This is a genomic window from Marinobacter segnicrescens (assembly GCF_900111555.1).
Classification (GTDB): Bacteria; Pseudomonadota; Gammaproteobacteria; order Pseudomonadales; family Oleiphilaceae; genus Marinobacter; species Marinobacter segnicrescens.
Genome location: NZ_FOHZ01000009.1, coordinates 57,672 through 113,206, shown reverse-complemented (window position 1 = coordinate 113,206; position 55,535 = coordinate 57,672). Strand labels below are relative to the sequence as shown.

Sequence of the window (55,535 nt, the reverse complement as noted above, 5' to 3'; positions counted from 1 at the left end):
AGGGTGGTGAGGGACCTGTGACCATCGAGTTCGAACTGGAGTCCCGATGAGCGGGCAGGGCCTGAGTCATTTCTTTGCCTATATTGGCCGGTTGCGGTGGATTCGCCGCTGGGGCTTGATGCGCAACGCGATTGAAGAGAACGTTGCTACCCATTCATGGGAAGTGGCGACGCTGGCCCATGCCCTGGCGGTGATCCGTAACCGGCACTTTGACGGCCAGGTCAATCCTGAAACGGTCGCCACCGCAGCCCTGTACCACGACGCCTCCGAAGTGATCACCGGTGATATGCCGACCCCGGTAAAGTATCACTCGAAGGTGATGCGCGAAGCCTTCCGGGACATCGAGCACAAGGCATCCGATGAGCTACTGGCGCTGCTGCCCGAAAGCCTGCAGTCTGACTTTGCCCTCTATATCCAGGAATCACGCTGGCAGCCGGATGTGGCGGAGCTGGTGAAGGCAGCAGACCGGTTGTCGGCCCTGCTCAAATGTGAGGCGGAAATCCAGGCCGGCAACCGGGAATTTGAGCCCGCCGCCCAGCAGATCCGTGAACGGCTGGAGCAGGAAGGCCTGCCGGAAGTGAGGTATTTCCTGGAAGTGTTTGCACCGGGTTACAGTCAGCCACTGGATCATTTGCTGGGGGGGTGATTCCCTGGGCTGGGGTTGTTCCTGGTCGGGTGGCGGCAGCAATTGCCTCAGGCCGCAAGAACCTGGTTACGGCCGCTGTTTTTGGCCTGGTAGAGTGCCTCATCGGCTCGCTTGAAGGTGGTCTGCAGGGTTTCACCGACCTGGTGAATTGTCACGCCCTGGGACACGGTGACCCGGTATCCCTCAGGCAATTCATCAAAGCGTAGCGCTTCTACCGCCTTGCGGATGCGCTCCGCTGCGGGCACGGCATGGTCTGGCGATGTATCCGGGAAAATCAGCAGAAATTCCTCCCCGCCAATGCGTCCCACGTAATCGCCTTTACGAATGGTCGCCTGAATGGTGCGGCTGACCTTGCGCAGGATTTCGTCCCCGGCCTGGTGGCCAAACGTGTCATTTATGCGTTTGAAGTGGTCAATATCCAGCACGCTGATGCCCAGCGCCTTGGGGCCGGGAGACTGCCGTTCACTGCGGGCGACTTCCCGTTCGAATTGTTCCATCACTGTGCGGCGGTTGGGCAGACTGGTCAGGGAGTCGCGTGTCGCCAGTTCCACCAGCTCCACGTTGGCGTGCTTCAGTTCCCGGTTGCGGATACTGAGTTGGTGCCTTAGCTCGGAAATAAAGCTGCCAAGGTAGGCAACGATGGACAACACCGAGGCGTAGGCAAACAGGGTAACCGCTTCCAGCGGCCAGTAGATTCGCTCTGGAGCCAGCCAGCCCAGCACCAGTACCAACCCCAGGTAGCCCAGCCAGAACAGCCAGGCGATGGTCAGCATCTGCCGCCGGTTCAGGGCCAGGGCGCCGAACATAATGCCGCCGGTGGCCAGCAACAGGAACAGGATGCGTCCCTGGGGAAGGGCGACAAAGAACATGACATACAGGGAAGGAATGACCGGCCAGATGATCTGGATCATGGTCATACTGGGATCTTTGAACCGCAGGTTAATGCCGAACTGCAGTACAAGCACCAGAAGGGTTCCGCACAGCAGGCTGCTGGCGAAGAATACGAGCACTGGCTCCATTGGCAGGAAGCCACCAAGGTAGAGGCCGATTACCGCAAGGGCCGTACAGGCGTGGTTCGCAAAGCCCCAGATCATTCGCTTCAGGCGCAGGGACTGGGCTCGCTGTATCCTTTGCTCGATGCTTTCTGCCGTCATCTTTCCGCTGACTTGGTCAGTTCTTGTACGGTTGTTTTAAAGTGCGCCAAGATTACCACGAAATGGTTTGAATGAGTTTTCATCGGATTACAAATAGGGGGTTGAACCCTACAGTCCGATTAATTTGTATTTATGTGTCACGCTAATTAATCAGTGCCTACGGTATTGTTTGATTACTGTAGCAGAAAGTGACCAGAGCGTTGTGTTAAAGGTTGTATCCGGCGTGTCCGGGATGGTTTTGGGAACGGGTTGGTTATAGCTACGGTGCAGGAGTCTCAGCCGGGGTTTGTTTCTTCCGGGAATCGAAAACTCGGTTCGCTCAGACAACGATTCACTGCAGAAACGAACCCCGGTAAGACCTCTACGCGCTGCGTTGCAGCACGTGCAATGAAGGGAGGTGATGCTGTGATCAGGCGGCTTTCGCCATGGACCTTGCCTTGCTGACTTCCAGCCTCACTGCGTTGCCGTCCAGCAGGACCCGGTAGCTGTTTACCCTCACGGTGTCATCTTCCAGGCACTGGCCGGTGACGAGGTTGAAGTGTTGCTTGTACAACGGGGAGGCCACCACGGGCTGGCCTTTCAGGTCGCCGGTAATACCCCGGGCCAGGACATTGGCACCGCTGAACGGGTCGGTGTGGCTGATGGCGAACAGCGCCGGCAGTCGGTGCGGCAGGTAGAAAATGGCCACCGGGCCATCATCGGTCCATACCGCGATGCCGGATTCTGGTACCAGGTCGTCTACGGTGCAGACGATGTTCCATTGGGTCGTGGTTTTCATGGCTTGTATCCTTTTTCTTCGGTTCGGCTCCCTTGCGCTTTGGGAGACCGCTGTTTGATATCGTGCCTGCGCCGGGGTGGGGGTGGTCTTCCTCCGTGAAAAAAGAACTCGCTTGGCTCAGACACCTTTTTTCCCTGCGGAAGACCACCCCCACCCCGCCGTGATCGAATTGGTTGCAGCTCTCAACAAGAAACCGGGTTTTACTTTCGTTGTCTTTGTCTTTGTCTTTGTCTTTGTCTTTGTCCTTGTCCTTTACCTTGGGTCACCCCTTAAGTCCGCCGGAGGTGTGTGGGGGTTCTTTTCTGCAGGGAATCGTTGTCTGAGCGAAGCGAGTTTTCGATTTCCGGAAGAAAAGAACCCCCGCGCGACTCCAGCCCCCAACCTGGCAGGCTAGCGACCCCAGCCCTCAAACCCGCAGGCTAGCGACCCCAGCCCCCAAACTGGCAGGCCAACGACCCCGCCCCCAACCCGCAGACTAACGACGAAGCCTCAGGCCTCCCCGGACGCCAAAACAGGCCGCCGCTGGAACCGCTCCGTAGTCCACTGCTGTACCGGATCCTTCTGCCCAGGGGCATTCACAAACTCCCGGAACCGCTTGCGCTTCTGCGGATCCTCCACCGCAGACTTCCACTCACACTGGTAGGTGCCCACAATATCCGCCATGTGCTGCTCGAGTTCCGCACAGATCCCCAGGCTGTCCTCCAGAACAACCTGCTTCAGGTAATCCAGGCCCCCCTCCATGTTCTCCATCCACACACTGGTGCGCTGCAGCCTGTCGGCAGTGCGCACGTAGAACATCAGGACCCGGTCGATGATGCGGATCAGCTCGTCATCAGACAGGTCGGTGGCAAACAGGTCCGCATGGCGGGGGCGCATGCCGCCATTGCCGCATACATACAGGTTCCAGCCGTTTTCAGTGGCGATCACACCGATGTCCTTGCTCTGGGCCTCCGCGCATTCCCGGGTGCAGCCTGACACCGCCATCTTGACCTTGTGGGGCGCGCGCAGGCCCTTGTAGCGGTGCTCCAGATGGATCGCCATGCCCACACTGTCCTGCACGCCATAGCGGCACCAGGTACTGCCAACACAGGACTTGACCGTACGCAGGGACTTGCCGTAGGCGTGGCCGGTCTCGAAACCGGCGGCAATGAGCTTCTCCCAGATCTCCGGCAGTTCGCCCAGGGTAGCGCCGAACAGGTCCACCCGCTGGCCGCCGGTGATCTTGGTATACAGGTCGTACTCCTTCGCTACCTCTCCCAACACAATCAACTTGTCTGGTGTGATCTCTCCCCCGGGTATGCGGGGCACAATGGAGTAGGTACCGTTCTTCTGCATGTTGGCCATGAAGGTGTCATTGGTGTCCTGCAGCGGAACATGGTCCGTGGCCAGGATGTGCTCGTTCCAGCAGGTCGCCAGGATGGACGCCACCGTGGGTTTGCAGATATCGCAACCATGCCCCTTGCCATGCTGCCGGATTAACGTGCGGAAGGTTCGGATGCCGTTGACCCTGACAATGTTGAACAGGTCCTGGCGGCTGTAGGGGAAGTGCTCACAGATATCCTTGCTGACCTCCACGCCGCGCTTCTCCAGCTCGCTGTCCACCAGGTTCTTGAGCAGGGCGGCACAGCCGCCGCAGCCGGTGCTGGCTTTGGTTCCGGCTTTAACCGCGCCCAGGTCGGTGGCGCCGGCATCGATGGCGCAGCACACGTCGCCCTTGGTGACGTTGTGGCAGGAGCAGATGGAGGCGGAGTCCGGCAGGGCGTCGGGGCCGAGGGTGGGGGCACCCCCCTGACTTTCCGGCAGGATCAGCGACTCCGGGTTTTCCGGCAGGTCGATGCCGTTTAGGCAGTATTGCAGCAGGGTATCGTAATGGCTGTTGTCCCCCACCAGGATGGCCCCGAGCAGTTTCTTGCCATCCTCGTTGATGACCATGCGGCGGTAGTGGCCGGCCTTTTCGTCGTTAAAGCGGATATTGCGGGCGCCCGGGGTCCGGGCGTGGGCATCGCCGATGGAGCCCACATCCACACCCAGCAGTTTGAGCTTGGTGCTCATGTCGGCACCGGTGAAGGCTGCATCCCGGTCGTCATTGAGGAAGGCGCTCAGGGTGCGGGCCATGGTGTAGCCTGGTGCCACCAGGCCAAAAACCTGCTGGTTCCACAAGGCGCATTCGCCGATGGCGTGGATATGCGGATCGGAGGTGGTGCACTGGTTGTTGATGATGACTCCGCCGCGATCACCGATTTCCAGGCCGCAGGAACGGGCCAGGGTGTCCTGGGGGCGGATGCCGGCGGAGAACACGATCAGGTCCGTTTCCAGGAAGGATTCATCACTGAAGTCCATGCGCAGGCGGCTGCTTTCACCGTCCACAATCGCGGTGGTCGCCTTCTCGGTATGCACCTGTACGCCCAGCTGTTCGATCTTGCGGCGGAGCAGGGCGCCGCCGTCGTCATCCAGCTGCACCGGCATCAGGCGTGGGGCGAATTCCACCACATGGGCATCCAGTCCAAGGCTTTTCAGGGCATTGGCCGCTTCCAGCCCCAGCAGACCTCCGCCGACAACCACCCCGGTACGGGCGCCCTCAGCGCAGGCGCGGATACGGTCGAGGTCTTCCAGGGTGCGATAGACAAAGCAGTTGGCGTTATCCTTGCCGTTGATGGGCGGCACGAACGGATAGGAGCCGGTGGCCAACACCAGCTCATCATAGTGGTATGTGCCTTCAGGGGTGGTGACGACGCGACCTTCCCGGTCGATGTCGGTAACCGGCTCTTGCAGGTGCAGATCAATGCCCTTTTCCCGGTACCAGTCGGCGGTGCCCATGGCCAGGTCAGCGTGGGTGGAGCCACTGAAGTATTCGGACAGGTGCACCCGGTCGTAGGCCAGCTGCTTTTCCTCTCCGAAAACCAGGACGTTGAAGCCGGCAGCGGCCGGGGAGTCGGCGAACTGCTCCAGAAAGTGATGGCCGACCATGCCGTTACCGATGACGATCAGGGTTTTGTTGCTCATGGGTCTGTCCTCTCTCAAATACGTTGGCGCCGTCGCTCAGGCAGCCTGTTCGCAGTAGTCCCGGCCGAAGGCCAGGGTCGCCCGCCACGGGGTAAGGTCATTGCCTTTGTGAATCTGCTCCGCATACCAGGGGCCGTCACGGGTTTCGCCGAACAGCACAGAGCCCACCAGACGACCGTCCCGCAGTAGCAGACGGCAATAACGGTTCTGGCCATGGTCCTGCCAGACGATGGATTCGGTGTTTTCATCCGGTCGGGTCTGGCCGCAGGAAAAGATGGGAATGCCGCTGATCTTCAGTCGGGTGGGCTGGGTGGTGCTCCGGAAAACCGCGCCCTGGTCGGAACCTTTCAGCACCTGCGCCAGTACACGGGCCTGCTCATAGCCCGGGTCCACCAGGCCGAATGTCTGCCCGTCGATTTCACAACATTCCCCCAGGGCAAAGATGGCGGGATCACTGGTTCGGAGCTGGCGGCTGACGCGGATACCCCGTCCACAGTCCAGCCCGGCAGTAATGGCCAGCCCGGCATTGGGTGTAATACCGGCGGCGGTAATGACCAGGTCGGTACTGACCAGGTTGCTGTCATCCAGCTGCACCGCCCGTACCCGGCGCTTGCCCAGCAGCGCACAAGGTCTGACGCCGGTGCGGATGCTCAGGCCACGTTGCATCAGGCTGGCGGCCAGCAGTTTGCTACCCGTGGTGTCCAACTGCCGGTTGAGCAGGTGCGGGTTGCGATGCAGCACGGTGACTGCCATACCCCGACAACGCAGTCCCTCGGCTGCTTCCAGTCCGAGGAACCCGCCACCAATGACCACGGCGCGACCATGACGCTGGCTCAGTTCGATCAGCTGATGGGTGTCCCGCAGGTCGCGGAAGGTCAGCACGCCCTCCAGGTCATCACCGGGGATGCCCAGGGGCGCCGGCCTGGCACCGGTGGCCAGCACCAGCGTGTCGTACGCCAGTTCCCTGCCTGCTGCAGTGATGATCTGCTGATAGGTTCGGTCGATGGTGGTGACCGGGTCACCGTAATAGCGCTCGACACCGTTCGCGTCGAACCAGGCGTCGTCCCTTAGCCGAAGCTGATCCAGCGTGGCATCTCCGGCCAGCACGGATGACAGCAACACCCGGTTGTAGGCCGGCTCCGACTCGGCACCAAGCACTACGACCCGGCTGAAGGGGTGGCCACCTTCACACAGGTGTTCCAGCAGCCGCTGGGCCACCATGCCGTGCCCGCAAATCACCAGTGTTCCGCTGCTCATCGCTGTGCTCCCGGGTGGTTGATGTTGGCGAAACAAAAAAAGCCGGAGCATCTATCCCCGAAAGGGGAATTGATGGTCCGGCGCCAATGCCAACAACGATGTTCGGTGAAGTCCGAAGACTTCGGGATACTCTAGCCATCTTCGGCTGACGTGCCCCTGATGGTCCGGCCGCTCCATGGCCGGGACGATCATCCTTGCCTTAGCTAAAGCGAGTACTGTGCCAGTAGGTTTATTTAATTTTAAAACAATGGCTTATCTGTTTAGTGGCGTTTTGGTGCTGACCAGTGATGCCCCCGGATCGTTCACCGCCCTGGATTTGTGCACCGTCGTTGAACACCGCCATCATGCGATAGCCCGCAAACCGCGACGGGTTTCGCCTGTACGCTGTTGCTGGCCGTCATCCTTCTCGGAAGCCGGCTCCTTGCCGGGAAACCGCTGCTTCTCATAGAGGAACGACAACACCGCCTGCCGGTAACGAACATAGGCCGGGTCGTCCGCCAGCGTCACCCGATCCCGGGGCCTAGGCAGCTCAATGGCCAGGTCCTCACCCACCGTCGCCGCCGGCCCGTTGGTCATCATGATGATCCGGTCCGACAACAGCACCGCCTCATCCACATCATGGGTGATCATGATCACCGTATTGTTCAGCTCCTGCTGGATCTCCATCAGCGAATCCTGCAGATGCGCCCGGGTGAGCGCATCCAAAGCCCCGAACGGCTCATCCATCAACAACACACTGGGCTTCATCGCCAGGGCCCGGGCAATCCCCACCCGCTGAGCCATCCCCCCGGAAATCTCCCCGGGCCGCTTGTCCAGCGCATGGTCCATATGCACCAGGGCCAGGTTGTGCAGAATCCACTCCTTGCGCTCGCGCTTGCTCATACGTTTGCGAAACACCTGCTGCACCGCCAGTTCCACGTTCTCGTATACGGTCAGCCAGGGCATCAGCGAATGATTCTGAAACACCACCGCCCGCTCCGGCCCCGGCTCATTCACCTCATGCCCGTCCAGCACACAACCGCCCCTGGTCGCCTTCAAAAGGCCAGCGACGATGTTCAGCACGGTGGACTTGCCACAACCTGAGTGACCGATCAGGGATACGAATTCGCCCTTATCAATCTTCAGGTTCAAATCATCGAGGGCAATAAAAGGCCCTGCTGGCGTATCAAACGCCATCTGAACACCGGTCAGTTCCAAATGTGCTTTGCTCATGAAGGTCACCTCAATAGTTGGAGAGTCCCGGGCAGGTACCTCTTTCCGGGACCGTCAAAAACAGGGATGTTTTTGTCGAGCGTACAGGGATGTATTCACCGCGTGTCCCGGAAAGAGGTACCTGCCCGGGGCTCCGGCACCGAAGCCTGAATCTCACCAGGGTTTGTTATCGGTCCCACGCCACCCGCCGCTGCACCACCAACATCCCGCGATCCAGCAAAAACCCGATGAAACCAATCGCCAGCACCGCCACCATGATCCGGCTCAGGGACTGGCTACTCCCATTCTGGAACTCATCCCAAACAAACTTCCCCAGCCCCGGATTCTGCGCCAGCATCTCCGCCGCAATCAGCACCATCCAGGCAATCCCCAGCGACACCCGCAGACCGGTAAAGATCATCGGCACTGAAGACGGCAACACCACCTTGCGAACATGGGTCCAGAACGACAGCCGCAGCACCTTCGACACGTTCACCAGGTCCTGGCTGACCGCGCCCACCCCCACGCTGGTATTGATCAGCGTCGGCCAGAGACTGCAGAGGGTCACTGTGATCATCGACGTCAGAAACGACTTCTCGAACATCGGGTCGTCACTGACGTAGGTGGCCGACACCACCATGGTCACCAGCGGCAGCCAGGCCAGGGGCGATACCGGCTTGAACACCTGGATCAGGGGGTTCACTGCCGCGTTGAAGTACCGGTTCAATCCCACCAGTATCCCCAGGGGCACCGCGATAACCGTGGCTAGCAGAAACCCCGCCAGCACCGTCAACAGGCTGGTACCGACCTGGTCAATAAAGGTGGGCGCCCCGGGATAGTCACGGATTCTGACCTCCGCCTCCGGGTTATCCGCCAGAATCCGCGCATTGCGCTCTTCCTGCATGGCGATGAACTTGTCCGCCCGGGCTCGCTGGTCCTGGTGCTCCTGCCAGAGCGCTCTGGCCTGCTCCGCTACGGCAACCGGGCCCGGGAAAGCCCCGAGGGAAGTCTGAACCTGGGGAGCGGCCAGGTGCCAGAACCCCAGGAACAGCAGAATGCCCACCAGCGGCAGCAGCAGTTGCTGTGCCCTGGTGGCCAGCTGGCCCGGACTGGGAAGGCTCGCCAAGCGGGCCAGCCTGCGGCCGACCAGGGTGGATGACGTGGTTTCACTCAGGGTGCTCATGGCCGTTCTCCGTCTTCAGATGGGCTTCAGGGCGTGTCGTCGCCTTTCAGGCCGATGTCGAAGCTGTTGATATAGGCGTTGGGCTCACGGGGCGTGAAAGGAACGCCATCAATCAGCTCGCCCTGGTGTGGCCGCTCGAAGTTCTCCGCCTCCAGGTCCGGAAAGGCGTCCGCCGGCAGGGTGCCATCCTCGATCAGTGAACGGGCCGCTTCCTTGTAGATATCCGCCCGGTAGACCTCCTGGGCAGTCTTCATGTACCAGTCGTCCGGCTTTGCCTCGGCAATCTGGCCCCAGCGGCGCATCTGGGTCAGGTACCAGATGGCATCCGAGGGGTAGGGGTAGGTAGCGTAGTAACGGAAGAACACGTTGAAGTCCGGCACTTCTCGTACATCCCCTTTTTCGTACTCGAAGGTGCCGGTCATGGAATTGGCGATGACCTCCTCGTCGGCCCCCACGTACTGGGAGCGCGCGAGGATTTTTACCGCCTCCTCTCGATTGGCATTGTTATCCTGATCCAGCCAGTGGGCGGCGCGGATCATTGCCCGGAGCAGGCGCAGGTGGGTGTTCGGGTTTTCCTCGGCCCACTGGCGGGTCACGCCGAAGACCTTTTCCGGATTGTTCGGCCAGATCTCGTAGTCGGTAATCACCGGCACGCCGATGCCCTTGAACACCGCCTGCTGGTTCCAGGGTTCGCCCACGCAGTAACCCTGGATTGTCCCGGCTTCCAGGGTGGCTGGCATCTGTGGGGGTGGCGTAACGGACAGGTGCACATCGGCCTGCAGGGTGCCGCTGGTATCGCCCCGCTGGGGCGCATAGTAACCGGGGTTCAGGCCGCCGGCGGCCAGCCAGTAGCGTAGCTCGTAGTTGTGGGTCGATACCGGAAACACCATGCCCATGCGAAAGCGCTCACCGCGGTTCCGGTAATGCTCCACCACGGGTTTCAGGGCGCTGGCGCTGATCGGATGTTCCGGCTTACCGTCGTCAGTCTGGTCCAGGTTGCCTTTTACCATCTCCCAGACGTCATTGGAGACGGTAATGCCGTTGCCGTTCAGGTCCATACTGAAGGCGGTAATCACATCCGCCTGGGTGCCGTAGCCAATGCTGGCTCCCAGAGGCTGCCCTGCGAGCATGTGGGCGCCATCGAGCTGGCCGTCGATGACCCGGTCCAGCAGGACCTTCCAGTTGGCCTGGGCTTCCAGTTCCACAAAAAGCCCTTCGTCCATGAAGAAGCCTTGTTCCCACGCCACCGCCAGGGGCGCCATATCCGTCAGCTTGATAAAGCCCAGTTTCAGGTCGGGCTTTTCCGCCGGGCCAATGTCCGCGTTTGTATTCGCCGCCAGGCCCAGGGCCAGGGTGATGGCCAGTACGTGATTCCTTGTCATCTCTACCCCCGAAGGTGTTTTGTTAACCGCAAAAAAAAACGCCTGCCCCCCGTTACCGGGAAGCAGACGCCAATGTCTGCAGATCACTCTGAATGTGCTGGAAGTGATCCCAGGATAAGGGGACCGCTCCTGAATCTGGTATTGCAGCTAACGTGCCAGGTTCCAAAACTATTTAAAAACAATCGTTTAAAGAGTTGGAAGGGTTTTTGAGCGGGGAGTGCCTGAACCTGACGGTGCATTTTCGTGCTCCATGCACCAGCAGGGTGCGAATCAGCTGCGGTAAAAGTGGACCCCGTAGGCGCTGCCTGGCGCTGGTCAAAGGGACCTTGGGGTCACGTAGTCGCCCGGCCCCGATCTTGCTAGCAGAAAATACAGAGGCTCTTCCTCGGTCATGGTTCCGGGAAGGGTAACAGCGGGCAATGAAGCCTGACGGGCGCATCCTTCCGGGGAATGTGCCGGTCAGGCTTTTTTGTCGCCTGTTAACTGACCACAGGAATGGGTGCTATTACCGTGAATACTCCCGATTTAATTCCCCTCCGGACCACCTGCCCATACTGCGGCGTGGGTTGTGGCTTGTTGGCCGCTCCCGGCAAGGCTGATCCTATGGCGGACCAGCGACCTGTATCCGGTGACCTGGCTCATCCGGCGAACCGCGGCCGCCTTTGTGTGAAGGGGGCCAACCTGCACGAAACCACGAACTCTGAAGGTAACCTGCATCATCCCCGCGTGCTGGGTAGCCGGGTCAGTTGGGATCGGGCGCTGGATGAGGTCACCGGGGCTATCCGGCAGGCCATGTTTCAGCATGGACCGGGCTCGGTGGCCTTCTACCTGTCCGGTCAGTTACTGACCGAGGATTACTACGTCGCCAACAAGCTTGCCAAGGGTTTTATCGGAACGCCCCATGTCGATACCAATTCCCGCCTGTGCATGTCATCGGCGGTGGCCGCCCATAAACGGGCTTTTGGCGAGGATGTAGTGCCGGGTTGCTATGAAGACCTGGAGCTGGCGGACTTGCTGGTGCTGGCCGGCAGCAATACTGCCTGGAATCACCCGGTGCTGTACCAGCGAATGAAAGCGGCGGGCCGGCCCGGGCGCCGTGTGGTAGTTATTGACCCCCGCCGCACAGCTACCGCAGAGCTGGCAGACCTGCACCTGGCCATCCGGCCGGGTACCGATACCACGCTGTTCAATGGTTTGCTGGTCTGGCTGGCGGACGCGGGGGCGGTGGATGGTGCCTACGTGGACGCCCATTGCAGCGGTTTCGACGAAACCCTGGTATCGGCCCGGGCCAGGGCCTTTGCACCAGAGAACGTGGCCGAGGCCTGTGATATTCCAGTGGACGACGTTGTGAGCTTTTATCGTTGGTTCACAGAAACGCCCCGCACCGTCACGGCCTTTTCGCAGGGCATCAACCAGAGTGTGGTGGGTACGGATAACGGCAACGCCATCATCAACTGCCACCTGGCCACGGGGCGTGTAGGCAAACCCGGAGCCAGTCCACTCTCCCTGACCGGCCAGCCCAACGCCATGGGTGGTCGTGAAGTAGGCGGCCTGGCAAACACCCTGGCGGCCCATCTGGATTACGACATACCGGGCGCCCGCGAAGCCGTGGCCGAATTCTGGGGCACGGACCGCCTGCCGCAAGCACCCGGGTACAAGGCCGTGGACCTGTTTGACGCCGTCCACCGGGGCGAGATCAAAGTATTGTGGATCATGGGTACCAACCCGGCCGTGAGTTTGCCGCAAAGTCGCCGGGTGCGAGAAGCGATGAGCCGATGTCCGGTGGTGATCGTTTCCGATTGCGTTAGTCACACCGACACTACGGCCCTGGCGGATATCCTGCTGCCGGCCAGGGGGTGGGGCGAGAAAGACGGTACCGTCACCAACTCCGAGCGTTGTATTTCCCGCCAGCGCGCCTTCCGGCCACCCACCGGGGAAGCCCGTGCGGACTGGCAGATTCTCGCCGAAGTGGGGCGGCGCCTGGGCTATGAGAAAGCCTTTGCATGGTCGTCGCCCGCCGCGGTATTCCGGGAACACGCCCGCCTGTCGGCCCTGAATAACGACGGCATCCGCCGGTTCAACCTGTCGGGCCTGGCGGACTTGGCCGACGAAGCCTATGACCAGCTTGCACCCGTCCAATGGCCGATAACTACGGGGCAACCCGAAGGCAGTAAGCGCCTGTTCGGGGATGGCCGGTACAGCACGCTGGACGGCCGCGCCTGTTTTATACCGGTTCAGGCAACTGCATCGGGCCAGGCTGTTGTGAGCCCCGGGCAAATGCGGCTGAACACCGGCCGAATCCGGGACCAGTGGCATACCATGACCCGCACGGGCCGGGCGCCAAGGCTGGTCCAGCATCGCCCGGAACCGTTCGTGGACATACACCCCCTGGACCTCTCTGCCCGTGGCATCCGGGAAGGAGACCTGGTCAGCCTGACCGCAGAAAACGGTGGCGTCTTCACCGGCCGGGTACGGGCCGAGCCCGGGCAGCGGCAGGGGGAAGTGTTTGTACCAATTCACTGGAGCCACCAGTTCACCGGCGAGGGGCTTGCCAGCGCCCTGATCACCCCGGTAACGGACCCGTTCTCCGGCCAGCCGGACTCCAAAAACGGTCTCGTCACCGTGACGTCACTTTCCGCCCGATGGCACGCCCGCCTTTTGCGACACCGGGAGGCATCAAGGGGCTGGCAGGCGGACTACCACACCCTGGTCCCCCAGCATCACTGCAACACCTGGTACCTGGCAGGCAAACAGCCGGAAGACTGGCACCGGACCATAACTCGCTGGCTGGGCGGCGCCCCGGACCTGGTGCTGGAAGACAGCGCAGCAGGCACCTTCCGCGCCGCCCGCATCAGGCATGGCCAACTGGACGGCGTACTGCTGGTCGCCAGGGACGCCAGCCACTTACCGGACACCGCCTGGCTGGCGTCCCTGTTCGACGGCCGGGAGCTCTCCCGCCAGGAGCGGCGCGGCCTGTTATCGGCCCGGAGTGTGGAAACGGAAGATATCGGTGCCGTGGTATGCAGTTGTTTCGGTGTTGGCGAGAAACAGATTGCAGCAGCCATAGGAGCGGGCGCCGGAACGGTAGAAGCCCTGGGGGAAAAACTCCGATGCGGCACCAACTGCGGCTCCTGCACACCAGAGCTCAAGGCGGCTATCGAAAAGCACCGGCTTTCGTCAGCCCCGGTCTAATTCAGGCGAATCAAGCGAGGCAATGAGTGTCCAGCGACCGGCGTCCAGCAAAAAGTCCCAAGAGGTGTGCGGGGGGAGGCTTTTGTGCAGGGAAAATCTGTCTGAGCGAAGCGAGTTTAAATTTTCCCGGAACAAAAGCCTCCCCCCGCGCAACTCACGCCCCCACAGCCAGCAGTCTGGGAGAAAAATTTCCCAAGGAACACAAACAACCTCAGTCCACGGCAGAAAGCATCACAAAAGGCACCCGAAACCGAAGCCCCCGCGAGCGCCCGGTGCCATCCACGGTACAGGTCTTGCGATTAATCCGCAGAATAATGCCTTCCCGCGCCGCGGCGCCCTCACCAAAGCGCACCGCTTCCCCGGGCTGCCAACGCCGCGCCTGGTGACCAGGGCTGGGAAAGGCCATAGGCTGGTTGTCCAGTGGCAAACCGAGCTCATGGGCCGAGCGTGCCAGGTGGCGGCGAACACTCTCTGCCATGCCATTGTCATTGAGCTGATCCAGCAGTTCGTAGAAATGACGGTTATGCACCGAACCATGGTAACGCTTGCCATCATGCTGCTGGAGCAGGTGGGCAAACTCATGGGTACAGGTGTGGGCCAGCAGATTCAGTACCGATACCGTGCCACCGAAATACCCCCGGCTGCGGATCTCCCGGGTCGACAACCAGCCGGCAGCGGTGACGGGATCCTGCTTGGCGGCCACCATGCGTACCCCATAGGTGATCTGGTGGCACCTGTCACGGTGATCAAATCGATGGTAGGTGGCCCGGCCGGAACCGGCACGGCAGGCAAGGTCGGCCTTCGGGTGTAACTGATGGCGGTAGTGATCCCACAGCACCTGCTCGGTGGTGGTACACATCAGCCGGGCAATAGCCCGGCAGGTTTGCAGGTTGGAGGTCATCGATCGGAAACTGCGGCCTGGGTTTTACCGCAACTTGTACCCCACCGGCAGGGCATAGGTAAAGCTCTGGCCCTTCATATTGTCAGGAACCTCCGGCAGTGGACTGGCATCCCGCAGCAGCTTAAGGGCTGCGCGGTCCAGTAAGTCGTGGGACGATGAATCCCGCAAGCGGGTATCGAGCAGGCGTCCGTTACGGTCGAATTCGAAGATGACCACCGGCGTGCCCTCCTGTCCCAATCGCCGGGCCCGGCGCGGGTACTCGTGGTACCGGGCCAGGTGGCGGGTCAGCTTACTGAGGTACTCGTCCACCGAGCTGTCATCGCCGGCGACCAGTTCCACCTGTTCCTGCTGGGTGGACTCGTCCGCGCCTTCGTTGGGCTCGGTGGTATCCACATCGGCTTCCGCTTCCGTGTCGGTGGTGCGTTCACTGCTGGCCCTTTCAGCCTGATCGGGTTCAGGCTCAGGTTCAGGTTGCGGTGCGGGCTCCGGTGACGGAGCCTTTTCTGGCTCTGGCTCTGGCTCTGGCTCTGGCTCTGGCTCTGGCTCTGGCTCTGGCTCTGGCTCTGGCTCTGGCTCTGGCTCTGGCTCTGGCTCTGGCTCAGGTTGAGGTTCGGGTTCGGGTTCGGGTTCGGGTTCGGGTTCGGGTTCGGGTTCCGGTACAGGTTTCGGCTCCAGGGCAGGCTCCGAGGATGCCTCGGCTGCTGGCGCCCCGGCCAGCTGGATCTTCAGGGCGGGTGCCGTGGTACTGGCATTGCCTTCCGTGCGCAGTTCCAGGGTGGGAACACCGGGCAAGGCCAGCCACAGGGTCATGGCGGTCAGGGCGATGGCGGCGGCGAGGATGATGGCCCTGGCGGTCTGGCTCATTCCGCGGGCTCCGTCAGCAGGATTACCTCGCTGTACCCCAGCTCTTCCAGTGCGCGGAACAGCGCTTCCAGGTCATTCATGGCGGTAACGCCTGCTGCCCCAACCCGGAGCGGCTCCATCACCTCATCAGGGGCAGGCAGTGCATCCGCCAGGGCTTCCCGGGTGACGGGCTTGTTGGCCACCAGGTACTGCCCCTGTTCATTCACCACCAGGTCCGCCTCGGGTTGTTCGTCGGTGTTTTCCGCCGTCATTTCCGGCAGTTCGGGCAAGACAGTATCGGTCAGCTGCCCGGCCACGATGAAAAACATCAACAGCAGGAAGACCAGGTTGATCAGCGGCAGCAGACTGTCTTCGACACGCTCCAGCAGTGATTTGCTGTCTTCGAAGGGTTCCGGGGTCAGTGGTGTCATGGTTGTGGCGTAGTAGAGCTGTCCGGTGCGGTGCGTTTCCAGTGAGCCTTGATGCCGGCGCTGTCGAGGGTACTCAGGGTCCGGGTGAACCGATCCAGGGGTACATCGCCGTCGGTGGCCAGGCGTACCTCCTGTTGCCCCTGGCTGGCGAGGCGTTCAGTTACCTCGGCAAGGCTCCAGTCCCGGCTGTCCCACTGCAGCTGGCCATCCGCCTGGAGTTGCAGCTGGGGCAGAGGCTCGCCGTCACCACCTCGACCCTCTGCGGTGTCGTTCTCCAGTTCCAGATACCCGGTGGGCAGCAAATAGCTGGTGACCATGAAGAACACCAGCAGGATGAACACCACATCAATCAGTGGCGTCATCCGGATGGGCATGGGGCGCGCAGGCCTGGGCTTAACCAGCGGCATGGGCGACACGGGCCGGCTGATAGGTGTCCTGGCGGGCACTGTCGTTAGTCCGGGCGGTGCCCCGGGCGGCATTGGCCATGGTTTTAGCCGGGGCCGAATTGAGGATGCCCAGCAGGCGTTCATTCATCTGGCTGTTCAGGCGACGTAGCCGGAATTCACACCAGGCAGCGATGGCTGCGAAGGGAATCGCGATCACCAGGCCGGCGGCGGTGGTGGTCAGGGCTTCGTATATGCCACCGCTGAGCTGGCTGGCGCTGGCACGTCCTTCTGTTGTAGCCATGGCGCTGAAGGCTTCCATCATGCCCATGACCGTACCGAGCAGGCCTAGCAGTGGGGCCAGGGCCGCGATGACTTCGATGATTTTCAGGGGCGCTTCAAATGGCTGCAACGCCTTCTGCGCGCCCTGAGCCAGGTTCTCCCGGAGCATGTCTGCCGGTTCGCCCCGGGTGACACCGCTCATTGCCCGGCGGGCCAGGCCGTGCATCGGGTTGCAGCGAGCGAAAAAGCCCGTCGGCCGGTCCGGTATGGTTGTCCGTTCGGCCTGCTCCCACTGAGCAACATCACGGCGAACGCGACCACCGGAGCGTGGGGAGAAGAGGGTGCCGGTGATGATCAGGTAAAAAAATGTCAGCAAGCCCAGTACGGCCAGCGCGATCAGTACGTACATAACCGGCCCGCCCATATCGATCAGGGACGCCAGGGGGCTTTGTGCGACAGCAAGTTGGGGAGAGTCAGACATGATGTCCGTCCTGATGGATAATTTAACGCAAACGATAACAATTTTTATTAGTAAGATCTAGTGCTATTGGGGGCCGGACCCGGCCTGCCCGGTCTGCTAAACTGTCGCAAATGCGACGCAAATCCGAAGACAGTTTATCGATTCATGGGGTTCGGAAGAGACAAGGTCCAAAGGCCGTCAGTGGAGGGTTCGTTTGATCCGGGCGTGGTTTGACCGACTTGCCAATCGCGGCCTGGTGCTGTTTGTCGGAGCTATCGTCGTCACGGTGGTGGTGGTCAGCCTGGTGAACATGGTAATCAGCCGCCAGGAGCTGGAACAGCAGGCCCGGAGCCAGGTTGCCACCGTCGCTGAAATGCTCGGCTCTGAGCTGGATCGCAAGCTCATCGAGCGTTTTGGGGTACTCACGGAAGCGGCAGAGTCCGTGCGAATGGATGAGACCTCGTTTCGCCAGTTTTCCGGCCTGATCATGGAGCGGCAGCGGCCTATTTCCCACCTGTTCGAGCACCTGTTTCTGTTCGACAGGCAAGGCCTGGTACTGGAAAGCTACCCGGAAGTTGGTGAGCTTGCGGGTGCCGACCTGTCAGGGCGGACCTATTTCCAGGATACAGTTGATCAGCTTACCCCACAGATATCAGAACCCTTTACCTCCTTTGTGCGCGAGCTGCCCACGGTCGTCATGACTGCTCCTGTGTTTGACCACAACGGTTCCCTGGTGGGTGTGTTGGCCGGTTCCATTGTGCTGACATCCAATAATTTTCTCAGTGAAATCAGCGCCACCGGTATTGGTAACGAGGGGTACGTCACCCTGGCTTCCCGCTCCGGGCTGGTGCTGGTGCGCAAGGGTCAGATCGGTGGCATAGAAACCGTGGCCAGGAATAACCCGGCTGACCTGGCAGCGATCGACGGCTTTGAGGGCGTAACCCGCGGTGTTACCCGAGAAGGCGAGCCAGCGATGGTGGCGGTTCAGCAGCTGGATATGGCGCCCTGGTTTGTTTCCGCCACCTGGCCACTGAGCGATGCCTTTGGGCCGGCTAACCGGCTGGGAGAAGACCTGGCATGGATCGCCGCCATGGTGGTGCTGGGAATGTTGCCGTTCTCGTTCTTCCTGTTCCGCCGTTACCTGAACCCGCTGCGGGAGCTGGCAGAGCAGATCCACGCCCGCCACCTGGGCACCCGGGAGCAGCCGGTGGAGGAGGCCGGGTACCAGGAAATACGGGAGCTGGCCGAGGTTTTCAACCGGGTGATCTCCGACCGTACCGAAGTTGAGGCCCGCCTGCGCGCAGAGCAGCAGCGAGGTGACAGTATCCTGTCGGCATTGCAGGAAGGGGTAGTGATGACCGACACCCTGGGCAATATCCGCTATGCAAACCCGGCTGCCGGGAACTTTCTCGGCCGCGGCTACGAGCTCGTGGGAGCGCACCTTTTCGAGCTGGTGTCGTTCGAGACCGAGCACGACCAGTGGAGTGCTGGTCATTTCCTCGGCAGCGATGAGATTCATGGCATGGACGGGATTCTGCGTAACCGCAGCGGTCAGGCCCTGGATGTGGAGATCACCATGCTCCATGTCAGCCGGGGTGAAGTGGATGAGCGCCTGATCTTTGTGATCCGTGATGACAGTGAGCGTCGTCGCCAGGAACAGCAGCTGTCCTGGCAGGCGACCCATGACAGCCTGACAGGCCTGCTCAACCGGCGGGCCTTTTCCACCGAACTGGTGAAGTGGCTCGCCCAGGCTTCCGCCCTGGAAGTTCCCACCGTACTGATGCTGATTGACCTGGACCACTTCAAGCCGGTGAATGATGAAGGGGGTCACCTGCTGGGGGATGAGCTGCTGCGTCAGTTGTCGGAGATCCTCAAGGGTGTGGTCCGCAAGACGGATGCGGTAGCACGTTTTGGTGGTGATGAATTTGCCATTCTGCTGCCTGCCTGTGGGCTGGGACGGGGAGCAGACCTGGCGGAACAGGTTCGTAGTGGAATCGGGGCGTTGCAACTGGAGCAGGACGGGCGCCGGTTTGGTGTGACGGCGAGTATCGGGCTGACCGACCTGAACGCCGGGGACAGCAGCCCGAGGGAGGCATTGGCACGGGCCGATGAAGGTGCCTATGCCGCCAAGGCCCGGGGCCGGAACCAGGTGGTTGCGGTGCCGTCTACGGAAGCCTGAACGGTAAACGGCCCCGGCAGTGCCGACTGGCCTGGCTGGCTGCTGGTATTGGCTGCCACCGACGATCAGTGGTGGTCGGCAATATCCCCTTCGCTGTACAGGAATTCCTTGAGGAACCCGGCAAAGTCGTCGTTATTGCGGCGCAGCCATTCGATCACCATGGCGGCGTGTTCCATCTCTTCCCGCATGTTGTGCAGCAGGATGGCCTTCAGCGACTCATCGTCACAGTCATCCGCGCGCTGCTGATACCAGTCAACCGCCTCCAGTTCTTCCATCAGTGACACGATGGCATGGTGCATATGCAGGGTTTTCTTTGAAAGTTTCTCGCGTGGGGCGTGCAGGTTATCGCTGGCCATGGGGCCTCCTGTCGTGGTTGGGTTGATCCTGGCTCGTTGTGCTTGAGGTTATTCCTGATGGTAACAAGCATAGCCGGGACTGCCGACCCCTGGCCAGTCCGCCTGGCCGCCAGGGCTTATGCCGCCCACTGCAGCCAGGCCAGCCAGAGCAGTCGCAGGGCCAGCAGGGTCAGCAGCAGGTTAAACACCCGCTGGAAGGTCTGGTTGCCCAGCCGGCCCAGCACCCGCAGCCCCAGCCAGGTCCCCAGGAAACCCATGCCGACCATCGCAGCCAGGAACCACAGCCAGTCACGGAATACGAATCCCGCCAGGCCGAATACCAGGGCCTTGGGCAGGTGCTGAAGGGTCATGGAAGTGGCAAAGGTCGCCACGGTGGTGAACCGGTCGGTATGGATCTGCTTAATGAACGCTGCGACCAGGGGGCCGGTGGCACCCACGAACAGTGAGATAAAGCTGGTTATGGCCGAGGCCACGAAAATGCCGGCCCGGCCCATGGCCAGTGGCGGGAGCTTCGGCCCCCAGCACAGGTAAAGTACGAACACGGCAATGGTCACCTGCCATACCCAGGCGGGCAGGCGTACCAGTAGAAGGCTGCCAGCTACGGCGCCGAGAATGACGCCGGGCAGGAAGGCTGCGATCACCCGCCAGTCAATATGGCGCCAGGTCATCGCCATGCGGCCTGCATTGGACCCCAGCTGGATCATGCCATGGACCGGAATGATCGCTGCTGGCGGTATCCACATGGCCATCAGGGCCAGCAGCATGACTCCGCCGCCGGCGCCCAGGGCGGCGGTGATCAGCGATGTCAGGGTCGAGCAGGCCAGCAGTATTAGCGCGACCTCCGGAGCGAGGCCCGGCGGCAGGAATGACAGCAAGACATCCTCCATTGGTAGGCCGTCAGGGAGACTGGCAGAACGCAGTATCTTTCAGCGAAGAGTCGCCGCAGAGTGCCCGGGTTGCCAGTTCAACATCGGCTACATAATACAGGGATGCCAGGCCCAGTCGATCCCGGCCCAGGTTGTGAAACACCATGCCGAAGGCGATGTCACCGGCGCTGAAGCGCTCGTGGTGTTCAGCAAAGTACCTGGCCGGACCGTTCAGCTCCTCGTCCGTCATCAGCCGATCAATGCGTGCGGCACCACCGTGGTAAGCCTGGATCAGTAGCAGGGTGAATAGCTTTTGACGCTTGGCTTCCGGCAGTTCCGGGAAGTGGTCGTTGATAACCGGTTCCAGCAGGCGGGCATTGCGATTCATCAGCTTCATGGCGCAGTCGAGCTGGGCCAGCCGGTGCCAGTGATTACGTTCTGCCACCCCGCAATCGACGAGTACGCCGGGCATCAGTTGCATGATGCCGCGGGCACCCGCTGCCGAATGGGCGCGGGTTTGTCCCCCGCTTTCAATCAGCAGCATGCCGGCCAGGTAGCGGGGAAGCTCCCTGGGTAGCGACAGCCGCTGCTGCTGGCGCCGGGTGTCGTACACATAGGTCAGTGCCTCGTGAAGGTTTCCTGGCTTGGCCTGGCTGGCGAAATCCAGGTCGTCCCAGCGTCCCCAGAGGCGATCGGAGGGTGCCTTGCCCAGGTAGCGATCCAGGGCTTCGTCGAGGCGGGCGTGTGGCTGATTGCAGCCCAGGGCAAAGGGGTAGCCTGTCGTGGAGGCATCCCCTGGTGTCCAGCCGGTGGCGCGCCCCTGGCGCGCGAGCTTTTCCCGTTGCTGGTTCAGTTTGTTCTGGGTTTCTTCGCTGGTTTCTCCGTCGCTGATATAGCCGATGAACCGGCCGCGGTGATCGAATAGCAGGTGGCGATCGGAGTCCGAGCAATACGCCGACTCTTCCAGCACCCAGCGGCGGATATCCAGGATATTGTTGAAGACACCCTGGCTGCTCCAGTAGGGCGCACTGCGGATGATCGCCTGCCAGTCTTCCACAGGCGCCGGTGCTTCACTGCGGGCCACCGTGGGCAGGGTGCAAAGCACGAACAGCAGCACCTTCAGCATCGGATTGCGAATGGACCGGGCAGCCATGTGGTTCCTCTGAATGGGTAACAGGCCGACGGGATTGGTGAGTTGTGTGTCGTATTCGTCGGCGTGTGAATTTGGTGCTGCTAAACTCGTAACAGCAAAAAGATGTACGCTCCGCTACCTATACCGCAACACCTCGCGGAATCAAAACAACAACGGATTAACACCATGAAAGTTTCCGACTATCTGCAATACGACGCCACGGGACTGGCGGACCTGATACGCCGGGGTGAAGTGTCGGCCCCTGAGGTCACTGAAGCCGCCATCGTCCGGGCCGAGGCTGTAAACCCAACCCTGAATGCGATCTGCCTGCCCCAGTACGAGGAGGCAAGGACACAGGGTATCAATGATGGTCCGTTCGCTGGTGTTCCCATATTGCTGAAGGACCTGGGGCAGGAACAAGCGGGTCAGCCCTGTACCATGGGTAGTCGGGGGCTGCGAAACCGGGTGATGCCGGAGGATTCCGACTACGTAGTGAGGGCCAGGAACGCTGGCCTGGTATTTATCGGTCGTACGGCGACGCCGGAATTCGGACTCAAGGCAGTCACCGAATCTCAGCTCTGGGGGCCAACCCGTAACCCCTGGAATAGCGGGTTGACGCCAGGTGGCTCCAGTGGCGGGTCCGGAGCAGCCGTGGCAGCCGGGGTGGTGCCCGTGGCCGGCGCCAACGATGGCGGCGGATCTATCCGCATACCGGCAGCCTACAACGGCCTGGTAGGGCTCAAGCCGTCCCGAGGTCGGGTTTCCTGGGGGCCCTATGCTGGTGAGAGCTGGATCGGCGCGGCCGATAACCACGTGGTCACCCGCACCGTGCGGGATGCGGCGGGTATGCTGGACGTGCTGGCCGGGGGCGCTGTCGGTGAGCCCTTCAACATAGCTACGCCGGCAACGCCCTGGACCGAACTGGCCGCCCAGGCGCCGGGCCGCTTGCGCATTGGTTTCTTCACCCGATCACCCTATGGTGGCGAGGTACATCCCGATCACGTTGCTGCGGTGGAAGCAACCGCCCGCCAGCTGGAAGCGCTGGGCCACCATGTGGAGGAGGCCGGGCCACAACTGGATGGTGACGCCCTGGCGCGATGCTACCTGGGCATTTACTTCGGCGAAGTGCCGGTATTTATGGATATAGCAAAGGCCCGGGGCGCCGCAAACGACGAGTTTGAGCTCGATACGCGCCTGCTCGCCATGCTGGGACGTAGTTTCCCCCTGCCGGAGTATGTGGGTATGCGTCAGCAATGGAATGAGTTTGCCCGTAACCTGGGTCAGTATTTTGGCCAGTATGATCTCTATCTCTGTCCTACAACGGCACAACCCCCGGCCCGCATTGGCGAGCTGGACCTGCCGCCAGCCATGCAGATGGTATCGAAACTGCTGGTGCGGGCCCGCGCGGGCAAGCTGATGCTGAAAAGCGGCATCGTCGACCAGCTGGCCATGGAGAGCCTGGCCCGCACGCCGTTTACCCAGCTGGCCAACCTGACCGGCACACCAGCGATTTCATTACCTTTAAGCTGGAGTGAGCAGGGGTTGCCAGTGGGCGTGCAGTTCGGAGCCCCACATGGCGACGAGGGCCGCTTGCTGCAGCTGGCGGCACAACTGGAGGAAGCTGCCCCCTGGTACAATCGGTATGAAAGCCTGTGGGACCGGGGTATTGGTGAGGTTTAATGGTGGACTTGTGATCTGCTGCCTTCATTCCCACGTTTATTTTTGAGGGTGGAACAGGCTATGCTGTGTTTAACGGGCAGCTGGCCAGGCTGCCCGTTCTCCGGGGCCGGCATCCGCACCGGCTCCCCTTTCAGATGGCATCGAGGAGGCGAGTACCATGAACCAACCGATGGCAATCGAAGAACTGGTTTCAGTAGCACAGGCGGAAGCCATGGGTGAGCTGGATGCGCCGATCATGGCCATCGTGCTGTCCAGTGAGCAGAGCTACGACCTTCCCATCAACTCCCTTGAGACCGATGCCGACAAGGCCCGTTGGGCCCTGATTCTGCGCGCTGCCCGGGAACATGTGGAGGCCGACGCCGTGGCCTTGCTGTACCCGGCCTGGACCACCATTCGCCAACGCAGCGCCGAAGCCGAGGCAGAAGCACGCCGGGAAAAGGAAGACACCCCGGAACCCATCGATACCCTGTTCGTCCAGCTTCATACCCGGGACCGTATCTACTGGCGCGGTTTCGAGCAGATCCGTGATCCCCGGCATCAGCGGATCATAGGTTTTCGCAGCATTGGTGCCCTGTCCAATGACTATGAGCGGGAAGAGGCACCCTCGGTGACCTCCTGGCTTAATACCCTGTTCGAGCCGCTGCCGGAAGAGGGCGAGGAAACCGATGTTGATCGTGAACTGGCGGACCTGCTGGAAGAGCCGGAAGTGAGTGCCGCGCTCTATCCAAGGCAGATGCGTGCCCTTCATTGAGGTAAGTATTGCCCTGACTGACAAGCTGCCAGCCAGTGAGTCCACTCACTGACTGGACAGCAGCGTCAGGCACAACTGGGCATGTTGGAGGAAATGGTTGAACGCTTGCAGGTGTTCGTCGGCGGGCTCGCTGCCCGTGGCGCCGAAGTCGGCATAGAACATTCCAAGCATCCGGCCATTGGCCAGCAAGGGGCCGGTCAGTGCCGGCACCCGCCCCAGCCATGGGTCGAAATCCTGTTCGGTGGTGTTCCTGGGTGGCCGGTAAACCGTGCTGCTGCCGTGAGGCAGTAGCTGGCCGAGGGCACCGCTGCCGTCGCGGTTGATCTGTAAGCCATCGCGCCAGCTTTCCGTCTGTGGTCCCATGCATTTCCGCAATACCAGCTGGCGGCCATCACGGTCGGACATCAACAATGCAACCCGGGTCAGCCCAATACCCCGGTGAAGCCCTTCCAGTACCAGCTGGAAAACGGTATTGAGATCGGGTTTTTCGGTCAGGCTCTGGGCCAGTTCCCTGAGTATCCTCAGCTGAAGATCAGCGTCGATGGCTGGTGGTGCCGGTGCTTCCATGTCACCACTGCCCCCGGGCAGCAGTGCCTGTACCTGTGGTATGCCCAGTGACACAGCCACCTTGCCGGCCTCACCGGCATTCAGGCGCGCCTGGTCCCGGATCGCCGCGGGGCTTTCGTCCAGCTCCTCGCCCAGGGTGTTCATCAGTTGGTCCATGTCGGGTGTTCGCCAGCCTTCCTCCGCCAGTTCGGCCATGGCTACCGCATGGCGTGCGAGACTGCTTGCCGGAGAGTTGGCCCGGTTGGCAGACACCACATCCCGGATAAACGGCCCCAGGGCCCAGGCTTCTGCAAGCCCCCGGGTAATTTCCGGGAAGGTGGTGTGAAGCACCGCCTTCTGAGCGTCAGTTGGATCCTCACCGGCCCGCAGGCGCTGGGCGAGCTCGCCCGCCTGTTCTGTGTCACAGGCCCAGAACGCCAATTCACCGATGGTCATCAACAGCGCACCGATAAACACTTCTTCCAGGGCCTGCTCGTTGCGTTTGGGCAACAGGCTGCGGGCCTGCACAGCGGCGTGAATGGCCCGTGCGAGGCACTTGAGAAGCTGGGGACGGGAGCTGCGGCTGAGTAGGGAGTCCACGATCAGCGACGAAATCGCCATGGATTTCACCGAATCGAAACCGATCAGGGTAATGGCACGGCTGACGGTGCTGACCTGTACCCGGGTCTGGTTGTAGAACACGGTATTGGAAAGCCGCAGCACCTGCGAAGTGAGCTGGGCATCGTTGATAATGACCTCGGCCAACTCGTTGACGGTGCTGCTGTTGCTGTCGGTAAGCTCGTTGATACGCTTGAGCGTATTGGCCAGCACCGGCAGCTCGACGCGGCTCAGATAGGAAACCCATGCCTGGGTGGATGTCATCCTTGAGCCTGGCGGTGTGGGGTCACTCACAGTGCGCAAAGCCTCTGGATCAATGGTGGATCGGTAATGTCACAATTGATTCATGGTACTACACTTCTGTCGTTGCCCCAGCCGGACAGTGCTTGCGGATACAAAAACGAACATTCGGGTTTCAGGTTTGAGTGCGTTATAATCAGCGGCTTTTCGTGCCGTACCCACAAGGTGTCGGCCAGTGCCTGACGGAAGGTTTGTGCTCTGTGATTGAACTCGACCAGGTTCAGAAATCCTATCAGGTGGGCGGCCGGGCGATCCCCGCGTTGCAACCCACCGACCTGACCATCGACACCGGCGAGGTGTTCGGCATTGTCGGTCATTCCGGTGCCGGCAAATCCACGCTGGTGCGACTGATCAATCTGCTGGAACGGCCCACTGGTGGCCGGGTGCTGGTGGATGGTGAGGACGTTACCCACTACGATGCTGCCGAGCTGCGGGCCTTCCGTCGCAAGGTGGGCATGATCTTCCAGCACTTCAACCTGCTTTCATCCCGCACCGTGGCCGATAACATTGCCTTCCCCATGAAGTTGGCCGGAATCTATTCGAAGGCACAGATTCGCGACCGGGTGGCGGAACTGCTGGCACTGGTGAGCCTGACCGACCAGGGCAACAAGTACCCGTCCCAACTATCCGGTGGCCAGAAGCAGCGTGTCGGTATCGCCCGGGCACTGGCCTGCCGGCCGTCCATCCTGCTTTGCGATGAAGCGACCAGTGCCCTGGACCCGCAGACCACTCAGTCGGTATTGCGCCTGCTGGCGGAGATCAACCGGGAGCTGGGGCTGACCATTGTGCTGATTACCCATGAAATGGATGTGGTGCGGCGTATCTGCGACCGGGTCGCGGTGATGGACGGCGGACGGATCGTGGAAATGGGAGCCGTCACCGATGTATTCCTGCACCCGGAACATCCCACCACACGGGATTTTGTGTTTGAGAGCGAGAATGTGGACCGGGATGAGTTGCAGCAGGATTTCGAGCATGCGGCCGGCCGGATTCTTCGCCTGACGTTTCGGGGTGAATCGACCTATAAGCCATTGCTGGGCCATGTTGCCCGGCAATCCGGTGTGGATTTCAGCATCCTCTCGGGCCGTATCGACCATATCAAGGATACGCCCTACGGCCAGCTGACCTTGTCACTGGTGGGCGGTAACCTGGAACAGGCGATGGCCGAGTTCGAGGCGGCGGATGTCCATGTGGAGGTGGTGCGATGATGGAGTCCCTGCTGACGAACGTGGACTGGGTGGAAATCGGCTGGGCCAGCTGGGATACCCTGGTGATGGTGGGTATGTCGCTGCTGTTCAGTGTGCTGATCGGTCTGCCGGTGGGGGTGCTGCTGTTTCTGACCGGCAAGCGTCAGTTGCTGGAGCAGCCGGTGGCCTATGCCATCCTGTCGTTTATCGTGAATGTGTTGCGGTCGGTGCCGTTCATTATCCTGCTTATTGTGATGATTCCGGTGACGGTGATGATTATCGGTACCTCGCTGGGTGTGGCCGGGGCGATTCCGCCGCTGGTAGCCGGTGGTGCCCCGTTCTTTGCCCGGCTGGTTGAGACGTCCCTGCGGGAGGTGGACCGGGGGATTATCGAGGCGACCCAGGCGATGGGGGCCAATGTGCGGCAGATTATTTTTGGTGCGCTGTTGCCGGAGGCGCTGCCGGGGATTATCGCGGGTATAACGGTGACGGCGATTACGCTGGTGTCCTATGCGGCGATGTCCGGTGTGGTTGGTGGCGGTGGTCTCGGTGACCTGGCCATTCGTTTCGGTTATCAGCGGTTCCAGACGGACGTTATGGTGATTACTGTAGCGTTGTTGGTGGTGTTTGTGCAGCTGTTGCAGATGCTTGGGGATCGGCTGGTTTTGTATTTTAGCCGGAAGTGACTGTGACGATTTTTTTGGTGAGTTGATTGGTGGCTTCGGTGGAGGGGCACCCGCCACGGTGATCTTTCCGGAGGCGCTCGCGATTCCTGGCTTTGGTGGAGAAGCCTTCCAGCCGATAAGCTTTCCCCGGACACGCCTCGCAAGTACGTCCATGTAGGGCTCCGTCGCGCCATCCATGGCGCTCCAGGGTCCGGGGAAAACTTCTCAGCCGGAAGACTCCCATAGTTGGGAGTTGCCTTTGGGTTTGAATAATTTTTTGTCGTCAATTGGGAGAGTTTTATGAATTTCAAGAAAACACTGGTTGGTTTGACCGCTTTCGCGGTCTTTTCCGGCGCGCAGGCGGAAGAAACGCTTTCCGTTGCGGCGACGGCGGTTCCCCATGCGGAGATTCTGGAGTTTATCCAGCCGGCTCTGAAGGAGAACGGTGTGGACCTGCAGGTGAAGGTGTTTACCGATTACGTGCAGCCGAATATCCAGGTGGATCAGAAGCGGATGGATGCGAACTTTTTCCAGCATCAGCCGTACCTTGATGAGTTCAATGATGGCAAGGGCACCAACCTGGTGACGGTGACCGGTGTTCATATCGAGCCGTTCGGGGCTTACTCCCAGAAAGTGGATTCACTGGACGCGCTGGAAGAGGGTGCTACCGTGGCTATCCCCAATGACCCCACCAACGGTGGCCGTGCGCTTCTGCTGTTGCAGGATGCCGGGCTGATCAAGTTGAAGGATGAGAGCAAGATTACCGCCACGCCGCGGGATATTGCCGAGAATCCGAAGAACCTGGACTTCAAGGAGCTGGAGGCTGCCACGCTGCCCCGTATCCTGAACCAGGTGGACCTGGCGCTGATCAATACTAACTACGCCCTGGAAGCGGGTCTGAACCCGGCGGAAGATGCGCTGGTGATTGAGGGTGCCAACTCTCCCTACGTGAATATCCTGGTTGCCCGTCCGGACAACAAGGACTCCGAGGCCATGCAGAAGCTGGCGGAAGCGCTAACATCCGAGGATGTGCGCGCGTTTATCGAAGAGAAGTATGAAGGGGCGGTTGTGCCGGCATTCTGATCCGGTCCGCTCTGTTCATACCCAAAAAAACCGGCCCGCGTTGCAGCGGGCCGGTTTTTTTATACCTGGTTGAGCGCCGCACTCAGCTGGTAGCTCGGTGCAGTGCTGGCGGGGTTTAGTCGCCTGACCAGTTGGACTTGGGGTCCGGGGTCATGCGCAGGTAGGACTTCACGGCCTTGTAACCCTTGGGGAAGCGCTGTTTGATTTCGTCCTCGTCCTGCAGGGACGGCACGATGACAACGTCTTCGCCGCGTTCCCAGTTGCCCGGGGTGGCGACCTTGTGTTCATCGGTCAGCTGCAGGGAGTCGACGACCCGCAGCACTTCGTTGAAGTTACGACCGGTGCTGGCAGGGTAGGTGATGATCAGGCGAATCTTCTTGTTCGGATCGATCACGAACAGGGAGCGCACGGTCAGGCTGTTGTCGGCATTGGGGTGGATCATGTCGTACAGCTCGGACACCTTGCGGTCCTCGTCGGCGATGATCGGGAAGTTCACCGAGCAACCCTGGGTTTCGTTGATGTCGTTGATCCACTCCTTGTGGGAGTCCACCGGGTCGACGCTCAGGGCGATTGCCTTGACGTTGCGCTTGGCGAATTCGTCCTTGAGCTTGGCGGTCAGGCCCAGTTCGGTGGTGCACACCGGTGTGAAGTCGGCCGGATGTGAGAACAGAATGCCCCAGCCATCCCCCAGCCACTCGTGGAAGCGGATGGTGCCTTCGCTGGACTGCTGTTCGAAATCAGGCGCGGTATCACCAAGACGTAAACTCATACCTTCTCCTCCGTTGTCGGTACTACAGCCCCACAGAAGTCTGCAAGGCTCTGTTTGGTTATCCGTAAATTACTTCCGGGTCGCCGTGGCAACCTTCAGCGTTGTCTTATACCACTCAGTTATGGGACCGGCCGCCTCACTCCTCAAGGGGGCAGGCATGCCGGTGTTATACGATTTGGTAATCGTGATATGCCACCAGTGGCATCAGACCCCGACCTTTCTCTGATTCTCGAAGTGCTCCCGGGTCAGCCGGAAAACCACCGGGCTGAGCAGCGCCAGGGCAATCAGGTTGGGTAGTGCCATCATCGCGTTAAGGGTATCGGCAAGCAACCAGACAAAGCCCAGCTTAAGGGTGGCACCGACCGGAATCGCGAGGATCCACAGTACCCGGTAAGGCACGATGGCCTTGACGCCGAACAGGAACTCGACGCTGCGCTCGCCATAGAAAGACCAGCCCAGGATGGTGGTAAAGGCGAAGACGGCCAGGGCTACTGCCACCACGTAGTTGCCACCGGGAATGCCGAGGGCAAAGGCATCCGAGGTCAGTGCCGCGCCGGATTCACCGCTGGTCCAGGCACCCGAGGTAATGATCACCATACCAGTGATGGTGCACACAATAATGGTGTCGATGAACGTACCCAGCATCGCCACCATACCCTGGTTGATGGGGTCCCGGGTCTGGGCGGCGGCGTGGGCGATGGGGGCTGAACCCAGGCCGGCCTCGTTGGAGAATACGCCCCGTGCCACACCAAAGCGGATAGCGGCCCACACGGCTGCGCCGGCAAAACCGCCTTCTGCAGCGGTGCCGGTAAAGGCATCGGTAAAGACCATGGCAAAGGCGGCGGGCAACTCACTGGCGTTGGCGGCCAGGGCCGCGAGGCCGATGACCACGTAGGAAATGGCCATCAGTGGCACCAGGGCACTGGCTACGTGGCCGATCCGCCGGATGCCGCCAATCAGTACCATGCCCACCAGCACCATCAGGATCAGGCCGGTCGCCCAGTGGGGCAGTGCAAAGTTGGTTTGCAATACGTCAGCTACTGAATTGGCCTGAACGGTGTTGCCAATGCCGAACCCGGCAATGGCGGCAAAGATGGCGAACAGCACGCCCAGCCATGCCCATTTCCTGCCGAGGCCATTTCGGATGTAGTACATGGGGCCGCCGACATGGGCGCCACGCTCATCCACTTCCCGGAACTTTACCGCCAGTACCGCTTCTGAATACTTGGTGGCCATGCCGACCAGTGCGGTCAGCCACATCCAGAAAAGGGCGCCGGGGCCGCCGAGGAATACGGCGGTGGCAACCCCGGCAATATTACCAGTCCCGATGGTAGCGGACAGGGCTGTCATCAGTGCCTGGAAAGGCGGGATTTCACCTTCGCTTACGGCGTCCCCCCCGGTGCGCCCTTTCCACATCAGGCGGAACCCTTCCCCCAGGTGGAGGATAGGCATCAGTTTCAGGCCCAGGCTGAGGAACAGCCCTACGCCAAGAATCAGCACCAGCATGGGTGGGCCCCACACCAGGCCATTTATGGCAGATACGAAATTGCTAATCGCTTCCATAGGTGTCTCCGTGGCACCCCCTGCCGGAGAGCGGCTTTACAGGGGGCGTTAGTGAGTCTTTTTCAGGTCCGCATGAAGTTTAGCTACTGAGCCGGGGATGTAAATGTTTCAAATCAGTGAGTTGGGAACTTCTCCCGATTTTGGTGAGAAAGTGAACATTTCGTTTTCCACGCTTCTTGCTAAGGTTATAGTTGAGTTGGTTGCACCGCTTGCCTCAGGTAGCGCGACGGATGTGGCCTCAACAGGACGCAAAAGGAACAGGAAGACGGTCATGATGCGATCACTGAAAGCCTCGGACATCATGTGGAACCATATTGAGCCGGTGCGCCTTGGTGCACCACTGCCTGTGGTGGTCAAGCACCTGTTACAGAACCATGTTACGGGTCTTCCCGTAGTGGATAAGGATCGTAAGGTGGTGGGCTTTGTGTCAGAGCAGGACTGCATCCATGCGCTGTTGGTCAGTAATTATCACGGCGAGGGTGAGCCCTCGGTAGATGACGTGATGAAGCGGGAGCCGGTCACCATCAGTCCGGAAATGTCCGTGGTGGACCTGGCCCAGAACCTTGGTCACGGCAAGCCCAAGGTTTATCCTGTGGAGGATCATGGCCGGCTGGTGGGTATTGTCACCCGCACGTCCATTCTGGCGGAGCTGGCCCGGGTCGGTGCCGGCATTGATGTGGGCCGGTTTGCCGGGGCTGACTGACCAGGGCCATTCTGTCTGGCCTGTCCTCCGCCGGAGTATTGTCGATAAGCGATGGGAGGTTAGGTATGGAACTGTTGGCAAGCAATGTCTGTTTTGGTGGTGAGCATCGCCGTTATCGTCATCGCTCTGAGGTGCTGGACTGCGACATGGAGTTTGCCGTGTTCCTGCCGCCGGCGGCCATTGCTGGCCAGCCGAAGCCGGTTCCGGCCCTGTACTGGCTCTCCGGTCTTACCTGTACGGACCAGAATTTCATGCAGAAGGCGGGCGCCCAGCGCCGCGCGGCAGAATTGGGGCTCGCCATTGTATGCCCGGACACCAGTCCCCGTGGGGTGAACCTGCCTGGCGAGGATGACAGCTATGACTTCGGCTCTGGCGCCGGGTTCTACATCAATGCCACCCGTGAGCCCTGGTCCCGTCACTACCACATGTACGATTACGTGGTGTCAGAGTTACCGGAGTTGCTGGAAAGGGAACTGCCCCTGACCGGCAAGCGCAGCATCAGTGGTCATTCCATGGGGGGGCACGGCGCCCTGATATGCGCGCTGAAGAATCCGGGGCGGTACCAGTCCGTTTCCGCCTTTGCGCCCATCGCCAATCCCACCAACTGCCCCTGGGGGCGCAAGGCCTTCAGTGGTTATCTCGGTGATGATGAGGAAACCTGGAAAGAGTGGGATGCCACCCTGCTGATCCCCGAGGCAAAGGAAAGGCTGCCCCTGCTGGTGGATCAGGGAACGGCGGATGATTTCCTGGAACAGCAGCTGGCGCCGGAGGCCCTGGCGGATGCCTGCGAGAAAGCCCACCACCATATCGATTTGCGCATGCACCGTGGCTACGACCACAGCTATTTCTTTATTGCCTCGTTTATCGATGACCACCTGAACCATCACGCCCGGGCACTGGGTCTGAGCCGATCAGCCTGAGCGGGGCAGCTGGCGGCCCCTTTTGTCGGGGCCGCTCACCCTATTCGCTGACCTGCAACAGAACCTTGCCGGTACTCTCGTTGCTTTCCAGGTAGGCCATGGCCTCGTCGGCCTGTCCCACCGGCCAGGTGCGGTCGATGATCGGCCTTATTTCACCGCTTTCCAGCCTTGGCCAGACATGTTCGTAAAGGGCGTCCATGACTTCGCCCTTCAGGCCTACCGGTTGTGCCCGAAGGGTGGAGCCGATCAGGCGTTGGCGTTTCATCAGCATCACCCCGGTGTCGATGTGGGCGTCGGCGCCGCCCATCCGGCCGATGAGGATAATGCGGCCTTCCATGTTGAGGCACTTCTGGTCTTCGGCAATGTAGTCACCACCCACCGGGTCCAGCACCATGTCGGCGCCGCCCCACTCCTTCACTGCATCAGCGAAGGAGCCGTTGTGGCGGTTCCAGGTGCCATCAGCACCCAGTTCCCGGCAGAAGGCGAGCTTGTCGTCGCTGCCGGCGGTGGCGAACACCGGGTTGCCCATGGCTGTTGCCAGCTGGATGGTGGCCGTGCCGACACCGCTGGCGGCGGCATGGACCAGCACCCGTTCTCCGGGCCTGACACCAGCAACCATGTACAGGTTCATCCAGGCGGTGGCAAAGACCTCCGGCAGGGCAGCGGCCTGTTCCAGCGTGAAGCCCCTGGGTACGGGCAGGACTTGCGCTGAGGGGACGTTGACCCGGCTGGCATAGCCGCCACCGGTAAGCAGGGCGCAGACTTCGTCACCCGCTTCCAGGTGGGACACATTCTCGCCGACGGCCGCCACGCGGCCACTGACCTCGAGGCCGAGGATCTTTGAAGCCCCGGGGGGTGGCGGGTAGGCGCCCTTGCGCTGCATCAGGTCGGCCCTGTTCATGCCTGCCCAGACCACGTCGATGGCGACCTCGTCTGGTTCCGGTGAGGGCAGGTCATCCACGTCGTTCCAGTTCAGGGACTGCTTTTCAATGGTAATGGCTTTCATGAATGTCGGCTCCGGTTTCGCGAGATGGTTACAGCCTAGCACGGTTCATGGTTGCCGGCAGGGCAAGAAAGGTTGGTTGAAACGTCCGGTTTATACCTGGTAGTCCCAAAGCGCCTGGAAGTCCATGGGCGGCATTACATCCACCACCTCAACAGCGCGAATGTTGAACTCCAGCAGATCCGTCGTGCGACGGAACCCGGTCAGGTAGGCGCTGCCCCGGGGGTCGGTAATGGCCTTCACGGCATGGCCGTTGCGCAGAAGTGGTCGGTGGGTGACCACCGCAATCTCGTTATTGGCCAGACGCACCAGCCCGCCCGGGGGGAAGGGGGTCAGTGCGTTAAGCAACGCCTGGAACAGTTTGGGTCGTGTACTTTCCCGGGCGGCATCGGCGATAGCCTTGCGGGCCTCGGTGATACTGTGCCGGGGCCGGTAGCCACGACGGCTGATCAGGGCGACGTAGTGTTCCGACAGGGCCAGGATACTGGCCTCTGGCAGGATAGCGTCTCCCTCCAGGCCCTCGGGATAGCCGCTACCATCAGAGCGCTCATGGTGCTGCATGATGATCTTCAGTAACAGGCGGTTTTCGATGCCCGCATCGTGCAGTGCCCGCGCGGCCAGCTGGGGGTGGCGGCGGATAATCGTGCGCTGCTGGTCGGTGAGGCCATGGGTGGAGGCGTTCAGGCGGTCAAGGATCGGCATCAGCGCCAGGTTGGCGGAAAGCGCGGCCGCCATCAGTACCACTCGCCGGCCTTCGTCCATGCCAAGCTCGGTAGCGGTGAAGTGGCAGACAATGGCGTAGAACAGCGATTGCTCCGTCGCGGTGGGCTCCACCGAATACAGGTGTACCAGGGCCAGGGTGGGGTCCGGCGCTTCACGGCAGATGCGGTCGATCAGCCGGGCGAAGCCCAGCAGCTTGAGGCGGGCCTCCGGGTCCCGGGCCGAGATGGCCTGGTGGGTACGCTTGAGGGTTTTCAGCAGGGCACGATAGTCGGAGAAGGGATTGCGCTCCCCTTCGGCGACGTCTTCCTGGACTTCCTCGTCCGGGTTTTCCGCCTGGCGGGGATAGAACATGCCCCGTTTGTAGAGCTGCTCCAGCTGGGCGTCCCCCTGGATAACGTAACCCTGGGCCAGCAGGACCTCACCCTGGTTATCGAACACCGGCCAGGGCAAGGGCTTGCCCACGACCAGGACGCCCGGGGCAACCCGGACCAGGCTCTGGCCGGTGTCAGCGGTCTTACTCTCCGGCATGGCTGACCACGACACCCTGGCCGGCAGTGACCATCCGCTCGCGGACGTCGTCAGGAATGGTTTTCTTGCTGGATGTGGCCGGGTCAATCATGACATAGACCACGTCTGCCGTGGCAATCGGCGACGCATCCGGATACCGCACGAAGTTCACCTCAAGGGTGAACGAGGTGTTGCCCAGGCGTTTCACGCTGATGCGGGCACAGAGCACGTCATCAAAGTGGGCGGGGGCGGACCAGTTGAGGGTCATGCTGACCACTTGCATATCCAGCCCGGCATCCAGCATGTTCTGGTAATGGCCGAAGACCGCACGGATGTATTCGTTTACCGCAATGTCCACGTAGTCCGCGTAGCGGGCATTGAAGACCACTTGCTGGGCATCGCATTCGGCATAGCGGACCCGAAAGCGGAATTCCATGGGGTTATCGCTCATAACCTCTCCTGTTGTATCGGTAAGCCCACAGTGTACTCGCCAGTATCGGTTTGTCATTAGTGACCCCGCTCGGCAAGGGAAATGCCATTGACGTATGCTTCCCGGCGAGCCGATTACCCTTATCGATATTTGATATTTGTCACTGCGATAGCCGCCCCTTACCATTACGCCCTTTTTTGGTGCAGGGGCGCTCATGGGGGCACGGAACGAACGATTACGCTGGCAATTGACGGCCGGGGTGCTGCGGGCACTTCACCTGGAGAGCCTGGCTGCCCGTTACAGCCGCAAGACGGTGATGGCCGGGTTCAGCCTGATCAATGGTGGGGTGAGCATTGCGCTGGTGGCGTTTGTCGCCCTGGTTACCCAGGAAGCGTTTATCTTCCCCTCCCTCGGAGCCACGGCGTTTATTCTGTTTCATGTGCCCATGGCGGAGCCGGCGTCACCGCGGAACACCCTGTGCGGTCACTTTCTGGGCGCGGTGATGGGGCTGCTGAGCCTGTACGTGTTTGGCTTGCAGAGTCATCCTTCGGCTTTCCTGGAAGGCGTCGATGGCGCCCGAGTCGGAGCGGCGGCCTTGTCCCTGGGGCTCACTGGTTGCCTGATGGTGCTGTTCCGTGTGCCCCATCCGCCGGCGGGTGCCACAGCGTTGATCGTGTCCCTGGGGCTGATGCCGGATCCTGCCCAACTGCCCATTCTGATGGCCGGGGTGCTGATCCTGCTGGCCCATGCGTTCGTCATGAACCGGCTGTCCGGTATTCCCTATCCGTTGTGGCGCTCCCGGGGTAATGGGGTGGCTGGAGCAGCTCTGGCGAGGCCTCTGTAAGAGTCTGCGCGGCAGCCTTCAGCTCCTATAATAAGCCGGGCAATTAGTCACTTGGATTGAGCGTGCGGGGGGCTCCTTTCAGGTAAAGTGATGCACCAGACTTGGCCGGCGCTGGGTAGTCGTTTAGAGTCGGCTCTCGTATTGCTATCCGGACTGGTGGGAGCCTAACCCGACATGAATGCTGAACAGTCCAAATAGCTTGAAGATGACCCCTGGTCTGCCGCCGATAACCTGTGGGCGAACTCCGATCTCAAGTCCCGCGAATATGCCACGCCGCTACTCGGCCTGAGCTTCATGAAATTCGCCGATGACATATACAAAACGTGCCGAGTCGGACATCAGCAGAGAGTTCGCGGAATTCGGAGGTACCCGGCACGAAAGATCAAGCAGGCCATGGAAGCCATCGAGGAATACAAACCCGAGCTGGATGGCATCCTGCCCAAGGACGAATACTTTGCCCTTACCCGCACCAGCAACACCCTGCTTGTGGAACTGCTCAAGAACTTTTCCCGTATTCCCGCCGATGCCAATGGCGACATCTTTGGCAAAATCTACGAGTTCTTCCTGGCTGGAATTTCCGGCCTTACTGGATTTTCCCGCTGCACAGCTTCAATGTGTTGGATTGCTATACCGCGAAGCCGGAAGAGCTGAACGAGTGTGACAACGTCTTCGAGCTGGTAGTAGAGTTTGCGGCTAGTGGCCGGAAGTGGGTTGCGTGACGTTGAGTCATACGGGTGGCGCCAATAATGCAGGCAGGTACGCCAGGGCCTGCAGGGCTGCAAGCAGGGCGGTCACCATGCCAAAGTAAATCATATCTGTGAGTCGGTAGTAGCGATCGGGTATCAGGCGGATGCGTGCGATCAGAAAAACGACCATGGTGACCGCCAGCAGTGCGGAGAGCCAGGGTTGCATGAGTAGGTCGAAAAGGACGGAGCCCACGCCTTTGCCTGATGGCCCATTCGGTCGTGCAGAAAGGAAGGCTTCACGTTGGAAAGGGAACGCGAGCAGCGCCAGTGAGAAAATAACCGCCGATATTCGGACTAACCAGATCAGGCCACGGCCAATGGCCCTTGTAATGGGGAATGCCACTACCATAACCGATTCTCCTGCAGCTTAATGCGGCATCAGGCGCGCGCGCCCGCGAACATTGGTCGATGCAAGCTGGCCACCTTTAACCTTGATATCCTTGCGCTGGATAACTTCCTCGACGCGCCCCTGGTCATCGATAAGAGAGATCGTAATGTCCGCCTTACCGGAAACCAGTACGGTTCCGCTAACCTGAATATCGAACGATTTTCCGGATACGTTATCGACCGAGAATGCCTGGAACTCTTCCGGGCTCAGATTGATTGGGGCTGTGGTGATAGTCCCGTAGACCAGAGTGCTGTTGTCTCCGCCTACTGAAAAACTTTCCGCAACCCCATAGGTGCGCAGTGGTTGGTTCGGAGCTGCGTTGACTTGAATGTAAGAAGCGGAAAAGGCGTTAAGGCCCAATCCTGTCCTGGGGATACCGACGGCGATACCGTCAAGCTTTACGACAACGTCCATATGTCTCTCCTTGAGGTTCCTGATGGGGAGTGTATTGAGCCTCCCTAGGTAGTCAAGGATGCTTCTCTCACTCCCGCGCGCTGTCCTTCTCAGAACGGGTATCCGCCACGTTGAAGGTCTTCTGCAGCCGATCTGCAATACCGGCCTTTTCCCCACTGCGATCCAGTTGCTCCAGAGCGTTCGCCAGCGGTTCTGCCAGCTTGGCGTGGCGGCGATGAAGGTAGTGGTAGAGGGTGAAGCGGGTGACCGGTTCCGGGAGGATGTAAAGATGGTCCCAGCGCTCGTTTTGCAGGGGGGAGATGCCCTCAATGCTTGATACCAGCGCCAGGTCAACCCGGCCCCAGTCGAGCATGGCCTGCATCTGCTGGTAGCTGTCGGCGTGGACCGGGATCATGTTCAGGTCGTCGGCAGTCTGTTCAGCGATCAGTACGCCCCTGCGCACTGCCACCCTGGGTCTCCAGTCCCCTTTGCCTGCCAGCAGGCGGTTGTCAGGGAATTTCGACACAGCATGAAGCTTGCCTTCCAGCAGGGGGTAGGGCACGCGGATCAGGTTTGGGTAGCGGTCGGCGACTTCGGCAATACGGAAAAGATCACCATCCAACTGACCGATACTGGCCATCATAAGGGCCCGCCGGGAGGGCACTTCCCGGGCGGTCACATCAATTCCGAGGTCGTCATAGGCGGCGCTGAGCAATTGCACAGCCAGCGTGGTGCTGGGCAGGTCCGCAATGCTGGCGAAGCGCAACTCACCCGGTGGATCAGCTGATTCAGCAAGGGCTGCCCCTGGGCTGGCAACCAGCAGTGACAGGATGATGCTTTTCGCCCACATGGTCGTCTGCCAAAAAATAATGGGAATACGTCTTAACAGCGTAGACGGCCAGGCCGGAAATTTCCGTTTGGATTTGTAAACTTCACGACATTTCGGAGTTAACCGGTCGGGTGCGGGTATAGAGGAAAAGCCTCGTGCCCAGCAGAAGGGCAGCGGTAGCCAGCCCCGCGGTGATGCCCACCCAGAACCCCGGCGCTCCCATGGCGGCAACCAGGGTATCGGTAAAGGTCAGCACATAACCCAGGGGCATGCCCACGCCCCAGAAGGAGAACAGCATAATGAACATGGGGATGCGGGTGTCCTTGTAACCCCGCAGGGCGCTGATACAGCTGACCTGGATGACGTCGGCTATCTGGAAGATAGCAGCAAATTTCAGGAGCAGGGTTGTCACCGCCTGTACCTCCGGATCTCCGGTATACAGCCGGGAAATGGGTCCGGCAAACAGGAACAGGGTGACGGCGAATACCAGCGCCGTGGCGGAGGCCAGCAACAGGGAACTGCGGGAAAGCAGGTGGGCCGTATTCGGGGTGCTGGCGCCCACCAGAAACGCAACCCGCAGGGTGAGGGCCATGCCGATGCTCAGGGGTAGCATGAACAGGAGTGAGGTGACGTTGAGTGCAATCTGGTGCCCGGCGACCACAACCGGTCCCAGTGGCGCCAGGAACAGGGCGATCACCGAGAACATGCTGGCTTCCACAAAGATCGTAAAGCCAATGGGCAGGCCGATGCGCAGGATGTAACGGATGTTTTCCGGATCCGGTTTCACCCAGTCGGCAATCAGGTGGAAGTGTTTGTAGATGGGGCTGCGGTTCAGGTAGAACACCATGGCAACGGCGGCAATGGCATTGGAGATAGCCGTGGCCCAGCCACAGCCGATGCCGCCCATTTCCGGCAGGCCGAACTTGCCGTAGATCAGCGCCCAGTTCAGGGGCAGGTTGATCAGCGTACCCAGCACCGAGAACGCCATGATCACCCGGGTGTGGCCCAGGCCATCGGTGAGACCCCGCAGCGCAACCATCAACAGCATGAAGGGTATACCCCACGCAAAGGCGTCCAGGTAGCCTTCAGCAATATCGGAGGTCTGCGCGTCGAGGTTCAGCATATTGAACACAGGGCGCACGTTGACCACCAGCAGGATCATGATCGCTGAACTGATCGCACCGATATATAAGCCCTGCCAGGTGGCGGGCATGATCTTTTGCACCGCGCGGGCGCCGTTGTAGCCGGAAATGATGGGTTGCAGCGCTCCCAGCAGGCCCATGAAGAACAGGAACAGGGGCATCCAGATGCTGCTGCCAATGCCTACCGCCGCCAGGTCCTCGGCGCTGGCATGGCCGGCCATCACCGTATCGATAACGCCATTGGCCATCTGAGCAATCTGCGCCACCAGAATGGGCCCGCCAAGCAGGGCGAGCGTGCGCCATTCGCCCAGAATACGGGGAATCAGTGGTGCCCGGGTATCGGGGACTGGCTGGTTTTCGTGGTCGAGCATGGTGTAGCGGGTTATCCGGCAGGTCGGGAAAGCGCCCTACTATACACCTTCAGATGGCAGGTGTGGTCGGCCGGGAGTATTCGTTAGGCCTTCATTCCTGTAACGCCGGGGCAGGGTTCGATAACGTCAGTCGGGTAAGGTACAGGCGAGGGCCGTGACATCCTGTTTCAGGCTGGCGGTATTTTGCTGCAGGGTTTGCCAGTGTCGCTCGTCGGCGGCCTGGAGCAAGTCGTGAGTCAGCTGCGTGAGGTCACGGGTATTGGTCTCCAGCATGTTCCTGTAGGCCTCGCCCTGATAGTCCGGAGCATTCAGGATCAGGTCCCGCAGGCGGGCGTCGAAGTCTGGCTGGTTGCGGTCTTCAAGCATCCCGGCCAGGGCCTTTTGCCAGCGTCCCCGCCCTTCCAGCCAGATCCGGGTCTGCTCCTGGCGGCCTGCTGTCCAGTCTTTGATAATGGCTTGCTGGCGCTCATTGAGTGTGCCAAGCCAGCGTTCGGCGCGCTCAGTGACCCGCTCAGCGGATTTTTCCCGGCTGCCTGCCCCCAGGTACTCCTGCTTTCGCTCCTCCTGTTCACGGTCCATATTGCTTTTGAGCTCGGTCACCTGCTCGTCACTCAGGCCAGTCAGTACTCTGGTGGCCATGGGTACGATCCGTGTGGCCAGGGGCTCGGCAAAGTCGGCCACCTGCTGGCGATGGAACTCGATACGCTCCGGTGGCAGCTCGCCATTAGCCATTTCCTGGCTCAGCTCGCCCAGCCAGGCGGAGTAACGGGGTAACTCCGTCTCACAGTGCCAGGCTTTGAGTGCCTCAAGGTCGTTCCGTAGCGCCGACTTCTGGTCACCCGTCAGGGTGATATAGTCGTCCACCCACCAGAGCACACCCTGGTCGGCGAAACGGTAGGCCAGCCGGGTGGAGCTGCAGGCGCCCAGCACAACTGCAACCAGCACAACTGCAACCAGCACAATGCAGGAAATACGGAGAACGTGAACGGGGATAATGGCTTGCACTGGCGGACGTCCTTTCGAAATTTCGCTACCCTGTGGATTCCCGGGAGCTGAGCGAGTTCCGCCAGGGAGCCCCCAGGTTGGAATGCGACAGGTGTTCTGGCCATGGTAATTCAGGTGTACCCAGAAGATTGTACGGCCCGGTCGGGCTGATGGATGCTTACAACAGCAGGAGATGAAGTTTGGCCAACCAACCTTCCATGAAAGTTCAGCAGCTGGTTTTCGCATTTTACATGTCCGGACTCATGTCCTTGCTGATGTCCGGCGTGATAACCGCCATTAACACAGGGTTGTCGTCAGGGTTCGTGCAGCGGTGGCTGCCGGCCTGGGTCGTTGCCTGGGCGGTGGCATTTCCGCTGGTGGTGCTGGTAGCTCCCCTCGCACGGAAAATGACGGATGCGACCATCCGGGCCCTGTCCCGGCTTCGAGGCCGGGGCGCCCAGTGAGGCTGGCCCTGCTGGCGGTCTTCTGGCTGGCACTCACCAATGGTGATCCAGCGGGCTGGGGCTATGGCCTGGTCGTGGTGCCCCTGGTCTGGATGTTGTCCGCCAGGGTCTTCCCGCCGGGGACCTGGCGGGTGAAACCATTGTACCTTCCACAATTCACGGGGTGGTTCCTGGTCAAGTCGCTATCCGCTGGCTGGGATGTCAGCCGCCGGTTACTGGCTCGGCACCTGGCCGTGGCCCCGGGAGAGCGGGAGGTCCCCTTCACCCTTCCGGAGGGCAGCCCTCGCTGGCTCGCGGCCAACCTGCTGTCACTGATGCCTGGCACCCTGAGTGTGGAGGTCCACGGAGAGAACCTGTTGTTGCATTGCCTGGATACCGGACAGGATCCAGGCGCAGAGGTTGCTGAGACCGAACGACAGGTGGCCCGCCTCTTCGGCATTACGCCCTGGGCCGGGGAGGGAGCGTGACGCTGGCACTCGAACTGACCGCCCTATGGCTGCTGCTCACGCTCCTGCTTGGGCTGATACGGATCTGGCAGGGGCCGCGTCCGGCGGATCGTATTCTCGCTGCACAGCTGTTTGGCACCACCGGGGTGGCCATTCTGCTGGTGCTGGCCAGCGCTCAGGCCATGCCCTCACTGAGGGATGTGGCCCTGGTCCTGGCCTTGTTGGCGGTATTGGCAACGGCAGCCTTTGTCACCCGTGAGGTCCGCCTGGACCAGGAGGATGACGGTGGCTGAGCTTCTGCCATGGCTGCAGATCCCCTTGCTGGTTGCCGGGTGCCTGTTCTTCGGTATCGGTACCCTGGGCCTGTTCCGTCTCACCGAAACGCGCGACCGCCTCCATGCCCTGACCAAGGTGGACAATCTCGGCCTCGGATTAATTGCACTGGCGTTGCTGCCATCGGCGCCGACGGTTGGTGACGGGGTGAAGATCCTGTTGGTATGGCTGGTTGTGCTGATGGCCAGCGCCACCTCGGCCCACCTGATTGCCCGTGCCGCCGGACGGGATGTCACCCGGGAGGATCCATGACTGCCTGGTTGCTGGATGGATTGCTGGCCGCAATGCTGGTAATCACGGCGGTATCGGTGCTGGCATCCAGCAGCCTGTTTCGTGCCGTGGTCATGTTTATCGCCTTTGGAATGCTAATGGCATTGGCCTGGATGCGATTGCAAGCGCCTGATATCGCGCTGGCAGAAGCGGCCATCGGTGCCGGCCTGACCGGGGTGCTGTTGCTGGACGCGGTGGCCCATTTCCGGCGTGGTCCCGGCAATGCCCGGGAAGGAGAACAGGGATGAAATGCCGTGGGCTGGTGAGCTTGCTGTTACTTTGCGCTGCACTTGGCTGGGTACTCGTCTACAGTCTCTGGTCCATCGCCTTCAACCCGGTGGGTGGTTCATTGCCGGAGCAGGTCAGCAAGGCCATGGCCGATAGCGGTGTCGACCACCCGATAACGGCGGTGCTGCTGAACTTTCGCAGCTACGACACCCTGCTGGAAATCGGCGTTCTGGTGATCGCCGCCATTGCCGGTATTTCCATGGCCCGGCTGCCTTCGCTGGAAGACCCGGCCTTCCGCACCCATGATGCCCTGCTCGATGCCCTGCAGCGCTGGTTTGTCCCTTTGATGTGGCTGGTCGCTGGCTACCTTGTCTGGGCCGGCGCCCACCAGCCCGGTGGCGCCTTCCAGGCCGGGGCGGTGCTTGCGGCCACCGGGGTGCTGATGAGGCTTGGAGGTATGCCCATGGGTTTCCTGCAGCCGGGTTACCTTCTGCGGGCAGGACTGATCCTGGGGTTTGCGGTGTTCCTGCTGGTCGCCCTGGTCACCGCTGTCGTAGGGGATGCCTTCCTGGCCTACCCGGCAGGTACGGCGAAATACCTGATACTGTTGATTGAATTGTTCCTTACCCTGTCCATCGCCATGGTTTTACTGTCGCTGTTTGTCGCAGCGCCGGTAAATGATGCCCCGGAGTCACAGGAGGGTCACCAATGACCCCCGACCTGTTTTACGCCTTCACCGGTCTTGTACTTTTTATCACCGGGTTGTTCGGCATCATTGCCCTGCAGCACCTGCTGCGAAAACTGCTGGCGTTTAACCTGATGGGGTCCGGTACCTTTCTGATGCTGGTGGGGCTGGCACAGCACCGCAACGGCACTGACCCAGTGGTGCAGGCGCTCGTGCTCACGGGTATCGTGGTGGCAATTGCAGCCACGGCCCTGGCACTGGTGCTCATCCGGCGCTATTACCACCTGGCTGGTCGCGTGTCCCTGGAGAGGGATGCGACTGACGAGGGTCGCCCATGATGGCCTGGTTGATGGCAGGCCTGCTGTTTACGCCGCTGGCATGGGCAGCGCTGTCACTGCTGGCGGACTTCCGGGCCGGATGGCGGCTGGCCTGGTTCGGCATGGCCCTGCAGGCGACAGTTGCGGTTCTGTTATGGCTCGCCATTGCGCAGGAAGGTGGTTTTTATTATCCGCTGGGAGGCTGGTCGGCTCCCCTGGGCATCGAGTTGCGGGTCGACGGCCTGGCGGTCACCTTCATACTGATGACCGCCACAGTGGCCACCGCGTGCGGCTTGCACGCGGGTTTTTACCTTGACCCGGACAAACCCTGGCAACGCTACTTCTGGCCATTGTTCTGGTTTCTCTGGGCGGGACTCAATGGCGTTTGGCTGGGGGCAGACCTGTTCAACCTCTATGTAGGGCTCGAACTGATCAGCTTGTCGGCCGTAGGCCTGGTTGCCCTGGGTGGGGCGGCAGACGCCCTCAGGGCCTCTTTGCGTTACCTGCTGGCGGCCCTGGTGGGTTCCCTGTTCTATCTGCTGGGGGTAGCGCTGGTATACGGCCAGTTTGGCACCCTGTCCCTGGGCGGTGTTGCGCAGTTGGCCGGTGAACACACCGGGCTGCCCGGCGCAGGCCTGGCCCTTGCGCTGATGCTGGCGGGCCTGGCACTGAAAACGGCCCTGTTCCCTCTCCATGGCTGGTTGCCCCCGGCCCACGGTATCGCGCCTTCTCCAGTCAGTGCGTTACTTTCTGCGCTGGTTCTGAAGGCATCGTTCTACATTGCTGCCCGCCTGTGGCTGGAACTGGGCGAGCCTCAGGGCAGTTACGGTGTGGCGCAACTGATGGGAGGGCTGGGCGCCTTGGCGGTGCTCTGGGGGAGCTGGCTGGCCTGTCTTCAGCCAAGGCTCAAGCAGGTGGTTGCCTATTCCTCGGTGGCGCAGATCGGGTACCTGTTCCTGTTGTTCCCACTCACCTGGCAGGTGTCGGAACAGGTCTCGCAACAGGCCCAGCAGGGCATGACCCTGCAGGTGATCAGCCATGCCCTGGCCAAGGCGGCCATGTTCCTGGCCGCCGGGAACCTGATCCTGTCCACTGGCAGCAGCCGGGTGGCGGACCTTGCCGGGGTTGGCCGCTTCCTGCCCTTTTCCCTGTTTTCGTTCGGCCTGGCCGGAGTATCTTTGATGAGCTTGCCACCCAGCGGAGGCTTTGCGGCCAAATGGTTGCTGTTGCAGGCAAGCCTGGCTAGTGGTCAATGGTGGTGGGCCCTGGTGTTAGTGGCCGGCGGATTGCTGTCCGCCGCCTATGTGTTCCGGATTTACCGGGCCTCGTTCCAGGAGGCCTCGGGGCAGGACGATTTCCATCACCCACCCAGGCGGCTGGAAGCCATTCCCATGGCGCTGGCGCTGCTGTCCCTTGGGTTGGGGCTGGCTGGTGACCAGGTGTTGTCTGTCATGGGCCTGCCTTTCGAGGAGGGTAGCTGATGGTTGAGGACCTTTGGCTCAATCCCTGGTTACCGGTTATGGCCCTGGCCACCTCAATGGTGGCAGCGCTGGTTATCTTCATGTTGCCCGAGGAGCGTCACGTTCTGAGGACAGCGCTTAACCTGGGGGCAGCGGTTGCGAAGCTGATCCTGGTGATTGTGATGGTGTGGGGGGTATTTCACGGCCTGGAGTACCAGCTGTCATTTACCATGTTGCCGGGCATCGAGTTCGAGCTGAAGGCGGACTCGCTGTCGATGATGTTTGCGGGCCTTTCCTCGGTGCTGTGGTTACTCACCACCGCCTATGCAGTGGGTTATCTGGAGAACTCCCCCAATCGTAGCCGGTTTTTCGGTTTCTTCAGCCTTTGCGTCGCCAGTACCACCGGCATTGCGCTGGCGGGCAACCTGTTTACCTTCTTCCTGTTCTACGAAATGCTCACCCTGTCCACCTACCCGCTGGTCGTTCATCGGGGTACGGCGACGGCCCTGCGAGCGGGGCGCAGCTATATCATCTACACCCTCAGTGGTGGCGCAGTGCTGTTGTTGGGCATGGCCTGGTTGTATGCCGAGACCGGAACCCTGGACTTTGCACCCGGTGGTGTGGTGGAGGGTTCGCCGACACCGGCCCTGACAGCAATCTTCGTGCTGCTGGTCGCCGGGCTGGGCGTCAAGGCGGCGCTGTTTCCCCTGCATGGCTGGCTGCCCCAGGCCATGGTTGCCCCTGCACCGGTGAGTGCCCTGCTGCACGCGGTAGCGGTGGTCAAGGCAGGGGCTTTCGGAATCGTCCGGGTGATCAGCGATGTGTTCGGCATTGGCTTTGCCAGTGAGGCCGGCCTCTTGCTGCCCCTGGCCGGCCTGGCGGCCTTTACCATTATTTTCGGATCGGTGCGGGCACTGTTCCAGCAGGACCTGAAGCGACGCCTGGCCTACTCCACCATCAGCCAGGTGTCCTACATCATCCTGGGCATCTGTCTGGCGGGGCCCCTGGGCATGGTGGGTGGCCTGGTCCATCTGCTCCATCAGGGCATCATGAAAATCACCCTGTTCTTCTGTGCCGGCAACTACGCGGAAACCCTGGGTGTGCACCGGATCGATGAGCTGGATGGCGCGGGGCCGCGCATGCCGGCCACTTCGGTGGCTTTTACCATCGCCGCCTTTGGCATGATCGGTACACCGCCGCTGGCCGGGTTTATCACCAAGTGGACGTTGGGGCTGGGAGCGCTGGAAGCCGAACTGCCCTGGGTGGTTGTGGTCCTGCTGGCCAGCAGTCTGTTGAATGCGGCTTATTTCCTGCCCATTGTCTATCGGCTCTGGTTCCGCCCCCGGTCTGACGCCTGGCCGGAGGAGGTGCGCTGGGGGCGCCTGGAGACTCTGGGGTGGCTGCTGTGGCCGCCGGTACTGACGGCCGCCGCGGTGGTGATGATCGGCGTGTTTGCTGCCATGCCGTTCAGTCCACTCTCCTGGGCGGAGCTGGTGGTGAACCGGGAGTATCGGCCATGATGCCCGCCTTGCCGTTTCTTGCCATCGCGGCCGTGGGCCTGCCGTTGCTCTGGTTACTGACGCTGCCGCTGGCCGGTCGCTGGCACCGGTTCGGCTTGCCGCTGTTGCCGGTGCCGGCCCTGCTACTGGCGCTGGTATCCACCTCCGGCTGGCAGTGGTCGCTGCCTTGGCTATTGATGGACAGCCAGTGGCTGCTGGATGACCTGCGCCGTACCTTCCTGACCCTGACAGCCGTACTGTGGAGTACTGCCGGGGTTTTCGCCCTCGGTTACCTGGACAACCGGAACCTCAAGCGTTTCCTGGTGTTCTGGTGCCTGACCCTGACAGGCAACCTTGGCCTGGTGATTGCCGGCGATGCGGCCAGTTTTTACAGCTTCTTCGCGCTGATGACCTTCGCCAGTTACGGGCTGGTGGTTCATGAGGGAACTGATGAGGCGTTTCGGGCTGGTCGGGTTTATATGGCCATGGCGGTCGTCGGCGAGATGTTGCTGCTGGCTGGGCTGATGCTGGCGGCGGAAGAAGCGGACAGCCTGCTGCTGACGGAGTTGGCGGACGCTGTGGTGACGGCGCCACAGGCCCAGCTGATTATCGGCCTGCTGATCACCGGGTTCGGGGTCAAGGCGGGCCTGCCGCTCCTGCATTTCTGGTTGCCGCTGGCGCATCCCGTGGCGCCGACGCCCGCGAGTGCGGTACTCAGTGGTGCGATGATCAAGGCGGGTCTGCTGGGTTGGGTGCTGACCTTGCCCCTGGGGCTGGCCACGCCTGGTGACTGGGGCGACCTGATGGTTGTTGCCGGGGCCGCGGCCTCGCTCGGTGGTGCGCTTGCTGGCGTTTGCCAGCGAAAGACCAAGGCGGTACTGGCCTACTCGAGTATCAGCCAGATGGGACTGATGATGTTGCTGGTGGGCGCGGCACTGGCAACGCCGGACCGGGCGGCGGTGATCGTGCCGATCATTGGCCTCTATGCCCTGCACCATGGCCTGGCCAAGGGGGCGCTGTTCCTGTCTACCGCAGTGCATCCGCCGGCCGCGGGCCCTGTCCGGTGGGCGTATTGGCTGCTACTGGCCTTGCCCGGTTTTTCCCTGGCGGGGCTGCCATGGACCAGCGGTGCGCTGGCAAAACTGGCCATGAAGGAAGCGCTGGCCAGTGATCATCTCACCATGGTCACGGCGACCTGGTTGTCCCCACTGATGACCGCCGGTGCCGTCGCCACCCTGTTACTGATATTGCGTTTTCTATGGCTGCATCACAAGCAGGCAGAGCCCGCAGCCAATCCCCCCTGGCGCACAGCCGGCTGGCTGTTGACGGTTGCAGGTTCAGGGTTGGTGTTCTGGGTTTTGCCCTGGCAGGCAGGAGAGTTGGTGGAACAGCCTTACTGGCTGCCGAAAGCCTACCAGTACCCCGCGCTACTGGCACCGATAGGGCTGGCATTAACGGCAGGTTTTCTTGCGGCGTTGCTGGTGCGCCGCGCACCGGCCGTTCCTCCCGGCGACCTGCTCGCACTGTGGCCGGCGCGACGGCCGGCTTCCGGGACAGTTCGTGCACAACCGGCCCCAGCCGGGAGAGCCCTCCAGCGCTGGTCCGACAAGGTGTCGGCGCTATCGGTAGGCGCCGACACCCGTTTACGTTCCGGCGGCCTGCTGGCGCTGGCGATCCTTGTGCTGCTGGTCACCCTGATCAATCAGGTTTCATGAACGGCTTACGATGATTATCGAAAGTACGAGTTGCCATTTTTATGACATAAGCAGGCTGTTGTGTGCTGCCTGCAGGAATAAGCGTCAAAAAATGTCAAACCATTCGCATCCATTTTTGTGTCCTCCCCGTAAATCGCTCTGACGCATGGTTCATGGAATGAAACTGTGCAGGTTCGAACCACTTTTTTCAGGTCTTCAATAATATCTGCACGATGAGGAGCAGAGCTATGAACCGTTTTGTGGTTTTACCGATGGTGGTTGCGGGAGCGGTGGCGCTCTCGGGTTGCTTTGACGGGGACTCCGACAGTTCCGATGATGTGGTTCGTTCTGAGGTGCGGATTATCCACGCCTCACCGGATGCACCGCCCGTGAATATCCTGGTCAATGGCGACGCGGCCGTTAAAGGGGCCGATTACAAACAGGCTGCCGTGCTGACGCCGGAAGTGGGCAGTTACGAGATTGCGGTTGAGGGTATTGTGCCCGGAGGCAATGCAACGGTCATAGGGCCGGCGGATTTTGCCTTTGAAGAGAACGTTCGCTACAACGTCGTGGCGGTAAATACCGTGGCGAATATCGATGCGGTTGTCTTCCAGGATGAGCCAGGCTTCAGTTCCAGTGACGAGGTGCGGGTTCGCATCGGCCACCTGGCGCCCAATGCGCCCAATGTCGATATCTATGTCACCGCTGCAGGCGAAGGTAATGACCTGTCTGCGATAGACCCGCTGCTTTCCGATGTGGCCTTTGAAACCGTGGCCGAGCCCCTGGAAGTCCCTGCCGGTGACTACCGTATCCAGATAACCGCAGCCGGAGCCTCGACAGCGGTGTTCGACAGCGGTGATGTGGCTCTGATGGCCGGCGCTGACCTGTTCGTGGGTGCGGTGCAGAACACCGGGGCCAACTTCTCTGTGGATGGTGCCAGCCCGGTAAGTCTGATCGTGGTGAATGGTGCTGAGGTTGCCGAGATCTATGATGCGGACCAGGGCGCTGGCGTGCGGGTGGTGCATGCATCCGGCAATGCGCCGGCTGTGGATGTGCTGCTAGACGACGATCCTACTGCCCTGACCAATATCACCTTTGGCCTCGCTGCACCGTCGGCTGCACTTGACGAGTATGCTGTGCTGGCGGCCGGCAACTATAACGTCAAGGTCGTCGCCAATGCAGACAACTCGGTCGTAGCGATTGATACCGACCTGAGCCTTACCAATGGCCAGGGCTATTCGGTCCTGGCGGTAGGTTTGCTGGGTGGTGATCCGGCCATCGAAGCCCTGGCGCTGGCAGACAGTGTCCGCAGCATTGCCACCCAGGCGACCCTGCGCGTGGTGCATGCCTCCACCCAGGCGGGTAACGTCAATATCTACCTGTTGCCTGAGGACCAGTTCGATATTGATAATGCCACGCCGGCTCTGGCTGATGTCCCCTACAAGGCAGTGACCGACTACCTTGCCATTCCTGCGGGCACCTATAACCTGCGGGTAACGGACCTGGATGGAAACGTTGCCATCAGCGCTGACAGTGTTGTTGTGACCAACGGTGGTGTCTATACAGTAGTCGCCCGGGACGGTGAAGACGGCAACGGTTCAGTCCTCGAGGATTTGGGGCTGATCCTGCTGGATGACCTGGCCGTTTTTTAATCCAACACGAAGCAGATATGCCCGCAGGAACCCGGGCATGTCTGCTTTCATGCCTACTCCATCAACGCGGCAGACTTCACCAGAGCCACGACGGAATCCCCAGGCGCCAGCCCCAGTTCTACAACCGACTGTAGGGTGATCCGTGACAGCAGCAGCTGGCCGTCTGCCAGCCGGCAGCTGATTGTGCAGCGGTGTTCATCGCTTTGTTCGATGCGTTCGACCCGCACCGGCATCATATTGCGGATACTGATACCTTGCGGTTGGGTCAGGGCCAGGCTGACATCGCTGGCGAGAATGCGGAGCCGATGCAGGCTGGTATGGTGGCTGGACTGACCGCTGACCTGGAAAACGACCGAAGGCCGACCGTTGCCACCCGGTGTAACGAACTGCCACTGCCCTTCGCCAGTCTCCCGAAGGTCACCCTGCAATACGGTTGCCGGCCCCTCGTCGCTGAACAGAGGCGATTCCGGACGTGTCAGTGCTTCCCGCAAGGGCTCCACGCGCTCGATGCGACCCTGTTCCATAAAGGCCACCTGATCGGCCAGTTGTTCCACCTCCCGCGCGGAGTGGGTCACCAGCAGCATGGGCACGCCGGTAGTGGTCGACAGCCCGGACAGAAAGGGCAGGATCTCCCGCTTGGCGGTCGTGTCCAGCGCCGACAGGGGCTCGTCCAGCAGCATCAGTTGCGGGCTGGTGAGCAGGGCACGACCGAGGGCGACCCGCTGGCGCTGGCCCCCGGACAGTGTGTGAACCGGTTGTTGCAACAAATCATCCAGGGCCAGCAGGGGGCGAACCGTTTCCGGGTGGAGGCGCCGTTGGCCTTCCGTCGTTCGGCGATAGCCATACATCAGGTTTGCTTCCACGGACAGGTGAGGCAGGAGGCTGGACTCCTGGAACACCAGTCCCAGCCGGCGCCGGTTTATCGGCATCCTGCGGCGGCCCGCCTGCCATACTTCGCCATTGAATGAGACCTCGGCATCCCGCAGTTTCTCAAGCCCCGCGATGATCCGAAGCAGGGTGGTTTTGCCACAGCCGGAACGGCCGAACAGGGCGGTAATGCCGTTGCTGGGCAGGGTATCGTTAATGGTGAGCGAGAAGTCTCCCCGCTGCACTCGGGCCCGAACCTGCAGCGTCATGGCCGCACCCCGTCGAAGCGCCGGTTGAAGCTGTACACCGCCACCAGCACTACAAAGGCAAAGATCAGCAGTCCCAGGGACAGCCGGTGTGCCGCAGCGTAGTCCATGGCCTCGGCGTAGTCATAGATGAGTACGGACAGTACCTGGGTTTCACCGGGAATGCTCCCGCCGAGCATCAGGATGACGCCGAATTCCCCCAGGGTGTGGGCGAAGGTCAGAGTGGCGGCCACGATGAACCCACCCCTGCACAAAGGCAGGATCACGGTAAACAGGCGGTCCAGCGGGCCCGCACCCAGCGAGGCGGCCACTTCCACTGGTCGGGTGCCAAGATGACGGAAGGCTTCCACCAACGGCTGAACCGCAAAGGGCAGGGAATAGATGACCGATGCCACCAGGATGCCCTCGAAACTGAAGGCCAGGTGGGTCAGCCCCATCGACTCCAGGGTCTGGCCTACCGGCCCCCTGGGCCCCAGGGCAATAAGAAGGTAGAAACCCAGCACCGTTGGCGGCAGTACCAGCGGCAGGGCCACCAGCGCCTGTACCACGGTTCGCGAGGGCGATTGCCGGTGGGCGAGCCACCAGGCCAGGGGAGTTGCAAGCACCAGCAATATGGCCGTCGTCAGGGCGCAGAGCTTCAGGGTAACTGCGATGGCCTGCCAGTCCTGGGGAGAAAGCTCGGGCATCGGCGCTCAGTCCGTATCCGGGGATTCGAAACCGTACTGACGGAGAACGGTCCGTGCCGCTTCCGATTGCATGAAGGCATGAAACTCCCTGGCACCGGGATTGTCCTCACCCTGGCGGGTGACCACCATGGCCATGGCCAGCGGGCTGTGAAGACGCTGGTCGACAAGGTTAAAGGGACGCCCCTCCAACTCAGGAGCGAAGGTCAGCGACCAGGCGATCAGGCCGGCCTCTGCTGCCCCGGACTCCACCATGGCAGCTGTCTGGCCGATGTTCTCGCCATAGACGAGTTTCGGCTCGACAGCTTGCCAGAGGCCCAGCGCCTGGAGCGCCTCCCGTGCACGCTGACCGTAAGGGGCATGGCGGGGCTGGGCAATGGCGACACGTCGGATATTGTCGTCGGCGAGGTCTTCCGGGGACATGGTTCCCATTTCAGGGTTGGCGGGCCAGACAACCAGCCTTCCAACCCCGTACACCACCGGCTCGCCTGCCACAGCGCCCTGATCGCTCAGTTGCCGGGGAAAGCCGGTGTCGGCGGACAGGAAGACATCGTAGGGTGCACCATTGAGGATCTGGGTAGCCAGTTTGCCGGAGGCCCCGTAGATAACCCGCAGGCTGATGCCGGGTGCCTGTTGAAGGAAAGCCGTCTCCAGCGCAGGCATGGCCTGGCGCAGGCTGGAAGCGGCGGCAATGGTCAGGGCATGGGCCTGGCCAGCGGTGAGCAACAGGAGGCAACAGAGCAGGGCGATACGCATGGGCCGGGTGGATCTCCTTGATTTGGCCCAGACTACCGTATTTACCGGTTGGTTCAAATAACCCCACCGGGGGAGCTGTTTGGTCTGTCCCGTCACTTTTTTGCCTGGCAGGAGGCGAGCAACGCTTCCATCGCCGCCAGGCCCAGGCCCTCTACCCGCTCAATGTTTCGCGCAGGGATGTCGGCTGTATCCGGATAGCTGGCTATGGCCCGTTCCAGGCTGGACTCCCTGAGCAGATGGAGCATCGGCCAGGGCGAGCGGTTGGTGTAGTTCTCTACCGCATTCTCTGTGGTGCCGGCGAACTGGTATTGCGGGTGAAAACTGGCGATCTGCAACACACCTTCCAGCTCCAGTAACTGCACCAGGCCGTCCGCCACATCCAGGAAATCGTTATAGTCCGGGAAGTCCCGCAGTACTTCCGGGTGGATCAGTAGCGTGGTTTCGATACTGTCATCGTCGGTAAGTCGCAGCAGTTCATGCTGCAGTTCCATCAGCAATGCGTCCGGTGTCTGCGCGCCTGTTACGGTGAAGCGGATCCGGTTGTTGACCAGCTCACGCCGGGCAAAGGGGCACAGGTTCAGGTCGATAACGACCTTTTCCACCCATTGGCGAGTGGTATCGATAATAGCTTGCTTGTTCATGGAGGCTGGCATTCCGGGTTGTCAGGTCAATTTACTGGCAGGCTATGATACAGTGCCCGCCCTCTGAAAGGTGGGTGGATCCTATGGCGCTGCTGATTCTGGTAACCGTTCTCTGGGCGTTTTCTTTCAGCCTGATTGGTGAATTCCTGGCCGGTCATGTGGACAGTGATTTTGCCGTACTCAGCCGTGTGCTGCTGGCGACGTTGCTGTTCCTGCCCGTGACTCGCTGGGCCGGTGTGCCGGGGCGCCTGAAGCTGGGCATTATGGTGACCGGGGCTCTGCAATTCGGGATCACTTACCTGTGCCTGTATCGCTCCTTTGCCTATCTCACGGTACCCGAAGTACTACTGTTCACCGTGTTCACCCCGCTGTATGTGACGCTGATTGACGATGCCCTCTATCGCCGTTTCTCCCCGGTGGCACTGCTGGCGGCCGCGGTGGCTACGGTGGGCGCCGGCATCATCCGCTATGATGGCCTGAGCCAGGACTTCCTGACAGGCTTCCTGTTGCTGCAGCTGGCGAACTTCACCTTTGCCGCGGGCCAGGTGGGTTACAAGCACCTCATGCAGGCCTTCCCGTTGCCAGTGCCTGCCTGGCGCACCTTTGGCTACTTCTTCTTCGGGGCACTGTTGATTGCTGCGCCGTCGTTCCTTGTTTTCGGGGATGTCAGCCGGTTACCGGCTACGGGACTGCAGTGGGGCGTACTTGCCTGGCTGGGCGCCGCGGCTTCCGGCCTCGGGCTGTACCTGTGGAACCGGGGTGCCTGCCAGGTGGATGCCGGAACCCTGGCGGTCATGAACAACATGCTGGTACCTGCCGGATTGCTGGTGAACCTGGTGATCTGGAACCGGGAGGCTGACCTGCTGCGGTTGCTTATCGGGGGAGCGGTTATCGCCTTCTCGTTATGGGTGAATGCGAGGTTCCATCCACGGGCCAGGATTGATCTTGCGACCTGATGTCGCATGGGGCTCAACAGAGGGGTATTAGTGACATTTCCTTACAGTCTGTGTGCTTTCTAATTGTTAACATTCGCCCCAGTTGACTAAAGTCAAGAGCGCCTCTGCCGATACGCCCCCAGACCATTATCGGCAGCGCCCGCTACCGGAACCCCTACGAGTCAGGAATCCTGTCCACCATGCGCAACAACGGCCCCGTCACCCAACGCGAAGCCCGGATGAAGCCCGGCAGCCGGCTGATTACCACCACCACGCTTAAAGGTGTGATCACCTACTGCAACGATGACTTTGTCCAGATCAGTGGTTTCAGCCGCGATGAACTGATCGGTCAGGCCCATAACATTATCCGGCACCCGGACATGCCCCAGAGCGTGTTCAAGGCCATGTGGGACACCATCAGTGCCGGCAAGCCGTGGATGGGCGTAGTCAAGAACCGCTGCAAGAACGGCGACCACTACTGGGTCAGTGCCTATGTGACACCCATTCTTGAGAATGGCGAGATGACCGGCTTCGAGTCGGTTCGCGTTGAGCCGACCCGGGAGCAGGTGGACAGGGCCTCCCGGCTGTACAGCCGGCTTTCCGAGGGCAAACAGCCCCTGTCGGTCGGTACCCATATCAGATCCATGGTGCGGGCCGGCTGGCCCCTGGTGATCCCGTTGATCACCAGCCTGTTGGCACTGGGATGGGGGGCGTTCTGGCCCGGGGTGGCGCTCATTGCTGGCGGTATCATCGCCGGCGGCTTCATCCAGATGGCCGCTGTCAATGCACGCCTGAGGTCACTGATCGACCTGCGCCCGGAGGCCTTTCGCGATCCGCTGGTGGCACGGACCTATTCTGACGAGAGTGGCCACTTTGCTGAAATGGGCATGGTGTTGATGAGCGAGAAAGCCCGCATTCGCACCGCCCTGGCCCGCATTGAGGACCGCGCCGATGACCTGATGCGTACGGCCACAAGGGGCTATGAACAAATCGCCGAAGGCGCGGATGCCATCGAGCGGCAGCGCCAGGAAACCGATCAGGTGGCCTCGGCGATGAACGAGATGACCGCGTCCATCCAGGAAGTCACCGATACTGTGAATCGGAACGCCGATGGTGCCCGGCAGGCCAGTCAACTGGCCCATAGCGGCGGCGATCTCAGCCATGACGCACTCCAGGCCATCGAGCAACTGGTGACCCAGGGGGGAACCATCGGGGAGTCTGTCAGTCGTCTTGGCGAGTCTACCGACAAGATTGGGGATGCTGCCCAGCTGATTTCCGATATCGCCGAGCAGACCAATTTGCTGGCCCTGAACGCCGCCATCGAGGCCGCCCGGGCGGGCGAACAGGGTCGCGGATTTGCGGTAGTGGCAGACGAAGTCCGCTCCCTGGCCCAGCGCACCCGACAGTCCACGGTATCCATCCATGAGGTGATCGAGAACTTCCGCGCCCAGGTGGACGAGGTAGTCGCCGCTACCCGGCACGGCGAGGAAATCGGTAACCGTGGCCTGGCCAAGGTCCGGGAAACCGAAGAGGCGCTCAAGGATATCGTGCAGAACATCGAGGGTATCTCGGATA

56 protein-coding genes (2 of these 56 cut by a window edge) are annotated in these 55,535 nt (G+C 61.1%); 26 read left to right on the top strand and 30 right to left on the bottom strand.

Features of this window, described 5'->3' with window-relative positions:
* A protein-coding gene (locus BM036_RS10935; RefSeq protein WP_091851730.1) for a DUF748 domain-containing protein crosses the window boundary here: on the top strand, positions 1 to 50 show its 3' portion. 2,671 nt of this gene lie to the left of the window's left edge; only the last 50 of its 2,721 coding nucleotides appear in the window; its start codon lies off the left edge, out of view; it ends in the stop codon at positions 48 to 50.
* On the top strand, positions 47 to 646 hold the full coding sequence (gene yfbR, locus BM036_RS10930) for a 5'-deoxynucleotidase (protein WP_091851727.1): 600 nt from the start codon (positions 47 to 49) through the stop codon (positions 644 to 646). Before BM036_RS10935 ends, yfbR begins: the two co-directional genes overlap by 4 nt.
* Before the next feature lie 47 nt (positions 647 to 693).
* Here yfbR and BM036_RS10925 read toward each other — a convergent pair whose 3' ends face one another.
* From BM036_RS10925 to BM036_RS10895, 7 genes are all read right to left on the bottom strand, one after another.
* Positions 694 to 1,800, bottom strand: a complete 1,107-nt coding sequence (locus BM036_RS10925; protein WP_091851725.1) for a GGDEF domain-containing protein — start codon at positions 1,798 to 1,800, stop codon at positions 694 to 696.
* A gap of 409 nt (positions 1,801 to 2,209) precedes the next feature.
* Entirely contained in the window at positions 2,210 to 2,578 is a 369-nt protein-coding gene (nirD, locus tag BM036_RS10920) for a nitrite reductase small subunit NirD (RefSeq protein WP_091851723.1), read from the bottom strand.
* A gap of 489 nt (positions 2,579 to 3,067) precedes the next feature.
* Positions 3,068 to 5,581 carry a nitrite reductase large subunit NirB gene (gene nirB, locus BM036_RS10915; protein WP_091851720.1) on the bottom strand — a complete coding sequence of 838 codons (2,514 nt, stop codon included), beginning with the start codon at positions 5,579 to 5,581 and terminating at the stop codon, positions 3,068 to 3,070.
* A gap of 36 nt (positions 5,582 to 5,617) precedes the next feature.
* Positions 5,618 to 6,838: an NAD(P)/FAD-dependent oxidoreductase gene (locus tag BM036_RS10910; RefSeq protein WP_091851716.1), complete on the bottom strand. Its 1,221-nt coding sequence runs from the start codon at positions 6,836 to 6,838 to the stop codon at positions 5,618 to 5,620.
* Positions 6,839 to 7,180: 342 nt separating this feature from the next.
* Positions 7,181 to 8,014, bottom strand: a complete 834-nt coding sequence (locus tag BM036_RS10905; protein WP_413774442.1) for an ABC transporter ATP-binding protein — start codon at positions 8,012 to 8,014, stop codon at positions 7,181 to 7,183.
* A 202-nt stretch (positions 8,015 to 8,216) separates the two neighbouring features.
* The gene (locus BM036_RS10900) at positions 8,217 to 9,212 is read right to left on the bottom strand and encodes an ABC transporter permease (RefSeq protein WP_091851713.1); all 996 of its coding nucleotides are present in this window, start codon (positions 9,210 to 9,212) and stop codon (positions 8,217 to 8,219) included.
* Positions 9,213 to 9,238: 26 nt separating this feature from the next.
* The gene (locus tag BM036_RS10895) at positions 9,239 to 10,594 is read right to left on the bottom strand and encodes a CmpA/NrtA family ABC transporter substrate-binding protein (RefSeq protein WP_091851709.1); all 1,356 of its coding nucleotides are present in this window, start codon (positions 10,592 to 10,594) and stop codon (positions 9,239 to 9,241) included.
* A 495-nt stretch (positions 10,595 to 11,089) separates the two neighbouring features.
* On the opposite strand from BM036_RS10895, the gene BM036_RS10890 reads away from it, so the two are divergent.
* Positions 11,090 to 13,786: a nitrate reductase gene (locus BM036_RS10890; protein WP_091851706.1), complete on the top strand. Its 2,697-nt coding sequence runs from the start codon at positions 11,090 to 11,092 to the stop codon at positions 13,784 to 13,786.
* Positions 13,787 to 13,997: 211 nt separating this feature from the next.
* Here the strand turns inward: BM036_RS10890 and BM036_RS10885 are convergent, their stop codons facing one another.
* Genes BM036_RS10885 through BM036_RS10865 form a run of 5 tightly spaced genes read right to left on the bottom strand, consistent with a single transcriptional unit; the run spans position 13,998 to position 17,107 of the window.
* Positions 13,998 to 14,687, bottom strand: a complete 690-nt coding sequence (locus BM036_RS10885; RefSeq protein ID WP_245742579.1) for a hypothetical protein — start codon at positions 14,685 to 14,687, stop codon at positions 13,998 to 14,000.
* A 24-nt stretch (positions 14,688 to 14,711) separates the two neighbouring features.
* Positions 14,712 to 15,551, bottom strand: a complete 840-nt coding sequence (locus BM036_RS10880; RefSeq protein ID WP_091851704.1) for an energy transducer TonB — start codon at positions 15,549 to 15,551, stop codon at positions 14,712 to 14,714.
* Positions 15,548 to 15,961: an ExbD/TolR family protein gene (locus BM036_RS10875; RefSeq protein ID WP_091851701.1), complete on the bottom strand. Its 414-nt coding sequence runs from the start codon at positions 15,959 to 15,961 to the stop codon at positions 15,548 to 15,550. Before BM036_RS10875 ends, BM036_RS10880 begins: the two co-directional genes overlap by 4 nt.
* Positions 15,958 to 16,368 (bottom strand): ExbD/TolR family protein, encoded by a 411-nt coding sequence (locus BM036_RS10870; RefSeq protein ID WP_091851698.1) that lies wholly within the window; start codon positions 16,366 to 16,368, stop codon positions 15,958 to 15,960. The genes BM036_RS10875 and BM036_RS10870 overlap by 4 nt, the downstream gene beginning before the upstream one ends.
* Entirely contained in the window at positions 16,355 to 17,107 is a 753-nt protein-coding gene (locus BM036_RS10865; RefSeq protein ID WP_091851695.1) for a MotA/TolQ/ExbB proton channel family protein, read from the bottom strand. Before BM036_RS10865 ends, BM036_RS10870 begins: the two co-directional genes overlap by 14 nt.
* Positions 17,108 to 17,300: 193 nt before the next feature.
* Between BM036_RS10865 and BM036_RS10860 the strand changes: the two genes are divergently transcribed.
* Complete coding sequence (locus tag BM036_RS10860; RefSeq protein WP_091851692.1) at positions 17,301 to 19,265, top strand: sensor domain-containing diguanylate cyclase; 1,965 nt, start codon at positions 17,301 to 17,303, stop codon at positions 19,263 to 19,265.
* A gap of 65 nt (positions 19,266 to 19,330) precedes the next feature.
* Here BM036_RS10860 and BM036_RS10855 read toward each other — a convergent pair whose 3' ends face one another.
* From BM036_RS10855 to BM036_RS10845, 3 genes are all read right to left on the bottom strand, one after another.
* Positions 19,331 to 19,621, bottom strand: a complete 291-nt coding sequence (locus BM036_RS10855; RefSeq protein WP_091851689.1) for a ferritin family protein — start codon at positions 19,619 to 19,621, stop codon at positions 19,331 to 19,333.
* Positions 19,622 to 19,737: 116 nt separating this feature from the next.
* A complete protein-coding gene (locus BM036_RS10850; protein WP_091851686.1) occupies positions 19,738 to 20,508 on the bottom strand; it encodes a sulfite exporter TauE/SafE family protein in 771 nt (256 codons plus the stop codon).
* Positions 20,509 to 20,518: 10 nt separating this feature from the next.
* On the bottom strand, positions 20,519 to 21,640 hold the full coding sequence (locus BM036_RS10845; RefSeq protein WP_245742578.1) for a lytic transglycosylase domain-containing protein: 1,122 nt from the start codon (positions 21,638 to 21,640) through the stop codon (positions 20,519 to 20,521).
* Between the two features lie 165 nt (positions 21,641 to 21,805).
* Between BM036_RS10845 and BM036_RS10840 the strand changes: the two genes are divergently transcribed.
* Both BM036_RS10840 and BM036_RS10835 read left to right on the top strand, forming a co-directional pair.
* Positions 21,806 to 23,299 (top strand): amidase, encoded by a 1,494-nt coding sequence (locus BM036_RS10840; RefSeq protein ID WP_091851683.1) that lies wholly within the window; start codon positions 21,806 to 21,808, stop codon positions 23,297 to 23,299.
* 157 nt (positions 23,300 to 23,456) lie between these two features.
* The gene (locus BM036_RS10835) at positions 23,457 to 24,050 is read left to right on the top strand and encodes a hypothetical protein (protein WP_091851679.1); all 594 of its coding nucleotides are present in this window, start codon (positions 23,457 to 23,459) and stop codon (positions 24,048 to 24,050) included.
* Positions 24,051 to 24,095: 45 nt separating this feature from the next.
* On the opposite strand, the gene BM036_RS10830 is transcribed toward BM036_RS10835, so the two are convergent.
* Positions 24,096 to 25,478, bottom strand: coding sequence for an HDOD domain-containing protein (locus tag BM036_RS10830; protein WP_091851676.1), 1,383 nt, complete (start codon positions 25,476 to 25,478; stop codon positions 24,096 to 24,098).
* A 236-nt stretch (positions 25,479 to 25,714) separates the two neighbouring features.
* Here BM036_RS10830 and BM036_RS10825 point away from each other — a divergent pair, with 236 nt between their 5' ends.
* The 3 genes from BM036_RS10825 (at position 25,715) to BM036_RS10815 (ending at position 28,449) form a co-directional block, all read left to right on the top strand.
* Positions 25,715 to 26,722, top strand: a complete 1,008-nt coding sequence (locus BM036_RS10825; RefSeq protein WP_091851673.1) for a methionine ABC transporter ATP-binding protein — start codon at positions 25,715 to 25,717, stop codon at positions 26,720 to 26,722.
* Positions 26,722 to 27,387: a methionine ABC transporter permease gene (locus BM036_RS10820; RefSeq protein WP_091851851.1), complete on the top strand. Its 666-nt coding sequence runs from the start codon at positions 26,722 to 26,724 to the stop codon at positions 27,385 to 27,387. Before BM036_RS10825 ends, BM036_RS10820 begins: the two co-directional genes overlap by 1 nt.
* A 279-nt stretch (positions 27,388 to 27,666) precedes the next feature.
* Positions 27,667 to 28,449 carry a MetQ/NlpA family ABC transporter substrate-binding protein gene (locus BM036_RS10815; RefSeq protein WP_091851670.1) on the top strand — a complete coding sequence of 261 codons (783 nt, stop codon included), beginning with the start codon at positions 27,667 to 27,669 and terminating at the stop codon, positions 28,447 to 28,449.
* 115 nt (positions 28,450 to 28,564) lie between these two features.
* On the opposite strand, the gene BM036_RS10810 is transcribed toward BM036_RS10815, so the two are convergent.
* On the bottom strand, positions 28,565 to 29,218 hold the full coding sequence (locus BM036_RS10810) for a peroxiredoxin (protein WP_091851667.1): 654 nt from the start codon (positions 29,216 to 29,218) through the stop codon (positions 28,565 to 28,567).
* A gap of 204 nt (positions 29,219 to 29,422) precedes the next feature.
* Positions 29,423 to 30,781 (bottom strand): alanine/glycine:cation symporter family protein, encoded by a 1,359-nt coding sequence (locus tag BM036_RS10805; protein WP_091851664.1) that lies wholly within the window; start codon positions 30,779 to 30,781, stop codon positions 29,423 to 29,425.
* Between the two features lie 274 nt (positions 30,782 to 31,055).
* Between BM036_RS10805 and BM036_RS10800 the strand changes: the two genes are divergently transcribed.
* Both BM036_RS10800 and fghA read left to right on the top strand, forming a co-directional pair.
* Positions 31,056 to 31,484, top strand: a complete 429-nt coding sequence (locus BM036_RS10800) for a CBS domain-containing protein (protein ID WP_091851849.1) — start codon at positions 31,056 to 31,058, stop codon at positions 31,482 to 31,484.
* A gap of 65 nt (positions 31,485 to 31,549) precedes the next feature.
* On the top strand, positions 31,550 to 32,404 hold the full coding sequence (gene fghA / locus BM036_RS10795) for an S-formylglutathione hydrolase (protein ID WP_091851661.1): 855 nt from the start codon (positions 31,550 to 31,552) through the stop codon (positions 32,402 to 32,404).
* 40 nt (positions 32,405 to 32,444) lie between these two features.
* Here fghA and BM036_RS10790 read toward each other — a convergent pair whose 3' ends face one another.
* The 3 genes from BM036_RS10790 to BM036_RS10780 all read right to left on the bottom strand — a co-directional run bounded on the left by BM036_RS10790 (position 32,445) and on the right by BM036_RS10780 (position 35,088).
* On the bottom strand, positions 32,445 to 33,410 hold the full coding sequence (locus tag BM036_RS10790) for an NAD(P)H-quinone oxidoreductase (RefSeq protein WP_091851659.1): 966 nt from the start codon (positions 33,408 to 33,410) through the stop codon (positions 32,445 to 32,447).
* A 90-nt stretch (positions 33,411 to 33,500) separates the two neighbouring features.
* Positions 33,501 to 34,658, bottom strand: coding sequence for an HD-GYP domain-containing protein (locus BM036_RS10785; protein WP_091851656.1), 1,158 nt, complete (start codon positions 34,656 to 34,658; stop codon positions 33,501 to 33,503).
* Positions 34,645 to 35,088: an acyl-CoA thioesterase gene (locus tag BM036_RS10780; protein WP_091851653.1), complete on the bottom strand. Its 444-nt coding sequence runs from the start codon at positions 35,086 to 35,088 to the stop codon at positions 34,645 to 34,647. The genes BM036_RS10785 and BM036_RS10780 overlap by 14 nt, the downstream gene beginning before the upstream one ends.
* Positions 35,089 to 35,281: 193 nt before the next feature.
* Here BM036_RS10780 and BM036_RS10775 point away from each other — a divergent pair, with 193 nt between their 5' ends.
* Both BM036_RS10775 and BM036_RS20100 read left to right on the top strand, forming a co-directional pair.
* Positions 35,282 to 35,911: an HPP family protein gene (locus tag BM036_RS10775; protein WP_091851650.1), complete on the top strand. Its 630-nt coding sequence runs from the start codon at positions 35,282 to 35,284 to the stop codon at positions 35,909 to 35,911.
* Between the two features lie 393 nt (positions 35,912 to 36,304).
* Complete coding sequence (locus BM036_RS20100) at positions 36,305 to 36,562, top strand: type I restriction-modification system subunit M (protein WP_091851647.1); 258 nt, start codon at positions 36,305 to 36,307, stop codon at positions 36,560 to 36,562.
* A gap of 75 nt (positions 36,563 to 36,637) precedes the next feature.
* On the opposite strand, the gene BM036_RS10765 is transcribed toward BM036_RS20100, so the two are convergent.
* From BM036_RS10765 to BM036_RS10745, 5 genes are all read right to left on the bottom strand, one after another.
* The gene (locus BM036_RS10765) at positions 36,638 to 37,006 is read right to left on the bottom strand and encodes a hypothetical protein (protein WP_091851644.1); all 369 of its coding nucleotides are present in this window, start codon (positions 37,004 to 37,006) and stop codon (positions 36,638 to 36,640) included.
* Positions 37,007 to 37,024: 18 nt separating this feature from the next.
* Positions 37,025 to 37,459 carry a hypothetical protein gene (locus BM036_RS10760; protein WP_091851641.1) on the bottom strand — a complete coding sequence of 145 codons (435 nt, stop codon included), beginning with the start codon at positions 37,457 to 37,459 and terminating at the stop codon, positions 37,025 to 37,027.
* A gap of 67 nt (positions 37,460 to 37,526) precedes the next feature.
* Positions 37,527 to 38,288, bottom strand: coding sequence for a type 2 periplasmic-binding domain-containing protein (locus BM036_RS10755; RefSeq protein WP_091851638.1), 762 nt, complete (start codon positions 38,286 to 38,288; stop codon positions 37,527 to 37,529).
* Between the two features lie 82 nt (positions 38,289 to 38,370).
* Positions 38,371 to 39,780 carry an MATE family efflux transporter gene (locus BM036_RS10750; RefSeq protein ID WP_091851635.1) on the bottom strand — a complete coding sequence of 470 codons (1,410 nt, stop codon included), beginning with the start codon at positions 39,778 to 39,780 and terminating at the stop codon, positions 38,371 to 38,373.
* Between the two features lie 126 nt (positions 39,781 to 39,906).
* Entirely contained in the window at positions 39,907 to 40,785 is an 879-nt protein-coding gene (locus tag BM036_RS10745; protein WP_091851633.1) for a DUF6279 family lipoprotein, read from the bottom strand.
* A 179-nt stretch (positions 40,786 to 40,964) separates the two neighbouring features.
* Between BM036_RS10745 and BM036_RS10740 the strand changes: the two genes are divergently transcribed.
* The 11 genes from BM036_RS10740 (at position 40,965) to BM036_RS10690 (ending at position 49,812) form a co-directional block, all read left to right on the top strand.
* Positions 40,965 to 41,228: a DUF2798 domain-containing protein gene (locus tag BM036_RS10740; protein WP_245742576.1), complete on the top strand. Its 264-nt coding sequence runs from the start codon at positions 40,965 to 40,967 to the stop codon at positions 41,226 to 41,228.
* Positions 41,225 to 41,695 (top strand): Na+/H+ antiporter subunit E, encoded by a 471-nt coding sequence (locus BM036_RS10735; protein WP_177186045.1) that lies wholly within the window; start codon positions 41,225 to 41,227, stop codon positions 41,693 to 41,695. Before BM036_RS10740 ends, BM036_RS10735 begins: the two co-directional genes overlap by 4 nt.
* A complete protein-coding gene (locus tag BM036_RS10730; RefSeq protein WP_091851628.1) occupies positions 41,692 to 41,967 on the top strand; it encodes an MrpF/PhaF family protein in 276 nt (91 codons plus the stop codon). The genes BM036_RS10735 and BM036_RS10730 overlap by 4 nt, the downstream gene beginning before the upstream one ends.
* Positions 41,960 to 42,259 carry a cation:proton antiporter gene (locus BM036_RS10725; protein ID WP_245742575.1) on the top strand — a complete coding sequence of 100 codons (300 nt, stop codon included), beginning with the start codon at positions 41,960 to 41,962 and terminating at the stop codon, positions 42,257 to 42,259. The genes BM036_RS10730 and BM036_RS10725 overlap by 8 nt, the downstream gene beginning before the upstream one ends.
* Positions 42,256 to 42,525: a Na(+)/H(+) antiporter subunit B gene (locus BM036_RS10720; RefSeq protein WP_091851624.1), complete on the top strand. Its 270-nt coding sequence runs from the start codon at positions 42,256 to 42,258 to the stop codon at positions 42,523 to 42,525. Before BM036_RS10725 ends, BM036_RS10720 begins: the two co-directional genes overlap by 4 nt.
* Complete coding sequence (locus tag BM036_RS10715) at positions 42,522 to 43,217, top strand: MnhB domain-containing protein (protein ID WP_091851621.1); 696 nt, start codon at positions 42,522 to 42,524, stop codon at positions 43,215 to 43,217. The genes BM036_RS10720 and BM036_RS10715 overlap by 4 nt, the downstream gene beginning before the upstream one ends.
* Complete coding sequence (locus tag BM036_RS10710; protein WP_091851618.1) at positions 43,214 to 43,528, top strand: cation:proton antiporter subunit C; 315 nt, start codon at positions 43,214 to 43,216, stop codon at positions 43,526 to 43,528. Before BM036_RS10715 ends, BM036_RS10710 begins: the two co-directional genes overlap by 4 nt.
* Positions 43,525 to 44,988 (top strand): complex I subunit 5 family protein, encoded by a 1,464-nt coding sequence (locus tag BM036_RS10705; RefSeq protein WP_218144804.1) that lies wholly within the window; start codon positions 43,525 to 43,527, stop codon positions 44,986 to 44,988. Before BM036_RS10710 ends, BM036_RS10705 begins: the two co-directional genes overlap by 4 nt.
* Positions 44,988 to 46,487, top strand: coding sequence for a complex I subunit 5 family protein (locus BM036_RS10700; protein ID WP_091851616.1), 1,500 nt, complete (start codon positions 44,988 to 44,990; stop codon positions 46,485 to 46,487). Before BM036_RS10705 ends, BM036_RS10700 begins: the two co-directional genes overlap by 1 nt.
* On the top strand, positions 46,484 to 48,181 hold the full coding sequence (locus BM036_RS10695) for a complex I subunit 5 family protein (protein ID WP_091851614.1): 1,698 nt from the start codon (positions 46,484 to 46,486) through the stop codon (positions 48,179 to 48,181). The genes BM036_RS10700 and BM036_RS10695 overlap by 4 nt, the downstream gene beginning before the upstream one ends.
* 227 nt (positions 48,182 to 48,408) lie before the next feature.
* A complete protein-coding gene (locus BM036_RS10690; RefSeq protein ID WP_177186044.1) occupies positions 48,409 to 49,812 on the top strand; it encodes a DUF4397 domain-containing protein in 1,404 nt (467 codons plus the stop codon).
* Between the two features lie 53 nt (positions 49,813 to 49,865).
* On the opposite strand, the gene modC is transcribed toward BM036_RS10690, so the two are convergent.
* The 4 genes from modC to BM036_RS10670 all read right to left on the bottom strand — a co-directional run bounded on the left by modC (position 49,866) and on the right by BM036_RS10670 (position 53,025).
* Entirely contained in the window at positions 49,866 to 50,948 is a 1,083-nt protein-coding gene (gene modC, locus BM036_RS10685; RefSeq protein WP_091851609.1) for a molybdenum ABC transporter ATP-binding protein, read from the bottom strand.
* Entirely contained in the window at positions 50,945 to 51,631 is a 687-nt protein-coding gene (modB, locus tag BM036_RS10680; RefSeq protein WP_091851606.1) for a molybdate ABC transporter permease subunit, read from the bottom strand. Before modB ends, modC begins: the two co-directional genes overlap by 4 nt.
* A gap of 6 nt (positions 51,632 to 51,637) precedes the next feature.
* Positions 51,638 to 52,384, bottom strand: a complete 747-nt coding sequence (gene modA, locus BM036_RS10675) for a molybdate ABC transporter substrate-binding protein (protein WP_091851604.1) — start codon at positions 52,382 to 52,384, stop codon at positions 51,638 to 51,640.
* 92 nt (positions 52,385 to 52,476) lie between these two features.
* Entirely contained in the window at positions 52,477 to 53,025 is a 549-nt protein-coding gene (locus tag BM036_RS10670; RefSeq protein WP_091851601.1) for a DUF1415 domain-containing protein, read from the bottom strand.
* An 83-nt stretch (positions 53,026 to 53,108) separates the two neighbouring features.
* Between BM036_RS10670 and BM036_RS10665 the strand changes: the two genes are divergently transcribed.
* Both BM036_RS10665 and BM036_RS10660 read left to right on the top strand, forming a co-directional pair.
* Positions 53,109 to 53,981, top strand: coding sequence for an EamA family transporter (locus BM036_RS10665; RefSeq protein WP_091851598.1), 873 nt, complete (start codon positions 53,109 to 53,111; stop codon positions 53,979 to 53,981).
* A gap of 179 nt (positions 53,982 to 54,160) precedes the next feature.
* On the top strand, positions 54,161 to 55,535 hold the 5' portion of the coding sequence (locus BM036_RS10660; RefSeq protein ID WP_091851595.1) for a methyl-accepting chemotaxis protein. Its footprint extends 197 nt past the window's final position; 1,375 of the gene's 1,572 nt are visible here — the first part of the coding sequence; the start codon lies at positions 54,161 to 54,163; its stop codon lies beyond the right edge, outside the window.

Excerpts from the sequence above, each read along its gene's own strand:
- BM036_RS10760 (WP_091851641.1), bottom strand. The coding sequence starts at position 37,459 with ATGGACGTTGTCGTAAAGCTTGACGGTATCGCCGTCGGTATCCCCAGG.
- BM036_RS10765 (WP_091851644.1), bottom strand. The coding sequence starts at position 37,006 with ATGGTAGTGGCATTCCCCATTACAAGGGCCATTGGCCGTGGCCTGATC.
- BM036_RS10890 (WP_091851706.1), top strand. The coding sequence starts at position 11,090 with ATGGGTGCTATTACCGTGAATACTCCCGATTTAATTCCCCTCCGGACC.
- BM036_RS10720 (WP_091851624.1), top strand. The coding sequence starts at position 42,256 with ATGACTGCCTGGTTGCTGGATGGATTGCTGGCCGCAATGCTGGTAATC.
- BM036_RS10875 (WP_091851701.1), bottom strand. The coding sequence starts at position 15,961 with ATGACACCACTGACCCCGGAACCCTTCGAAGACAGCAAATCACTGCTG.
- BM036_RS10855 (WP_091851689.1), bottom strand. The coding sequence starts at position 19,621 with ATGGCCAGCGATAACCTGCACGCCCCACGCGAGAAACTTTCAAAGAAA.
- BM036_RS10835 (WP_091851679.1), top strand. The coding sequence starts at position 23,457 with ATGAACCAACCGATGGCAATCGAAGAACTGGTTTCAGTAGCACAGGCG.
- BM036_RS10715 (WP_091851621.1), top strand. The coding sequence starts at position 42,522 with ATGAAATGCCGTGGGCTGGTGAGCTTGCTGTTACTTTGCGCTGCACTT.
- BM036_RS10775 (WP_091851650.1), top strand. The coding sequence starts at position 35,282 with ATGGGGGCACGGAACGAACGATTACGCTGGCAATTGACGGCCGGGGTG.
- BM036_RS10885 (WP_245742579.1), bottom strand. The coding sequence starts at position 14,687 with ATGACCTCCAACCTGCAAACCTGCCGGGCTATTGCCCGGCTGATGTGT.
- BM036_RS10840 (WP_091851683.1), top strand. The coding sequence starts at position 21,806 with ATGAAAGTTTCCGACTATCTGCAATACGACGCCACGGGACTGGCGGAC.
- modB (WP_091851606.1), bottom strand. The coding sequence starts at position 51,631 with ATGCCCGAGCTTTCTCCCCAGGACTGGCAGGCCATCGCAGTTACCCTG.
- BM036_RS10665 (WP_091851598.1), top strand. The coding sequence starts at position 53,109 with ATGGCGCTGCTGATTCTGGTAACCGTTCTCTGGGCGTTTTCTTTCAGC.
- BM036_RS10750 (WP_091851635.1), bottom strand. The coding sequence starts at position 39,780 with ATGCTCGACCACGAAAACCAGCCAGTCCCCGATACCCGGGCACCACTG.
- BM036_RS10815 (WP_091851670.1), top strand. The coding sequence starts at position 27,667 with ATGAATTTCAAGAAAACACTGGTTGGTTTGACCGCTTTCGCGGTCTTT.
- BM036_RS10845 (WP_245742578.1), bottom strand. The coding sequence starts at position 21,640 with ATGGCTGCCCGGTCCATTCGCAATCCGATGCTGAAGGTGCTGCTGTTC.
- BM036_RS10910 (WP_091851716.1), bottom strand. The coding sequence starts at position 6,838 with ATGAGCAGCGGAACACTGGTGATTTGCGGGCACGGCATGGTGGCCCAG.
- BM036_RS10695 (WP_091851614.1), top strand. The coding sequence starts at position 46,484 with ATGATGCCCGCCTTGCCGTTTCTTGCCATCGCGGCCGTGGGCCTGCCG.
- BM036_RS10880 (WP_091851704.1), bottom strand. The coding sequence starts at position 15,551 with ATGAGCCAGACCGCCAGGGCCATCATCCTCGCCGCCGCCATCGCCCTG.
- BM036_RS10710 (WP_091851618.1), top strand. The coding sequence starts at position 43,214 with ATGACCCCCGACCTGTTTTACGCCTTCACCGGTCTTGTACTTTTTATC.
- nirB (WP_091851720.1), bottom strand. The coding sequence starts at position 5,581 with ATGAGCAACAAAACCCTGATCGTCATCGGTAACGGCATGGTCGGCCAT.
- BM036_RS10830 (WP_091851676.1), bottom strand. The coding sequence starts at position 25,478 with ATGACATCCACCCAGGCATGGGTTTCCTATCTGAGCCGCGTCGAGCTG.
- BM036_RS10700 (WP_091851616.1), top strand. The coding sequence starts at position 44,988 with ATGGTTGAGGACCTTTGGCTCAATCCCTGGTTACCGGTTATGGCCCTG.
- BM036_RS10850 (WP_091851686.1), bottom strand. The coding sequence starts at position 20,508 with ATGGAGGATGTCTTGCTGTCATTCCTGCCGCCGGGCCTCGCTCCGGAG.
- BM036_RS10865 (WP_091851695.1), bottom strand. The coding sequence starts at position 17,107 with ATGTCTGACTCTCCCCAACTTGCTGTCGCACAAAGCCCCCTGGCGTCC.
- BM036_RS10670 (WP_091851601.1), bottom strand. The coding sequence starts at position 53,025 with ATGAACAAGCAAGCTATTATCGATACCACTCGCCAATGGGTGGAAAAG.
- nirD (WP_091851723.1), bottom strand. The coding sequence starts at position 2,578 with ATGAAAACCACGACCCAATGGAACATCGTCTGCACCGTAGACGACCTG.
- BM036_RS10780 (WP_091851653.1), bottom strand. The coding sequence starts at position 35,088 with ATGAGCGATAACCCCATGGAATTCCGCTTTCGGGTCCGCTATGCCGAA.
- BM036_RS10870 (WP_091851698.1), bottom strand. The coding sequence starts at position 16,368 with ATGCCGCTGGTTAAGCCCAGGCCTGCGCGCCCCATGCCCATCCGGATG.
- fghA (WP_091851661.1), top strand. The coding sequence starts at position 31,550 with ATGGAACTGTTGGCAAGCAATGTCTGTTTTGGTGGTGAGCATCGCCGT.
- BM036_RS10810 (WP_091851667.1), bottom strand. The coding sequence starts at position 29,218 with ATGAGTTTACGTCTTGGTGATACCGCGCCTGATTTCGAACAGCAGTCC.
- BM036_RS10820 (WP_091851851.1), top strand. The coding sequence starts at position 26,722 with ATGGAGTCCCTGCTGACGAACGTGGACTGGGTGGAAATCGGCTGGGCC.
- yfbR (WP_091851727.1), top strand. The coding sequence starts at position 47 with ATGAGCGGGCAGGGCCTGAGTCATTTCTTTGCCTATATTGGCCGGTTG.
- BM036_RS10925 (WP_091851725.1), bottom strand. The coding sequence starts at position 1,800 with ATGACGGCAGAAAGCATCGAGCAAAGGATACAGCGAGCCCAGTCCCTG.
- BM036_RS10785 (WP_091851656.1), bottom strand. The coding sequence starts at position 34,658 with ATGCCGGAGAGTAAGACCGCTGACACCGGCCAGAGCCTGGTCCGGGTT.
- BM036_RS20100 (WP_091851647.1), top strand. The coding sequence starts at position 36,305 with ATGGAAGCCATCGAGGAATACAAACCCGAGCTGGATGGCATCCTGCCC.
- BM036_RS10895 (WP_091851709.1), bottom strand. The coding sequence starts at position 10,594 with ATGACAAGGAATCACGTACTGGCCATCACCCTGGCCCTGGGCCTGGCG.
- BM036_RS10790 (WP_091851659.1), bottom strand. The coding sequence starts at position 33,410 with ATGAAAGCCATTACCATTGAAAAGCAGTCCCTGAACTGGAACGACGTG.
- BM036_RS10900 (WP_091851713.1), bottom strand. The coding sequence starts at position 9,212 with ATGAGCACCCTGAGTGAAACCACGTCATCCACCCTGGTCGGCCGCAGG.
- BM036_RS10690 (WP_177186044.1), top strand. The coding sequence starts at position 48,409 with ATGAACCGTTTTGTGGTTTTACCGATGGTGGTTGCGGGAGCGGTGGCG.
- BM036_RS10705 (WP_218144804.1), top strand. The coding sequence starts at position 43,525 with ATGATGGCCTGGTTGATGGCAGGCCTGCTGTTTACGCCGCTGGCATGG.
- modA (WP_091851604.1), bottom strand. The coding sequence starts at position 52,384 with ATGCGTATCGCCCTGCTCTGTTGCCTCCTGTTGCTCACCGCTGGCCAG.
- BM036_RS10905 (WP_413774442.1), bottom strand. The coding sequence starts at position 8,014 with ATGGCGTTTGATACGCCAGCAGGGCCTTTTATTGCCCTCGATGATTTG.
- BM036_RS10805 (WP_091851664.1), bottom strand. The coding sequence starts at position 30,781 with ATGGAAGCGATTAGCAATTTCGTATCTGCCATAAATGGCCTGGTGTGG.
- modC (WP_091851609.1), bottom strand. The coding sequence starts at position 50,948 with ATGACGCTGCAGGTTCGGGCCCGAGTGCAGCGGGGAGACTTCTCGCTC.
- BM036_RS10800 (WP_091851849.1), top strand. The coding sequence starts at position 31,056 with ATGCGATCACTGAAAGCCTCGGACATCATGTGGAACCATATTGAGCCG.
- BM036_RS10755 (WP_091851638.1), bottom strand. The coding sequence starts at position 38,288 with ATGTGGGCGAAAAGCATCATCCTGTCACTGCTGGTTGCCAGCCCAGGG.